Here is a 55,886-nt window from a genome sequence, read left to right as displayed (position 1 = left end):
CATCTTCTGCGCCATGCCGCCCATGAGGCCGCGCATCATGCCGCCGCCCTTGCCCTTGCCGCCCATGGCCTTCATCATGTCCGCCATCTGGCGGTGCATCTTGAGAAGCTTGTTGATCTCGGCGGCGTCTGTGCCCGAGCCGGCCGCGATGCGCTTCTTGCGTGAATGCTTGAGGATATCCGGGTTGGCGCGCTCGGCCTTGGTCATCGACGAGATGATGGCGAGCTGGCGCCCGAACATCTTGTCGTCGAGGCCGGCCGAGGCCATCTGGTCCTTCATCTTGCCCATGCCGGGCATCATGCCCATGATGCCGCCCATGCCGCCCATGGACTGCATCTGGCGCAGCTGGTCGGCGAGGTCGTTCAGGTCGAACTTGCCGGACTGCATCTTCCTGGCCATCGCCGCCGCCTTCTCGGCGTCGATGTTTTCGGCGGCCTTCTCGACGAGCGAGACGATGTCGCCCATGCCGAGAATGCGGTCGGCGATGCGCTTGGGGTGGAACTCCTCCAGCGCGTCCATCTTCTCGCCGACGCCGATCAGCTTGACCGGCTTGCCGGTGACGGCGCGCATCGACAGCGCCGCGCCGCCGCGGCCGTCGCCGTCCATGCGGGTGAGCACGAGGCCGGTGATGCCGACGCGTTCGTCGAAGTTGCGGGCGAGGTTGACGGCGTCCTGACCGGTCAGCGCATCGGCGACCAGCAGGATCTCGTGCGGCGACGACACCTTGCGGATGTCTGCCATCTCGACCATCAGCGGCTCGTCGATATGCGTGCGCCCGGCCGTGTCGAGGATGACGACGTCGTGGCCGCCGAGCTTGCCGGCCTGGACCGCGCGCCTGGCGATGTCGACCGGCGACTGGCCGGCGATGATCGGCAGGGTCGCGACCTTCACCTGTTCGCCCAGCTGGCGCAGCTGTTCCTGCGCGGCCGGGCGGCGCGTGTCGAGCGAGGCCATCAGGACCTTCTTGCCCTGGCGCTCGGTCAGACGTTTCGCGATCTTGCCCGTCGTGGTGGTCTTGCCCGAGCCCTGCAGGCCGACCATCATGATGACGACCGGTGCCGGCGCGTTGAGGTCGATCGCCTTGCCCTCGTCGCCGAGCATGGAGACGAGCTCGTCATGGACGATCTTGACGACCATCTGGCCGGGCTTGATCGACTTCACGACCGCGGCGCCGACAGCCTTCTCGCGCACCTTCTCGACGAAGGAACGCACGACCTCGAGCGCCACGTCGGCCTCGATCAGCGCGCGGCGAACCTCGCGGAGCGCCGCCGAGACATCGGCCTCCGACAGCGCGCCGCGGCCGGTCAGGCCGTTCAGGATGGAGCCAAGGCGCTCCTGGAGGGATTCGAACATCCGGTTTCCTTCGTCTCTTGCATCGGCGTGACGCCAGAGAGGTAATGCGTCCGTGCGGCGGATGAAACCTGCAGCAAAAGCCAAAAAGCACCCGGGGGCGCATGGCGCTGCCGGGTGTTGGCCTCCGGGATCGATTTACACCACTAGGGGGTCCCGGTCGGCTGCTCGGAGTCATCAACTCGTCGCGGATTTGCGTGGCTTAAGACAGGAAAACCGAGCGGGAGTCAAGATCACGGCGTTTTCGGCTTCGGCGGAGGGCTTCGGGTTTCGAAGGCCAGGCGCCGTTCACTTCGCCGGGGGCGCCGCCAGCCACTCGGCCACGATCCGCGCATCCTCGTCGCCGATCATGTGATCGGAGGAAATGGACCGCGAGTCCACCACGGCTCCGCAGCTTTCGAGCAATTGCTCCAGCGCCGGGGCGAAGGGTGCGTAGGTGCGGTCCGACGCGCCGGCGATCATGAGCAGGCTGGCGCCGGCGAGCGGCGGCGTCGGCGGCTGGTCGAGCACGGACATCGGGCGCAGCAGCGCCGCCTTGCGGACGAGGCCCGGATGCAGCAGCGCCGTGGCGGCGATCAGATTGGCGCCATTGGAGTAGCCGAGGAAGACGGTCCGGTCGAGGTCGATGCCGAGTTCGAGCGCGGTGCGGCCGAGGAAACGTGCGAAAGCCTCGGATTCGACGCAAACGTCGTGCTGGTCGAAGGTTACGGGCGTCAGGCGCCTGTACCAGCGCCTGCGGCCGTCCTGCGTCACGCGGCCACGAATGCCGAGCAACGTCGCATGCGGCGCGATGCGGGTGGCAAGCCGGACGAGACTGGTCTCGTCGCCGCCCGAGCCGTGCAGCAGCACCATGGTGCGGCCGTCGGGCCGTTCCGGCCGGACGATCTCGAAGGCGAAGTCGGCAGACTTTGCCAGCGATACGGTCGCGTCGCCGCGCGCGGCGTCCGGCGGAGCCAGCATCGCCGTCTCGACGACAGGCGCAAAAGCGTCATCTCGCGGATGCGCGACCAGCGGCGCCGTGGTGCCGGCCAGGATCGAAAGCGCCAGAAGCGCCCGCCGCAAATGTCCTGTCATGGGCCTCGCCCGACGATGGATCGTGAGCGGAGCCTTTCAGTCCTCGCTGCCCGGCACAAGGACCGGACTGCAACAGTGCCACCACATTCGTCCGGACGGCGTCAGCGCTGCCGCTCCAGCAGCAGGCGGACATAGTCCAGCTTGCGCGCGACGGCGGACGCGATCACGAAGGGATAGAGGTCGGAGACGCCCATGCAGCGGTTGATGCCGTTGACGACCTCCGTCAGCGCCAGCCAGCGCAGCAGGATCGCGTCGATTTCGTCGTCCGATGCGAGGCCGGCGGCATTTGCGGCCGCATCGATGCGATCGATGGGTATGGCAAAGGCGTCCGCCATCTCCAGCGTATCGGTGATGTGGAGATAGTGTGCCCAGGTCTCGGCCCAGTCTTCCCACGGATGGCTCGCCGCATAGGGGGTGACATGGCTGTCCTGCCATCCTGCGGAAGGACCTTCTTCGTAGTGGAGCCGCAGCGCCTCGGCGTAGTCCTCGCGGTCGTCGCCGAACAGGGCGCGAAATGCCTCCAGTTCGGCGGGGTCGTCGCGGATCAGCCGTTCCCAGTAATAGTGGCCCACCTCGTGGCGGAAATGGCCGAGTAGCGTGCGATAGCGCTCGCCCATGGCCAGCCGCATGCGCTCGCGCTCCGCGGGATCGGCCTCGATCACGTTGAGGGTGATCAGCCCGCCATCATGGCCGGTCAGCACGCGCTCGCCGGGCAGGTCGGCCAGAAACTCGAAGGCGAGGCCCTCGGCGTCACCGGGACCGGATTTCGGATGCACGTCCAGCCCGAAGCCGAGGAGGGCGTAGACCAGCCTTCGCTTGGCGCGCTCGATCCTGGCCCAGCGATCGCGGTTGCCGTCGACCGCGAGGTCCGGGATGGTGCGGTTGAGCGCGCAGGCGCGGCAGTAGCCGTCGTGTTCCGGCGCAGCGATCCAGTTGCAGCCGCATTCGGTCGCATTGCGGCACCCGTCCGCTTCGACACCGACAGCGACGAAACGGGACTCCTCGGGCGCGAGCGCGACGTCGGTGCCGCAGGCGAGGCAACGGTCGTTCTCGAAATAGAGGCGGCCGCCACAGGCCGGGCAGGAGAAGAGTTTCATCGCAGGCTCCAGGGGAGGGGGACGGCTTCGAACGCCTCACGCGCAAAGTGGTTCCGATCGAGATAGTTGACAAAGTCAAATAAATGGCGCCATTTCGATGCCGGAGTAGAGGGCTGGCCATGATCGACGCAGGGAACGAGACGGGTGTCGCCGGCATCCGCGCGTTCAACCGCTTCTACACCCGCCTGCTTGGCGCTCTGAACGAGGGGTTGCTCCGATCGCCGCACAGCCTGCCGGAGAGCCGGCTGATCTACGAACTGGGCAGCCGCGGGCGCACAACGGCAACGGAACTCGCGGCCGATCTCGGCATGGATCCGGGCTACCTCAGCCGCCTGCTGCGGACGCTGCGCGACGCCGGGCTCGTGGATAGCACCGCCAATCCCGTTGACGGCCGTGCGCAGATCCTTGCGCTCACGCCCCGCGGAGTCGCGGCATTCCGTTCCCTGGACCAGGCTTCGCGCGAGGAGGTGAGTGCGCTGATCGCGCCGCTCGGCGCTCGCGAACGCACAGACGTCCTCAATGCCATGCGGACCATCCGTCGCCTGCTCGATCCGGCCGCGCCGGAACGTCCCGTGGCGGTCCGGCCGTTCCGGATCGGCGAGATCGGTCACATCATTTCCCGGCACGGGACCCTTTATCATGAGGAGCACGGCTGGGACGGAACCTTCGAAGGGTTCGTCGCCGAGATCGCGGGTGCATTCGCCATCAGGCACGACCCGCTGCGCGAAGGGTGCTGGGTCGCGGACCGCGATGGTGAGGTTCTCGGATCGGTCTTCGTCGTGGATGCCGGCGAGGGCATTGCCAAGCTGCGCATGCTCTATGTCGAGCCGGCGGCGCGCGGCCTCGGCGTCGGGCGGAAGCTGGTCGGCCAGGCGATCGGCTTCGCCCGCGAAGCCGGCTATCGCCGGATGACGTTGTGGACGAACGACATCCTGCAGTCGGCGCGGCACATCTACGAAACCGCCGGCTTCCGGCTGGTCGCGGAGGAGCGACACCGCAGCTTCGGACAGGATCTGGTCGGTCAGAACTGGGATCTCGACCTCCGATCCATGGTGGGTACCGTCACCTGAGCGTCGCGATCACGTCGCGGGCGGCGGCCTCGCCCGACAGCCGCGCGCCACCGCAGGTCTGGATCAGCGATCCGGCGAGATGTTCACCGGCAAACCAGATCCTGTCGGCGACGGCGCGCGTCAGAACCTCGCGGGCCCTGGCCTTGCCAGGCCTGGCGGCCGCATAGGCGCCGCGGACCCAGCGCTCCGCACCCCAGTTGGTCATCATGGCGCGGCCGACATGGTTGCGAACGTCATTGCCGAAGATGCCGCAGAGCCGGTCGGTGACGAAGTCGATCCCCGCCGCCTCGCCGGCCACCGACATCTCCCAGGCGAAGTCGCCGCCGACGAAACCGACCATGAGGTCGAGGTCGAAGGGAAAGCACAGGAAGAAGATGTCGTGGCGGGCATGGCGCTCGATCAGGAGGTCGTCGAAGGGGGAGAGGCCGAGCCTCGTGCCCCTGATCTCGACCGGGATCTTGGTCAGCATTCCCATCGGCAGGTCGAAGAAGGCCTCCTCGTATTCCGGCGGCAGGACGGGATCGAAGCGGATCTCCTCATAGGCCAGCACGGCCGGCGAAGCCGTGACGATGGCGGCGCGCGCCCGGACCGTTCCCCGCTCCGTCTCCACGGCCACGCCCGGCACGTCCCAGCGGATCGACCTGACCGGCGTCGACAGCGTGACGGGAACATCCGCGCCGAACCTTGCGACAAGGGCGCCGAAGCCTTCCTTCGTGAAATAGTTCGGGTCGAGGTCGGCCGCAGCGCGGAAATCGGCAATGGAAATCTCGTCGTCGTCCTTGCCGAAGTCCATCGGCCCGGAGAAGGTCGCGGCGGCGCGAACGGCGTGGCCCTTCGCCAGCAGGGATGACAGCCGATCGTCCGCACTGTCGTGGCTCTCGAGAAGCCGTGCAAGCTCGCCGTCCGCCCGCTTCATCGCGGCTTCCTCCTCCTCGGTCGCCTTGCGGCGGCCGTAGTAGAGGTGGTCGACGTTCATGTCGTGGTGGTAGAGGGTCCAGTTCGCAGCCTGTGCTTCCGTCAGGAAGGGATTGCGGTCTGCCGCATGCAGCCAGGCGCAACCGATGTCGAACGGCACGCCGAAATGCTCGCTCGTCGTCCAGGCGCGCCCGCCGATCCTGTCCATCGCCTCCAGCAGGACGACGCTCCTGCCATCCGCCCGCAGAGTCTTCGCGGCAGCCAGGCCCGCCGCGCCGGCGCCGATCACAACTACGTCAACGTCGTTCATTTCCTAACCCCCCGTTAACGCGTCAAAGAATAGTCTCCTTTTTATTCTGGTACTAGTTTCGGCGGATTCGGTTTGGCGCGCACCGGGGCTTTGCCTGCGGATTGGGCGCCATCCCTATGTCGTGAAGATCGTTCTCGAGAAGGAGATGGAATTGATGCCGAAGGGCAAACTGATCGCGTCGGCGCTGCTGGCGATGGTGCTGGGGACCGGTGGCGCTCACGCAGCGCAGTGCGGGAACAATTCGTCGGGCTTCAATGCCTGGAAGCAGTCGATGGCGCAGGAGGCCTCCCGGGCGGGCGTCGGCCAGCGTGGCCTGGCCGCCTTGCAAGGCGCAAGCTACTCGAATGCGACGATTTCGGCCGATCGCAACCAGAAAAGCTTCAAATACTCGCTTGAGAAGTTCATGCAGGTGCGCGGCGCACCGACAATCGTGTCGCGGGGCAAGAAGCTGAAGGCGCAGAACGCGCAGCTCTTCTCGAGCATCGAAGCGCGCTATGGCGTTCCTGCGGGGCCGCTCCTCGCGATCTGGGGCATGGAGACTGCCTTCGGCGGCTTCATGGGCGACACCAACCTGATCTCGGCGACCGCGACGCTCGCCTATGACTGCCGACGCTCGGAATTCTTCACCGGCCATCTGATGGCCGCGCTGCAACTCGTGGACCGCGGCGTCGTGTCGTCCAGTTCGGTCGGCGCCAAGCATGGCGAGCTCGGCCAGACGCAGTTCCTGCCGGGCAGCGTGCTGCGGTATGGCGTGGATGGCGATGGCGACGGCAAGATCGACCTCGTGCGGTCTCGGGCCGACGCGCTGGCGTCCACGGCCAATTTCCTGCGTGCGCATGGCTGGAGGCCGGGTGCCGGCTACCAGCCGGGCCAGGCCAACTACGGCGCCATCCAGGGCTGGAACGCGGCGGGGGTCTACCAGCAGGCCATCGCCATCATGGGCAAGCAGATCGACGGGTGACGCCGCGCCCCGCGAAAGCGGGCCGCTTCATCTGCCGAGGGCCGCCATCGCGCGGCCCTTTCCCGTTCAGGCGGCGTAGACGACGAGCAGGTCCTTGGCGTCGATCTGGTCGCCGGCGTGGACCAGAACCTCGGCAATGGTGCCGTCGCGCTCGGCGTGCAGGGCCGTTTCCATCTTCATGGCCTCGATCGACAGCAGCACGTCGCCGGCCATGACCGACTGACCCGCCGCGACCGCGAGCGTCGAGACGACGCCCGGCATCGGCGCTCCGACATGCGCCTCATTGCCGGGCTCGGCCTTGCGGCGCACCTTGCCGCCGCCTGCGCCATGCGCCCGGTCCGGCACCTTGACGCGGCGCGGCTGGCCGTTCAGTTCGAAGAAGACGGTGACCATGCCCTGCTCGTCCGGCTCGCCGACGGCCAGGCAGCGCACCACCAGCGTCTTGCCGCGCTCGATGTCGATGAAGATCTCGTCCTCCGGCGCCATGCCGTAGAAGTAGACGGGCGTCGGCAGCACGCTGACCGGGCCGTAGGTTTCCTGTGCGGCGGCGAAGTCCGCGAACACCTTCGGGTACATCAGCGAGGACGCGAACTCGAACTCGTCGATCTCGCGGCCGAGTTTTGCCTCCACCTCCTTGCGGATCGCGGGAAGATCGGCGGGCGCCAGCAGCGATCCGGGCCGCACCGTGATCGGGGCGTCGCCCTTCAGCGCCTTCTTCTGGAGCGCTGCGGGCCAGCCCGAGGGCGGTTGGCCGAGATCGCCGCGCAGCATGGAGACGACGGAGTCCGGGAAGGCGATGTCGCGCGCCGGATTCTCCACGTCGGCAACCGTCAGGTCCTGGGAGACCATCATCAGCGCCATGTCGCCGACTACCTTGGAGGAGGGCGTGACCTTGACGATGTCGCCGAACATCAGGTTGACGTCGTGATAGGCCTGCGCCACCTCGTGCCAGCGCGTCTCCAGCCCCAGCGAGCGCGCCTGTTCCTTGAGGTTCGTGAACTGGCCGCCCGGCATCTCGTGCAGGTAGACCTCGGAGGCCGGACCCTTCAGGTCGCTCTCGAAGGCGGCATACTGGTTTCGCACCGCCTCCCAGTAGAAGGAGATCCGGCGGATCCAGGCGGGGTCGAGGCCGGGATCGCGGTCGGTGCCCTTCAGCGCCTCGACGATCGAGCCGAGGCAGGGCTGCGAGGTGTTGCCCGACAGCGCGTCCATGGCGGCATCGATGGCGTCGACGCCGCTCTCGACCGCCGCGAGCACCGTGGCGGCGGCGATGCCGGAGGTGTCGTGGGTGTGGAAGTGGATCGGCAGTCCGGTCGCCTCGCGCAGCGCCTTGAACAGGACGCGGGCGGCAGCCGGCTTGAGCAGCCCGGCCATGTCCTTCACCGCGATGATGTGGGCGCCGGCGGCTTCCAGTTCGCGTGCCAGAGCCACGTAGTACTTCAGGTCGTACTTGGCGCGCGCGGGGTCGAGGATGTCGCCGGTGTAGCAGATCGTCGCCTCGCAGAGCTTGCCCTCGTCGATGACGGCGTCCATGGCGACGCGCATGTTCTCGACCCAGTTCAGGCAGTCGAAGACGCGGAAGAGATCGATGCCGCCGGCGGCCGCCTGGCTGACGAAGTGGCGCACCACGTTGTCGGGATAGTTGGTGTAGCCGACGCCGTTTGCGCCGCGCAGCAGCATCTGCAGCAACAGGTTGGGCGCGCCCTTGCGCACCAGCGCCAGCCGCTCCCACGGGTCCTCGGTGAGGAAGCGCATGGCGACGTCGAAGGTGGCGCCGCCCCAGCATTCGAGCGAGAGAAGCTGCGGCAGGGCGCGGGCATAGGCGCCGGCGACACCGGCGATGTCATGCGTGCGCATGCGGGTGGCGAGCAGCGACTGATGGCCGTCGCGCATGGTGGTGTCGGTCACCAGAACCTGAGGCTGCTCGCGCATCCATCCGGCGAACTTTACCGGGCCGAGTGCGTCGAGGCGCTGCTTCGTGCCGTCCGGCACCTCGCCGCCGACGAAGGGCACGACGGGGGCTGCCGCGTCCGCCTTGGGCTTCGGCCGGCCGCGCGCTTCGGGATGGCCGTTGACGGTGACGTCGGCGAGGTAGTTCAGGAGCTTGGTGGCGCGGTCGCGCCGCTTCACCTGGGTGAAGAGTTCCGGCGTGGTGTCGATGAACCTCGTCGTGTAGCTGTTGTCGCGGAATTTCGGATGCGAAATGATCGCTTCGAGGAAGGTCAGGTTGGTCGCCACGCCGCGGATGCGGAACTCGCGCAGCGCGCGGTCCATGCGGGCGATCGCCTCCTGCGGGGACGGCGCCCAGGCCGTGACCTTCTCCAGCAGCGGATCGTAGAAACGGGTGATGACGGCGCCCGAATAGGCCGTGCCGCCATCGAGGCGGATGCCGAAGCCGGTCGCGCCGCGATAGGCGGTGATGCGGCCATAGTCGGGGATGAAGTTCTGCTCGGGATCCTCGGTCGTGATGCGGCACTGCAGGGCGTGGCCGTTCAGCCAGATCTTCTCCTGCGGGGGCACGCCCGATTCCGGCGTACCGATGGCGTGGCCGTCGAGAATGTGGATCTGCGCCTTGACGATATCGATGCCGGTGACCTGCTCGGTGACGGTGTGCTCGACCTGGATGCGCGGATTGACCTCGATGAAGTAGAACCGGCCGGTGTCGGCATCCATCAGGAACTCGACGGTGCCGGCACCGACATAATCGGTCGCGCGGGCGATCTTCAGCGCGTAGCCGCAAAGCTCGTCGCGCTGGGCGGCGTCGAGATAGGGCGCGGGCGCGCGCTCCACGACCTTCTGGTTGCGGCGCTGGATGGAGCAGTCACGCTCGAAGAGATGGACGACGTTGCCATGCGTGTCGCCCAGCACCTGCACCTCGACGTGGCGGGCGCGCTCGACGAGCTTTTCGAGGTAGACCTCGTCCTTGCCGAAGGCGGCCTTGGCCTCGCGCTTTGCCTCGACGACCTCGCGGGCGAGGTCCGCCTCCGCGCGAATGGCGCGCATGCCGCGCCCGCCGCCGCCCCAGGATGCCTTGAGCATGACCGGATAGCCGATCCCGGCGGCCATGCGGGCGACCTCGGCCATGTCGTCGGGCAGCGGCTCCGTCGCCGGCACCACCGGCACCCCCACCTCCACGGCGAGGTTGCGCGCCGCCACCTTGTTGCCGAGCCGGCGCATCGTGTCGGGCCGCGGGCCGATGAAGACGATGCCCGCCTCGGCGCAGGCCTCGGCGAATTCCGGGCTCTCCGACAGGAGCCCGTAGCCGGGATGAATGGCGTCGGCGCCGGACAGCTTCGCGACCCGGATCACTTCGTCGATCGACAGATAGCTCTCGATCGGACCCATGTCCTTCGCCAGATGCGGTCCACGGCCGATCGGGTAGGATTCGTCCGCCTTGAAGCGGTGCAGCGAGTACTTGTCCTCCTCGGCCCAGATGGCGACGGTCTTGATGCCGAGTTCGTTGGCGGCCCGGAAGATGCGGATCGCAATCTCGGAACGGTTGGCGACGAGGATCTTGGAAATGGGCAAGGTCCGGCTCCGGAACTGGGAGGGATTTGGGGGCAGGGCGTATGATTAGCCTGAAAATGCTGCAGTGCAAACAAAATCGGCACCACCGCGCGGGGCTTGCCGCGCAAGAAAAAAGCCCCGGCGCGTCGCCGCGCCGGGGCCTTCATTCGAGACTTCAATCGGTCCTTACTGGACGAGATAGTCGTACTTGCCGTCCTTCCACTCGTAGAAGACGTAGCCCGGCAGGGTCACGTCGCCCTTGTCGTCGAAGGTCAGCGAGCCGAGAACGGTGTTGAAAGTGCCCTCGTCGAGCGCCTTGACGACCGCGTCGAACTCGACCGAGCCGGCCGTCGAGGCGGCCTGCGCCCAAGCCTGAATGGCTGCGTAGGTGTAGAGCACGTAGCCTTCCGGCTCGACGCCCTTGGCACGGAACTTCTCGACCAGCGGTGCTGCGTCGGGGTTCTTGCGCGGATCCGGCGAGAAGGTCATCAGCGTGCCCTCGCCGGCATCGCCCGTGATCGCCCAATACTCGTCGGTGACGAGCGCGTCACCGGATACGAGCACGGTGTCCATGCCCTGCTCTTTCATCTGGCGGGCCATCAGCCCAGCCTCGGTGTGGTAGCCGCCGACATAGAGCACCCCCACGCCCTCGGACTTCAGCTTGGAGACAAGCGCGGTGTAGTCCTTTTCGCCGGCCGTATAGGCCTCGTACATCGCTGGCTTGCCGCCGGCCGCCTCGTAGGCAGCCATGGTGGCATCGGCGAGGCCCTTGCCATAGGCGGTCTTGTCGTGGACGAAGGCGACCTTCTTTTCGGCGAAATTGTCGACGAGGAACTTGCCCGCCACGTCGCCCTGCTGGTCGTCGCGACCGCAGACGCGCATGATGCCCGGACCCGGACGCTCATCGGTGAACTTCGGGTTGGTCGAGGCCGGCGAAATCTGAACGATACCCTCCTCGGCATAGACGGCCGAGGCCGGTATCGACGAACCCGAGCAGAAGTGGCCGGCCATGAAGACCACGCCGTTCCCCGCCATCTGGTTGGCCACGGCCACCGCCTGCTTCGGATCGCAGGCATCGTCGCCGATCTCGAGCTTCAGCATCTCGCCATTGACGCCGCCCGCTGCATTGATGTCCTCGACGGCCTGTTCGGCGCCGGCCTTCATCTGAGCGCCGAAGGACGCATACTGACCCGTCATCGGACCAGCGGTCGCGATCAGGATGTCCGCATAGGCGGCCGTCGACATAGCGAAGGTCATCGCGACCCCTGCCAAGAGTGCCTTCTTCATGGTAACTCCCTTAAACACCTTAGAATGCTGCTGACCGGCCGTGATGGTGTTCTGGCTCCCGGGTCCGGTCCGTGCGGGTGTTCCCGTTCCCGCTTGCCGACATCAAAGCCCAATTCCGCATCGAAATAAAGGCTTCACGTCGAACTTCGTAAATGGCCGCAAGGCCAGATGTCATTTCTTGGTTCAGCGCCTTTTCCATCCGAAGGCCCCGCTGCGGTCATAGGCGAACCGATACTGCGACGCCATCTGCGAAGACCGCGTCAGACGCATTCCGGCAAAGCCGATGATCAGGAGGACGATCAGGTCGATCATGTAATAGTAGGGCGACAGCAGCGATCCGGAGAAGAGCGCGAAGTGGATGAAGCGCGTCGCGGCGGCCAGAAGCACCATGTAGATCACCAACTGCCAGTTCGGCATCCAGCCCCTCGCCGCTGCGCGACCGGTCATATAGGCAGCGCCGCCAGCCAGGATGACGGTGACGAAGATGAATTCGGATGCGCTGACTTCCCAGAGAAGCGCCAGTTCGTTTTCCATCCTCAGTGCCTCCCGCCTTCGAGGTAAGCCGCGCGCACTTCCTCGCGCTTCAGGAGCTCCGCACCGGTGCCGCTCATGGTGATGTTGCCGTTGACCATGACGTAGCCGCGATGGGCGAGCTTCAGGGCGTGGAAGGCGTTCTGCTCGACCAGGAAGACCGTCAGCCCGTCGGTGCGGTTCAGTTCCTTGATGACCTCGAAGATCTGCTTGACGATCAGCGGGGCAAGGCCAAGCGAAGGCTCGTCGAGAAGCAGGAGCTTAGGACGGCTCATCAGGGCGCGGGCGATCGCCAGCATCTGTTGTTCGCCGCCCGAAAGCGTGCCGCCGCGCTGGTCGGCGCGCTCCTTCAATCGCGGGAAGAGCTCGAAGATGCGCTTCAGGTCGGCGTCGAAATGCTCGGGCGCGACCAGCGAGGCACCCATCTGCAGGTTCTCCATCACGGTCATGCGCGGGAAGATGCGCCGGCCTTCGGGAGACTGCGCGATGCCGAGCCGCATGATGTCGTGCGTGGGCATCGTGGTGATGTCCTTTCCGTCGTAGACGATCCGCCCGCTGCGCGCCTGCGGGCTGCCGCAGACGGTCATCATCAGCGTCGATTTACCGGCGCCGTTGGCGCCGATCAGCGTCACGATCTCGCCGGGATAGACGTCGACATCGACGCCGCGTAGCGCGACAATCTTGCCGTAATAGGTCTCGACGCCGCGGACGCTGAGGAGGGGTTGCCGCTCGGTCATGCCACGCCCCCGTCCTGCCCGGCCGGCTTCCCTGCCGTCGACAGGTCCTTCTTCACCTCGGGAATGTCGATCTCATCCTCGTCCTCGACGCCGAGATAGGCCGCGATGACCTTCGGGTCGTTCTTGACGTGGTCGGCGTCGCCGTCGGCGATCTTCACGCCATAGTCGAGCACCACCACGTGGTCGGAGATTTCCATGACGACGCCCATGTCGTGCTCGATGAGCAGGATCGACGTTCCGTGCTCGGCACGGATGAACTGTAGCAGCGCGTTCAGTTCCTGCGATTCGCGAGGGTTCAGTCCCGCCGCAGGCTCGTCGAGACAAAGCAGATGCGGCTCCGTGCACATGGCGCGGGCGATCTCGAGCCGACGCTGGTCGCCATAGGGGAGGTCGGCGGCCGGGTCGTCGGCGCGGTCGATCAGCCTGGTGCGTTCCAGCCAGTAGACCGCTTTCTCGCGGGCCGCCTTCTCGGCGATCCGATATCGAGGCAGCCCGAGCAGACCCCCGATGGTGAAGACGGACGCCTTCATCAGCACGTTGTGCTGCGCCACCATCAGGTTCTCGAGCACCGTCATGCCGCCAAACAGGCGTATGTTCTGGAAGGTGCGCGCGACCCGCGCATGGTGCGAGATCTCGAAGTCGGGCATGCGCTCCAGAAGGAAGACAGCCCTGTCGCCCATCTGCACCGAGCGCAGGCCGCCGGCGGTGACTTCCTCCACCAGATCCTGCAGCAGGCCGTCACCATGGCGCATCACGGTGCGGCCCTCGGTCGGCTTGTAGAAGCCGGTCACGCAGTTGAACACGGTCGTCTTGCCGGCGCCGTTCGGGCCGATGAGCGCGGTGATGTCGCCGCGCCCGACGTTGAAGGACAGGTCGTTCACCGCGACCAGGCCGCCGAAGCGCATGGTCAGGTGCTCGACCGTGAGGACCGGATTGACGTCCCAGTTGCGGGGTGCGCCCGGCATGGGCGCGGCTGCGGTGGCAGCGCTCTGGCTTGCGGAAACCATCAGTGACCTTCACCCTGTGCGACCATGTCGGCGCCGATGCGCTTCTTTTCCTTGAGCACGGCCGTGGGCTCGCGCGTCGAGACCAGCCCGCGAGGCTTCCAGACCATGATCAGCACCATGGCGACGCCGAAGATCAGCATGCGGTACTGCGTCGGTTCGAAGCCGGGCCCGAAGACTTGGGACAGGAAGCCGAGGTTGCGCAGCATCTCGATGCCGCCGATCATCACAACCGACGCGATCACCACGCCGATCTGCGAGCCGAGCCCGCCGAGGACCACGATCGCCAGGATGATCGCCGATTCCAGGAAGGTGAAGCTTTCCGGCGAAATGAAGCCCTGCCGGGTTGCGAAGAAGGAGCCGGCGAGACCGCCGAACATCGCTCCCAGCGCGAAGGCCGTGAGCTTGGTGTTGGTGGTGTTGATGCCGAGCGAGCGACAGGCGATCTCGTCCTCGCGCAGCGCCTCCCAGGCGCGGCCGACCGGCATCTTGCGCAGGCGCAGCGTCACCAGATTGGTGACGATCGCGAGGACGAAGATGATATAGTAGAGGAAGATGAAGCGGTGGATGTTGTCGAAGGGGATGCCGAAGAAATCGGCGAACCCGCCTTCGCCGCGCTTGAATTCCAGCCCGAACAGCGTCGGTTTCGGTATGCCCGAGATGCCGTCGGGGCCGCCGGTGAACTCGTACCAGTTCAGGAGCACGACGCGGATGATCTCGCCGAAGGCGAGCGTCACGATCGCGAGGTAGTCGCCGCGCAGGCGCAGCACGGGGAAGCCAAGGATGATGCCCCAGAAGGCGGCGAGCAGGCCGGCAAGCGGCAGCGCCATCCAGAAACCGATATCGAAATACTGCGCCAGCAGGGCGAAGGAGTAGGCGCCGACCGCATAGAAGGCTACGTAGCCGAGATCGAGCAGGCCCGCGAGCCCGACGACGATGTTCAGGCCCCATCCGAGCATGATGTATGTCATGATCAGAATGGCGAGGTCGATGTACTGTCGGCTCTGGCCCGGGAAGAAGCTGGTGAAGAAGAAGGGGAGCACCAGCGCGAAGGCGAAGAGCGCCCGGCCGAGCCATTTGCCAAGGCCCCCGCCTGCGCCAACGCCCTTGAAGGTCGACCCCATGCGCTGCGTCAGCGGCTTCGTCGTGCGAAACACGAAGATATTGAGCAGCAACCGGGCCACGAAGATGATCGCGACGGCGATGAAGAGCAGGCCCCAGCGGAATTCCAGCGCCAGACCGCCCGGCGCGAAGTCGGAGCGCACGCCGAGGAAGAAGAAGCCGAGCACGAAGGTGAGCGCCGCCGCCATGGCGGCATCGCGCACGGAGTTCGCCATCGAATTGGGATCGTTGGCGGGCGCCACGACGGGCGCGTTGCCTCGCTCCTCCAGGCTGCGCTGCGCGCCTTCCGGGCGTATCGAGGAGGTTGGTGCGGCGGGCGTTTCGGCGGCCATCAGACCTTCTCCACTTCCGGCTTGCCGAGCAGCCCTGAGGGCAGGAAGATCAGCACAATGGCGAGGATCGAGAAGGCGGCGACGTCCTTGTACTCGATGGTGAAGTAGCCCGACCAGAAGACCTCGATCAGGCCGATCAGCAGGCCGCCGAGCATGGCACCGGGCAACGAGCCGATGCCGCCGAGAACGGCCGCGGTGAAGGCCTTAACCCCCGCGAGGAAGCCGATGTAGAAGTCGATGACACCGTAAAGCAGCAGGAACATCAGGCCGGCGACGGAGGCGAGCGCGGCGCCCATCACGAAGGTGAGCGAGATCGTGCGATCGACGTTGACGCCGAGCAGCGCGGCCATCTTGCGGTCCTGCTCGCAGGCCCGCTGCGCGCGACCGAGAGGGGTGCGGTTGATCAGGAGCGTGAAGCCGATCATCAGGACGAGCGTCGTCACGATGATGATCATCTGCATGTAGGAGAGCTGGACGGCGATCGGTCCGTTTTCGGTGACGCCCTCCATGATGGTGACGCCACCCTGGATTTGCGGAGGGATCGGCTTGTTACGTGCACCCTGGGTAACCTGGACGAAGTTCTGCAGAACGATCGACATGCCGATGGCGGTGATGAGCGGCGCCAGCCGGAACGAGCCGCGCAGCGGCCTGTAGGCCAGCCGCTCCACGGTCCAGCCCCAGGCAGAGGTGAACAGCATCGCCACGATCAGCACGATCAGCAGGATCACCGGCAGGAAGACGAAGCCGAAAACGGTTGTCAGGATCAGGAAGGTCGCCAGCGCGATGAACGAGCCGACCATGAAGATGTCGCCATGGGCGAAGTTGATCATGCCGATGATGCCGTACACCATCGTGTATCCGATCGCGATCAGACCATAGATCGACCCCAGCGTCAGCCCGTTGATAAGCTGCTGGACGAAATATTCCATCGTCTCTCTGGCTCCCCTGGCGCTTGGCTTCGTGGCCTGCGCCTTGTTGATGTTCCCCTTAGTCCTAGCCCCATGAAACGCGATTGCAACGGGAATTTCACCCGCCTGCCTTTGCGTCCTTCACGGCTGGACCAGCGCGGAACCTATCACTGGCCTATCGCAATGTCCTTTCCTATAATCGCCGGTAACGATGGAAGGACAGGATATAATGCGACGAAAGGGGCGATCGTTCGAAGATTCTTGCGGACGTGATCGGGATTGTGGCGGTTGCATGACGAAGCGCCGGAGCATCACGCCACCACGAATCCGCGGGCGAAGGGATCGCGGTCGTCGATGAAGATGGTGTTGTAGCCGGTCATCCGCGCCCAGCCGCCGACGGAGGGGATGATCGCCCTGCCGCCCGCGAGATCGAGCTCGCCTTCCACGCGTCCCTTGAACAGCGAGCCGATGATCGACTCGTGGACGAAGTCGTCGCCGACCTTGAGCCTGCCCTTGGCGTGGAGCTGCGCCATGCGCGCCGACGTGCCGGTGCCGCAGGGGGAACGATCGATCGCCTTGTCACCGTAGAAGACGGCGTTGCGGGCATGTGCGCCCTCCACGGTCGGCTTCCCCGTCCACAGGATGTGCGACAGGCCGCGGATCGACGGATTGTCCGGGTGCTCGAAGACGTAGGCCTCGTTCAACCGCCGGCGCAGCACCGGGCTCCAGCCGATCAGCTGTCCGGCCGAATGGTCGGCCATGTCGCGGTAATTCGCCTGCGGCTCGACGATGGCATAGAAGTTTCCGCCATAGGCCACGTCCACCGTCAGCGTCCCGAGGTCCGGGCACTCGACCGTCAGTGCCGTGGAATGCAGGAAGGACGGGACGTTGGTGATGCGGACCTCCTCCACATACGCGCCGTCCTGACGGTACTCGGCGATGACGAGCCCGGCTGGCGTGTCGAGGCGGAGCACGCCCGGGGTCTTCGGCCGCACGAGGCCGTGCTCGATCGCCATCGTCACCGTGCCGATGGTGCCATGCCCGCACATCGGCAGGCAGCCGGAGGTCTCGATGAACAGGATGCCGATGTCGCAATCCTCGCGCGTCGGCGGATAGAGAATGGAGCCCGACATCATGTCGTGGCCGCGCGGCTCGAACATCAGGCCGGTGCGGATCCAGTCGAACTCCGCCAGGAAATGCGCGCGCCGCTCCATCATGGTGGAACCGCTGAGCAACGGCCCCCCGCCTGCGACGAGGCGAACCGGGTTGCCGCAGGTGTGGCCGTCGATGCAGTGGAAGGAATGGCGCGCCATGGCGGGACTCGCAGAGGTTCGGTTGCGGGATCGTCTCAGAAGCGGAGCGGGCTGAACGGCGACAGGTCGATGGCTGCGGGCTTGCCCGAAGCCAGGTCCGCGATCAAGCGGGCGGTGGCGGCGGCCTGCGTGAGACCGAGATGGCCGTGGCCGAAGGCGTAGAAGACGTGGCCGCTCCGCGAGGCGCGGCCGATGACCGGCAGCGAGTCCGGGAGCGAGGGGCGATAGCCCATCCACTCGCGCCCGCCCTCGGTGCGCAGACCGGGCAGGAAGCGCGTCGTCTTCTCCAGCATGGCCTTCGAGCGGGCATAGTTGGGCGGAGCGTCGAGGCCCGCCAGCTCCACGGCGCCGCCGATGCGCAGGCCCGTCTCGAGGGGCGTGACGACGAAGCCGTGACCCGAGAAGATGAGCTGGCGCCGCACGTTGAAGGCGCCGGGCGGCAGGGTGGTGTTGTAGCCGCGCTCCGTCTCGAGCGGGATGCGGTCGCCGAGCTGCCGGGCGAGGCGATGCGACCAGGCGCCGGCCGCAATCACCAGCTTCGAGGCGTCCATCGACGTGCTGTCGCGCAGCGTCAGCCGCGCGCCGCCCGGCCCGGCCTCCACGCCCGTCGCCTCGCCCTGGCGGAAGCGGACGCCGAGGCTCTCCGCATGCGCCCAGAGCGCCTTGCCGAGCAGCTTCGGATCGGAGACCGTCTTCCAGCCCGGCACGAAGGTGCCCTTGACGAATTGCGGGGAGAGGCCGGGCTGCAAGGCCGACAGGTCCGCGCCCTCGACATGGCGGAACTCGATGCCGAAGCGCTTGCGCGCCGCCCAGCCGGTCAGGCCGGCGGCGAACTCGGCTTCGTTCTCGTAGAGTTCGAGCGAGCCGTCCTCGCGCAGCATGTTCCGCGTGCCGCTGGCGTCCATCAGCGCCATCCACTCCGCCTCCGCAAGTTTCATCAGGCCCGCCTGTGCCGCCAGCGCCGGCTCGTAGACCGCGGTGCGGCCGGCGCGCCAGAAACGGAATAGCCAAGGGGCGAGCCGCGGCATGTAGGAGGGCGGGATGGAGAGCGGTCCAAGCGGATCGGCCAGCCATTTCGGCAGGTTGCGAATCATGCCCTTCTGGGCCAGAGGGAGGACGTCGGAGAAGGCGAAGGCTGCGGCGTTGCCGGAACTCGTCTCCTCGCAGATGCCGGTGCGGTCGACGACGGTGACGGATGCGCCCTGTCCGGCGAGGCGGATGGCGGTGCAGATGCCGACGATGCCGGCGCCGACAACCACAATGCCAGCGGACGTTCCGGCCGAACCTCTGGCTTCCATGTCTTTCGCACTCGATCGCGGTTTGATATATCACTGATATATCTGGCGGCAGCAGTGCCGTCAAATGGCGTCGACGGCGGACAGGGCAAACGAACCGGAGGGCGGAGGGCATGAAGCACAGCGGCCTTGCCACCCAGCAGCCGGCGGCAGTCCGCGCCTACCGGGCACTGGAGCGGATGATCGTCATCCTCGATCTCGCACCCGGGTCGACGACCACGGAGGGCGCGCTGATCGAGCGGCTGCAACTTGGCCGAACGCCTGTGCGCGAAGCCATCCAGCGGCTCGCATGGGAAGGGCTTCTGGAGATCCGGCCCCGGGCGGGCATCGCAGTGGCCCCGCTCGATCCGGGCGACTGGCTGCGCGTCGTCGAGGCGCGGGAAGGGGTGGAGGTCGCCATGGCGCGCGCCGCTGCGCGGCGCGCGACGCAGGATGCGGCGGTTCTGTTTTCGGAGGCGGCGGGAGCGATGCAGCGGGCCGTGATCAGCGGCAACGTGATCGCCTTCATGGAAGCCGACAAGGGGCTGGACGAAGCGATGGCGCTCGCCGCCGACAACCCGTTTGCGGCCCGTCTCGCCGCTCCGCTTCAGACCCACAGCCGCCGCTTCTGGTTTCGATACAAGGCGGACACGGGGCTGGCGGTCGCGGCGGAGCACCATGTGGCGGTGATCCGGGCGATCCTCGACGGCGACGACGAACGCGCAGGGCTTCAGTCAGTGCGGCTCATGGCGCTGCTGAGGGGGCACGCCGAAGCGGCGGCCCGGCGGTGAGTGTCGCCACGCTTCTTGACGGGCGCCCGATCAGGCACCCGCGCCGGCCACGCGGGGAGCGGCGGTGTCGAAGCCCTCGCCGACAGCCATCACGCAGGACAGGCCGTCGGTGCCGGTGGCGAGAATCGTCCAGGTGCCGCCCGGAGAGACGAAGATCTCCATCACCGCGTCCTTGTCGACCAGCCCCGAGGCCAGCGGCTGTTCCCGGAACTCGCGGTCGAGATCGCGGACCATCTGATCGCGCTCGCCGCACAGGTTGAGGCTGGATGCCGAAGGTCCGGGAACGGACGATGCCGCCGTCTCGGTATAGGCGAAACGTTCCGGGGAGGGTTCTGCATTCGGGCGGACGTGATCCTGCGCGGCGATGGCTGCGGCGCTGACGGCGACGATGGCGGTGAACGCGGCGGCTGCGGTGAGATGCTTCATGGTACAGGTCTCCTGTCGCCGCGCTCACCGCGGCGTCGCTGCGCCTTTCGGCGCGGTCGCGATTGGTCTGATCCATTCGCCGTTGTGGCGACTTGCCACGAACAATTCGCCGCGCCCAAAGCCGTTCCATCACGAAATCATGACGCGGAGAAAGGGAACGCCTGCCATGACTTCCGCGCGGCAACACTTTCGGCCGGCTCCGGCGGAATTCGGGAAGCTGATCGTCAGCCCGGCGAAGTGATGGTGCGCGAGCCGAAGAACATGAAGCCCGACCAGTATCTCGGGTGCTGATACAGAGACCTTACGCGCTGCTGCGCCGTGCGCAGCGCATCCAGCGGGTTCATCGTCTGCAGGTTGGCGACGAAGTCCATCATCAGCAGGGCCGTCACATCGTCATCGACGTTCCACAAGGTGGCGACGGTGCCGATGGCACCGGCGATGACGAAGCCGCGGGCGAGGCCGACGATACCGGCATCCAGCGGGCCGCCCAGCCCGGTCTGGCAGGCGCTCAGAACCACCAGGGGCGACTTGTAGAGGTCGAGAGCCTGGATGGAACGGGCCGTCAGCCTGCCGCCCGTCAGCGCCAGGAAACTGCCGTCGAGCGGGCTCTCCACACTGCTCAGGCCGTGTGCCGCGATGTGGATGTAGTCGGCTTGCCGGATGTCATCGATCATCCGCCGGGATGTCGCCGCTTCTCCCAGGACGGCCTCCGCGCCGAGCCGCTCTGCCACGGCGATCGCTTCGCGCTGTGCGCCGGGCAGGCGTGGAAAGGACCATTCGGGATCGGACCCGGCGTCCGGATCTCCGAAAACCACGGCTGAACCGATGATGCCGTTCCAGCCGAAAGCGCGGTTTTCGTAGACGTGGCGCAGTTCGGCCTCGACATTGACGACGGTGGTTTCCACCAGCGGAACCCTGTCGCCGTCGGGATCCATGGCCGCAAACGGGACGATCCCGATGTTGAGGCAGGGGATGACCGTCAGGCTTGCCAGTCCCTGGACGTGCGCGCCTATCCGGCCCGGGAAAAGGATCTGCGACAGCTCGGCGAGGATCTGTTCTGCAGGCCGGCCGCGACGGGCCCTCACGGGACTTGCTCCACGCGGAAGGCTTTCGCCGATCTTCGGCCGGGCCTGGCGGAGGACGCCCGCCGAACTGCTCTGCATCTCCACAACGAGGTCGTCGATCAGCGGCACGATATCGGCGGGGGCGACGGCGAGCTGTTCGATGATGAAGAGGTTGAAGCGCGGATCGTCTCCGACGCGCCAGTACATGGCGCACAAGGTCTCGGAGTTGCCGATGAAGAAGAGGAGCGCCCGGTCGCGTGGATCGCCGGGGGACTGTTTGTGCGTGAGATAGGTTTCGACGCTCAGCTGCAGGTCTTCCGCCAGCTTCGGTGCAAGATAGAGAAGACCCCGCTCCCTAAAGAGGTGCTCGATCTGGTTCTGCTCGAGTGTGATCGCCTCCCGCATGGAGATCGGGCAGAGCGGCTCGCTCTCGTCGTCGATCGCTAAAGCGGGTCCCATCGAGAAGAGAAAGCCGATCCAGAGCAAAATGGCGGCTGCGCCCGTTCCAACTTTCCCGGTCCGAGCCACCGCGCTGCCATTCTCCCTGATCGAGCGCCGATCGTATTGAGGGAATACCGCAAGGGCAACCCTCCGGGGCGCGGCAGGGACGGGCAATCATCGTCGCGCCAAGCGACCGCCCCCGAAGCCGGGTGGCCGCGGGGCCGTATCGCGGGCGGAGCGACCGGAAAGAGGTCATGACCATCTGAAACCGGCACCGGAGCCAGGCCGGACGCATGGCTTCCAGTCGTTTGAAAAAAAGCCGGCGGCGCGGCGTAGGAGGCGGAGGCCAGCCTCGTATCAGGAGCATCGAAACCGCGATGCGAGGTACCAAGATGCGGAAACTGACTGCTGCGACCGTCGTCCTGCTCGCTGCCGCCGGGGCCATTGAAGCCGCCGGCGCGGCCGAGCCGCAGGGTCGGCGTCTCATTGCCCTGGCCGACCGGGATGGCGACGGCGTCATCTCTCGGGCCGAATTGGATGCGTTGCGCGCCTTTGCTTTCGAACGCGCGGATCGCAACGGTGACGGCGCGATCGACAAGGCCGAGATCGAAGACCTTCGCGCCGCGATGGACGATCGCGCTTCGATGATGCGGGGCCGGGCTGGCATGCTGTTCCGCCGCATGGACGCCGATGGCGACGGCCGCCTCACGTCCGCCGAATTGCGGAGCCGGTCGGCCTTCTTCGACCGCGCCGACGCCGATGGCGACGGCAAACTGACCGCGACCGAACTTGCCGATCTGGGCGGTGGTGCCGGCCTGTTTCGCCACCGGTGACACTGACGGACCTCTGGCAATTCCCCTCCCAACCAGACCAACCGACGGAAAGGAAATCGACATGACCCTCATCTGCAAGCCACTGATCACCACCCTTGCCGGGGCCTGGCTCCTCGCCCTGCCTGGCGCGGCATTCGCGGGCGAATGGACCGGCCCCAATGGCGGAACCGTTTCGCGATCCGCCACGGTCGACGGGCGGCTGTATTCCGGCTCGGTGACCGCGACCGGACCGAACGGCGCCGCGGTCTCGACCTCGACGACCTGCTTCGACGGCATCGTCGACCGCTGCGCCCGCAGCACCGCCGGCGTGACGCCGGGCGGCGACGTCTACACCGGCAGCCGTGCCGTCGCCCGCGGGCCCCATGGCAACGTCCGGTCCGTGCGCGCGATCACCGGTCCCGAGGGCAACACCGTCTACGGGGTACGCCGCATCCGCCGTTGACAAGAGCGGTTCCGGCGGACTGGTGTGGGTGTCGTGCCGACCGACGAAACGCAACGCGATCCCGACGCCCTTCTGCTGGAGCGCATCGCTTCGGGCGACCAGCGCGCCTTTTCCGCGCTGGCCGACCGGCACGGACGCGGCATCCGCATTTTCGCCGCCCGCTTCCTGGGCAATGCCGAGGACGGCGCGGACGTGGCGCAGGAGGTCTTCCTCACGGTCTGGCGCAAGGCTTCAGGCTTCGACCCGGGGCGCGGGAAGGCTTCGACCTGGCTCTATCGGATCGCGGCCAACCGCTGCACCGACATCGGCCGTCGGCGCGCCGTACTGGCCTTCTTCGGTCTCGACGACGATACCCGCCAGATTGCCGCCGACGCGCCGGACGCCGAGGCCATCCTCTCCGGTCGGCAGGCGCTTGCGCTCGCCCGCCGGGGCATTTCGGAACTGCCGGCCCGGCAGAGGATGGCGCTGCTCCTGTCGGTGGCGGCGGGCCTGGACACGCCCGACATCGCAAAGGCGATGGACACGAGCCGCGGCTCCGTCGAACAATTGCTGGTCAGGGCGCGCCGGACCCTGCGCGAAACGGTCGACAGAGCATAGAGCGTGTCGCGATCTTTCAGATTCGCTCCGCACGCGTTTTCGCGCATGTCTGTCACCCGAAACCGGTGCCCACTTTCGGGAGACATGCTTTAGATGATGCAAGACGAGGAGGCCCGCATGAAGGACGAGGAATTCGATGCGCTGCTGCGGCAGGCGATCGACATGCCGACCGATGAAACCGCGCTGAAGCGCGCTCTGGCGGCACGGCTCGCCGCTTCGGGTGGCCGGACGCCCGGGTTCAGCCCGGCGCGTATTCTGACGCCGCGGTTCGCCACGGCCTTCGCGGCCCTCGCGATCACGTTCGCATCGGCATCCGGCTATGGTGTCGCCGCGCTGATGATCGACGACGAGCTCGACGTCGCCCTGATGCGGCTGGCGACGGGCAATCTCGGCCTTGCCGCGCTGATGGGGGACGAAACGCTGTGAGACGCCTGTCCTGGGGCCGCATCCTCCTGGTTTCGGCGCTCGGCCTTTCCCTGTTCGCGAACTTCTTCCTGGCGGGTTTCATCATGAAGGCCGTCCGCGACCGTTTCGGCGGCGAGGCCCTCGGCATGGTCGCCCGGTCCTACCCGGCGGAGTTCAGGACCGCGTTCCGGCAGGCCCTGCGGGAGGACCGGCCCGCGGCGCGACGGACGATCCGCGAACTGCGCCAGGCGCATCTCGCCCTTGGCGAGACGCTTGCCGCCACGCCGCGCGACGAAGCGGCGGTGGAAGCGGCGCTCGCGCGCGTGGCCCGCGCCTCCGAAGCGCTGCAGGCGCTGGTGCAGGGCGCCCTGCGCGACGCCGCGCGCGACACCGCCCCGGGGCCACGGTAGCCGCGTCTCAGGGCGCCTCGCGCGAAATCCGCGCCGTTTCAACCGTCGTCCTCGGCCAGCCGCCGCTTCAGTTCGTCGATCATCCCGCCGTCGGCCGGCGCCAGCCGGCCCGCGTCCTGCAGCGCCTCGGCGATGGCCAGTGCGGCACGCAGCCGATCGGCCGGGCGGTCGCCGGCCTCGGCGAGCTTGACGTTCGAGATGATCAGATCGCGCTGCCAGTCGGTGTTCGCCGGGTCGCGAAGAGCGAGCGCCTCGCCGATGGCGAGGCCCTTGCGGAAGGCGTCGAGTGCGGCGTCGCCGTTGCCGCGCCTACACTCGACGTCACCGATGTTGTTCAGGCTGATCGAGAGATCGCGCTGCCATTGCGTGTTCGCCGGGTCGCGGCGGGCGAGCGCCTCGCGGATGGCGAGGCCCTTGCGGTAGGCGTCGAGGGCGGCGTCGTCCTTGCCGAGCCGAAGCTCGACGTCGCCGATCCTGTTCAGGCTGACCGAGAGATCGCGCTGCCATTGCGTGTTCGCCGGGTCGCGGAGGGCGAGCGCCGCTCGGATGGCAAGGCCCTTGCGGTAGGCGTCAAGGGCGGCGTCGCCATTGCCGAGCCGAAGCTCGACGTCGCCGATCCTGTTCAGGCTGATCGATAGATTGCGCTGCCACTGCGTGTTCGCCGGGTCGCGGAGGGCGAGCGCCTCGCGGATGGCGAGGCCCTTGCGGTATGCGTCCAGCGCGGTGTCGCCGTTGCCGAGCCGACGCTCGACGTCGCCGATCTTGTTCAGGCTGACCGAGAGATCGCGCTGCCATTCGGTGTTCGCCGGGTCGCAGAGGGCGAGCGCCTCGGCGATGGCGAGGCCGTTGCGGTAGGCTTCAAGGGCGGCGTCGCCGTTGCCGAACTGGAGTTCGACGTCGCCGATCCTGTTCAGGCTTACGAAGAGATCGCGCTGCCACTGCGTGTTCGCAGGGTCGCGGTGGCTGAGCGCCGCGCGGATCGCAAGGCCCTTGCGGTAGGCGTCGAGGGCGGCGTCGCCGTTGCCGAGCCGAAGCTCGACGTCGCCGATCTTGGTAAGGCTGACCGAGAGATCGCGCTGCCACTCGGGGTTCGCCGGGTCGCGGAGGTTGAGCGCCTCGGCGATGGCGAGGCCCTTGCGATGGGCGTTGAGGGCGGCGTCGCCGTTGCCGAGCCGACGCTCGGCGTCGCCGATCCTGGTCAGGCTGACGAAGAGATCGCGTTGCCAGTCGGTATTCGCCGGGTCGATGTCGACCAGTCGTTCCGCATCTCGTACGGCCCGGTCGAAATCAACCGCGGCCTGCCGAAGATTGCCGCGGTTAGCATGAACATCGCCGAGCGTGCCATGGAGGATCAGCAGCTTGCGACGCCGGCCGGTGTCGAACGGCCCGGCGCTTGCATCGACGTGTGAAATGACTGCTTCGGCATGCGGGGCCAACAGCGTCAACAGCGGCAGTGCTTCACCAGTCATCGAGCCGGAGACGAAAACGGGAACCAGCCAGTCCAGCGTCTCCTCCAGGGCCGCCCCTCGCCGTCCGGACGGCATTGCGGACCGGCTTTGCTGCTGCACGAGCCGGTGCATGCCGACGCCGGGCAGGGTCCCGCCGCTGAGGTCCGTCCGCGTCACCAGCGAATAGCGCATGAGTTCGTCCCGTGACTCGCTTGCGTCCGCGGCATCGAAAAGGACGTCGGGAATGGGCTCCGGGGCCATGAAGGCCAGACGCTCCAGCAAGGCCCGCGCGGCATCCGACAGGCGCTCCACCGAGGTGGCCCATGTGGCCGCGAAACCGACGTCGTGGTTGTAGCTGACCAGCGAGCGGTCGAACCATGTGGCGACCTCGTCGCGACGGCTGCGCCACCGCTCGAGGTACTGGCCGAGCGAGATCCGGCTCACGCAGACGTAGGCGGCGGCCTGGGCGAGGGCCAGGGCCAACCCGTCCAGTTCGCGCGCGATGTCGGCGGCGCGGGCGCCATCGTCCGGGGTCCTCCGGCGGGCGCCTTCGGTCCGGTCGAGAACGAAGGCCGTGGCCGAATCCGGGTCGAGCACGTCCAGTTCGATCGAGGCCACGCCGGCTGGCCAGGCATTGAGCCTGCCGGTGATCAGCACGCTGCCGCCCCTGAGCCTCGGGCGCAGGGCTTCCATGGCGGCCAGCGCGGCCTCGTCGTCCACATTGTCGAGGATGAGGAGCCAGCCCGGATTGGCGTTCAGCCAGCGCAGGGCCGCATTCGCCCGTCTGGCGTCGTCGGTCTCGTGCTGCTCGGGCAGATCCAGCACGTCGGGTCCGGCCAGAGCGGCGAGGGCGGATGCGAGAAGTTCCTTGCTGCCGCAAGGCAGGAAGAGCAGCGCGCGATAGTCCTCGTTATGGGCATGGGCAAATTCGATCGCGAGCTGGGTCTTGCCTATGCCGCCGAGCCCATGCAGCGCGTGGCCGGCGATGGCGATGCCGTTGGAGCCTCCGCCGGAAAGGGCCGCTTGAAGGCGCGCGAGTTCGTTTGAGCGGCCCTTGAAGAGGCTGCCGAGGGAGGCGAAGGGGAGGTTGCGCGGCTTGTGCGGTGAGGATGGACGCCCGGAGGCCGTCGCCGGGGGTACCTTCCCGCGCTTGACGCGGGGAGTGGTCCGGAATTCGGCTCGCCATTCGGCAAAGGCGGGACCGTCGCCGAAGAGAACGCGTTCCATCCGAGCGACGTCGTCAGAACCCGGTTTCGTCGCGCCGTTTCGCCAGTTCCGGACGGTCCGCTCGTCAACGCCGGACGCCTCGGCAAATTCCTTCACCGTCCATTCGATGCCCGCCCGATCGGGCGAACCGCCGGGGCGGGTTCCGAACTTCAGGTGGAAGTCGAGGCATTCGAAGAAAGGGAGCGGTGCGGTTTCGTCACGGCCTGTGGACGGTTTTTTCGAGGCCACCTTTCCAAACCTTTCCGAACCGGGACGTCCCGTTTCCGCCTTTCCGAAGCATGTCTCCCAAGCGGTTCCAGCTTCGTATTTCTGGGTGGTCGGCAACTCGAACAGGAAAGGCCGCCGACATGCTCTCTCTTCTTCTCTCCCACGACTCCACGCTGTCCGTCTATCTCGCGCTCGCCAGCAACTACATCTTTGCCGCGCAGATCGCCCGCCACGACGGACATGGCGATTTCTGCCGCATCTATGTCGCAAGCGCTTTGCTCTACGTTCTGCTGGTGCTCTGCCACGTTGCGCCGCCGATGCCCGGAGCGCACTGAGCCGGCGTAGGTGCGATAACGAAAAACGGCCCGCGGAAGACCGCGGGCCGTCGTTCCGGTCAGGGCCGAAAGCCGGAACCCCGGGGACAGTTTACTCAATTCCGGTCCGAGCCGCGCCGCTCGAACGACGGGCGTGCAGCGGAATTGAGTAAACTGTCCCCGGGTTTCAGCCTCACTTCATCGTCGGGATGACGAATTCCGCGCCGTCCTTGACGCCGGAGGGCCAGCGGGAGGTGACGGTCTTGGTCTTGGTGTAGAAGCGGAAGGCGTCGGGGCCGTGCTGGTTGAGGTCGCCGAAGGCCGAGCCCTTCCAGCCGCCGAAGGTGTAGTAGGCGATCGGCACCGGGATCGGCACGTTGATGCCGACCATGCCGACCTGGACGCGGGAGGCGAAGTCGCGGGCGGCGTCGCCGTCGCGGGTGAAGATGGCGACGCCGTTGCCGTATTCGTGCTCGTTGGGCAGCTTCAGCGCATCCTCGTAGGTGGCGGCGCGGACGACCGACAGCACGGGGCCGAAGATCTCCTCCTTGTAGATGCGCATGTCCGGCGTCACGTCGTCGAAGAGGCAGCCGCCCATGTAGTAGCCGTTCTCGTAGCCCTGCATCTTGAAGCCGCGGCCGTCGACGACGAGCTTGGCGCCCTCCTCGATGCCGAGATCGACGTAGCCCTTCACGCGGTCGAGCGCCTGCTGCGTGACCAGCGGGCCGAAGTCGGCCGAACTGTCGGTCGAGGGGCCGACCTTCAGGCTCTCGACGCGCGGGATCAGCTTCTCGATCAGGCGGTCGGCGGTCTCCTTGCCGACGGGCACGGCGACCGAAATCGCCATGCAGCGCTCGCCGGCCGAGCCGTAGCCGGCGCCGATCAGTGCGTCGACGGTCTGGTCCATGTCGGCGTCGGGCATGATGATCATGTGGTTCTTGGCACCGCCGAAGCACTGCGCGCGCTTGCCGGTCGCGGTGGCGCGGGAATAGATGTACTGCGCGATCGGGGTCGAGCCGACGAAGCCGACCGCCTTGATGTCGGGATCGTCGAGGATGGCGTCGACCACCTCCTTGTCGCCGTTGACGACGTTGAGGATGCCGGCCGGCAGGCCCGCCTCGAGGAAGAGTTCGGCGATGCGCATCGGCACGCCGGGGTCGCGCTCGGACGGCTTCAGGATGAAGGCATTGCCGCAGGCAATCGCCGGTCCGATCTTCCACAGCGGGATCATGGCCGGGAAGTTGAAGGGCGTGATGCCGGCCACGACGCCGAGCGGCTGGCGCATGGAATAGACGTCGATGCCGGGGCCGGCGGCGTCGGTGAACTCGCCCTTCATCAGGTGCGGCGCGCCGATGCAGACCTCGATCACCTCCAGGCCGCGCTGGATGTCGCCCTTGGCGTCGGCAATGGTCTTGCCGTGCTCGCGGGCGAGGAGTTCCGCCAGGGAATCGTATTCCTGCTGGACGAGGTCGAGGAACTTCATCAGCACGCGCACGCGGCGCTGCGGGTTCATGGTGCGCCAGGCCGGCTGCGCCGCCTTGGCGTTCTCGACCGCCTGACGCAGCTCGGCCTTCGAGCCCAATGCGACGCGCCCGCGCACGGTGCCGTCCATGGGCTGCATGATGTCCTGCTCGCGCCCGCTGGTGCTGGCGACGTGCTTGCCGCCGATATAGTGACCTACGACCTGCATGGTTACGCTCCCTCAGAAATGCGGATTTTCCGGATTTTTCTCGGGCGCATTCTCCCGCGTCGCAGGCGGGATTGCAATGCGAAGGCCGAAGCATCCGTTGTGCACCAGATCGCGTGCGGCGATTTCTGGACTTTAACCCATGCAAATGCTCTTCTCGGTGGATGGGGAGGCAGGACGATGAACTGGGATGACGTGCGCATCTTTCTGGCGGTTGCGCGGGCCGGGCAGATCCTCGGCGCGGCCCGGCGCCTCGAACTGAACCACGCAACCGTCTCGCGACGGGTCGCGGCGCTAGAGGACAGCCTCAAGACCAAGCTTTTCCGCAGGCTGACGACCGGCAGCGAGCTGACGCAGGCGGGCGAGCGCTTCGTCGCGGTGGCGGAGCGCATGGAAGCGGACATGATCGCCGCGCGCGCGGAACTGGCGGGCGAGGGGGACGCGGTGTCCGGCGTCGTGCGGATCGGAGCGCCGGACGGCTTCGGCACGGCATTCCTGGCACAGCGGCTCGGCCAGCTCACCGCGCGCCATCGCGACCTGTCGATCCAGCTTGTGCCGGTGCCGCGCTCCTTCTCGCTGTCGCGCCGCGAGGCCGACATCGCCATCACCGTGGAGCGACCGACCGAGGGAAGGCTGGTGGCGTCGAAGCTCGTCGACTATTCGCTGGGGCTCTACGCCTCGAAAGCCTATGCCGAAGACCATGGTCTGCCCACGAACCCGGCCGAGCTGGCCGGTCACCGGCTCGTCGGCTATGTCGGCGACCTGACGATCAGTCCCAGCCTCGACTATGCCGCCGAGTTCGATCCCGCCTGGGCGGCCCGGTTCCAGATCTCGTCGGCGCTCGGCCAGACGGAGGCGGTGCGGGCCGGCGCGGGGATCGGCATCCTGCACACCTTCATCGCCCGGATGCATCCCGAACTCGTGCCGGTGATGGCGGCCCCGCCGATCCGGCGCGCCTACTGGCTGGTCTACCACGAGACGGTGCGTCCGCTACGGCGTATCCAGACCGTTGCCTCCTTCATCAGCGGCGAGGTGGAGAAAGCACGCGGGCTTTTCGTGTGAAACGGGCCGATAGGGGCCATTAAGGTAATATTCAGCGAAAGCGGGCAGGATCGAGCGCTACGGGGGACTATGCCATGTTCAGGTTCGATCCCGCGGCTCGGCGGCTGGCCGATCCGCTCCACTCCGCGAGTGACGAGACCCGGCTTCGCGAAAGCCTGACCCGCCTCGCCTCCGCCGGCGAGCGCGCAGCCGCGCAGCTCGGCCGCATCGACCACATCACCGGCCTGCCGACGCGGGCGCAGTTCATGGCCGACTGCACCGGCGCCATCGACGACGGAAGCCGGTCGCTCGTGCTGGTGACGCTCGCCGACGGGCGGCACTTCAACGAGCTGCAGCGTGCCCTCGGCCATTCCTATTCCGAAGACTTCATCCGTGCCGGCGCGGAGCGCCTGCAGTCGCTGCTGCCGCCGGACACGACGCTCTACCACGTCAGCCTCCTGACCTTCGCGGTGTTCGGTCGCGAGGCGGCGAAGCCGACCGCGACGACCGCGCTGGTGGACGACATCGTGCGGGCTTTCCGACCCTCGATCATCTGCAACAACATCCCGATCGACACGCGCGCCGGCATCGGCGTCGCGGCGCTGACGCCGGACGCGGCTCCCGGAGAATTGCTGCGCGCGGCGCTGGCGGCCGCACAGGAAAGCCGCAAGGGCTTCGCCGGATGGGCGATCTACGACCGGGGTTCCGACGCCGCACAGCTGCGCGCCTTCCGGCTGCTTTCCGACCTGCCGGGCGCGCTGCGCGGCGAAGGACAGATCGCGCTGCATTTCCAGCCGCGCATCGCGATGCAGGAAGGCGTCTGCGTCGGCGCCGAGGCGCTGATCCGCTGGATTCATCCGGAGTTCGGTCCCGTGCCTCCAAGCGAATTCGTGCCGCTGGCGGAATCGACGGCGCTGATCGGGTCGCTGACGCGGTGGGTGGTGACCCACAGCCTCAAGGCCGCGGCGCGCTGGCAGGAAAATGGCCTGGACCTGCGGATGTCGATCAACGTGTCGCCACGCAATCTCGAGGAGCCGCACTTCGTGGACTTCCTCCACGCGGAGCTCAATCGCTTCGACGTCGATCCGGCCATGCTGGAACTGGAGTTCACGGAAGGCGCCCTGGCTTCGAATGCCGAACTGATGCTGGAGCAGCTGGCCCGGCTGAGGCGGCTGGGCTTCCAGATCGCCATCGACGACTTCGGCAGCGGATACTCGAACATGGGCACGCTCGGCGCGCTGCCGGCGCAGATCCTCAAGATCGACAAGTCGCTGCTGCGGGGGCTCGAGACCGACCGGCGCAAGCAGGTGCTGGTGCGCTCGATCATCCAGCTCGCCCATGCGCTCGACTTCGAGGTCGTGGCCGAGGGCATCGAGACGCGCGAGGCCTTCCGGCTGCTCTGCGGCTGGGACTGCGACGCGGGGCAGGGCTACTTCATGAGCAAGCCGCTGCCGCTCGCCGACTTCGATCGCTGGTACGAGCTGCGCGGCAGCAAGCAGGTCTTCTACGACTGAGACGCCCCGGCGCGGACGTGCCGCGCCTGAGGCGGGTGTCGGGGCGCCTTACGCAGCGCCGGCCGAACGCTGCTTCTCGAAGCGCTTGCGCTCGTTCGGGTCCAGATAGAGCTTGCGCAGCCGGATCGACTTCGGTGTCACCTCGACCAGCTCGTCGTCCTGGATCCAGGCCAGCGCGCGCTCCAGCGTCATGCGGATCGGCGGCGTGAGGCGTACGGCCTCGTCCTTGCCGGCGGCGCGGATGTTGGTGAGCTTCTTGCCCTTGAGGACGTTCACTTCGAGGTCGTTGTCACGGCTGTGAATGCCGATGATCATGCCCTGGTAGACCTTCACGCCGGCCTCGATGACCATCGGACCGCGGTCCTCAAGGTTCCACATGGCGAATGCCACGGACTCGCCCTGCTCGTTGGAGATCAGGACGCCGTTGGTGCGGCCGGGCAGCTCGCCCTTGTAGGGCTGGTAGGAGTGGAACAGCCGGTTCATCACCGCCGTGCCGCGCGTATCGGTCAGGAGTTCCGACTGGTAGCCGATCAGGCCGCGCGTCGGGGCGTGGAAGACCAGGCGCTGGCGATTGCCGCCGGATGGGCGCAGTTCGACCATGTCGGCCTTCCGCTCGCTCATCTTCTGGACGACGATGCCGGCATGCTCCTCGTCGACGTCGATGACGACTTCCTCGATCGGCTCGAGCAGAGCGCCGTCGTCGTCCTTCTGCATCACGACGCGGGGGCGCGACACGGCAAGTTCGAAGCCCTCGCGACGCATGGTCTCGATCAGCACGGCGAGCTGCAGTTCGCCGCGGCCGGACACGTAGAACGAGTCCTTCTCGGTCGATTCCTCGATCTTCAGCGCGACGTTGCCTTCGGCCTCGCGCAGCAGGCGGTCGCGGATGACGCGGCTGGTGACCTTGTCGCCTTCGGTGCCGGCGAGCGGGCTGTCGTTGACGATGAAGGACATGGTAACGGTCGGCGGGTCGATCGGCTGCGCGTGCAGCGGCTCGGTGACCGAGGGGTCGCAGAAGGTGTCGGCGACGGTGCCCTTCGAAAGACCCGCGATGGCGACGATGTCGCCTGGCTGTGCCTCGTCGACCGGCTGGCGCTCAAGGCCGCGGAAGGCCAGGATCTTGGAGATGCGGCCGGTCTCGACCAGCGAGCCGTCGTTGGCCAGCACCTTGACCTGCTGGTTCGACTTCAGCGTGCCGGATTCGATGCGGCCGGTGATGATGCGGCCGAGGAAGGGATTGGCTTCGAGCAGCGTGCCGATCATGCGGAACGGGCCGGGATGGACGGTCGGCGCCGGGACATGCTTGACGATCAGGTCGAACAGCGGCGCGAGGCCCTGGTCCTTCGGACCCTCGGGGTTCTCGGCAACCCAGCCATCACGGCCCGAACCGTAGAGAATGGGGAAGTCGAGCTGCTCGTCCGTCGCGTCGAGCGCGGCGAAGAGATCGAACACCTCGTTGACCACCTCGACGTGGCGGGCGTCCGGGCGGTCGATCTTGTTGATCACGACGATCGGACGAAGACCCACCTTGAGCGCCTTGCCGACCACGAACTTGGTCTGCGGCATCGGGCCTTCGGCGGCATCGACGAGGACGATCGCCGAATCCACCATCGACAGGATGCGCTCCACCTCGCCGCCGAAATCGGCGTGGCCGGGGGTGTCGACGATGTTGATGCGCCAGTCCTTCCACTCGACCGAGGTGGCCTTGGCAAGGATGGTGATGCCGCGTTCCTTTTCGAGGTCGTTGGAGTCCATCGCCCGCTCGGCCACGCGCTGGTTCTCGCGGAACGAGCCGGACTGCTTCAGGAGATTGTCGACCAGCGTAGTTTTACCATGATCGACGTGCGCGATGATCGCGATATTGCGGAGGTTCATTGTATCACTCGGGGGTGCGTGGCGGGCGCGGCAGCGGCGCTCCGCAGTTCGTGTTGGGCGGGCTCTTACAGGCTTTTTCGCATTTGCGAAAGAGGCACGCACAAATGCGCCACTTCGCGCTTCCCCTTTTTGTTCAGCATAGACGGAACATTTACCGTAGCGGGCGGTTAATGCCGGTCATGATCAGCAATTCGCTCACCTATCGCCTCGCGGTTCTCTCGGTCCTGGCTGCCGGCATTCTCGCCGTCTCGCACGTCGGCGGGAGCGCACGCCAGGCGGACGAGCCTCTGCCCGATGCGCCCGTCTCCGAACCGGGGACCGTGGCCGAACTGGCGTGGGTGGATCCGATCGTCACCGGCCCGGTGTCACCGGCCTACAGGCGGTTGCGGGAAGAGGTGGGCTGCGATACGGCCATCTGGCCGGACATTCCGGCCGTCTGCTTTCCGAAGTAGCGGCCTCAGCGCACCGCGGCTGCACGCAGCATCATCAGTTCACTGATATTCTCGAACGTCACGTAACCGATCAGCCGCTGCTCGGCATCGACGATGGCGACTGCGGGCGGACGATTCGTATGGAGCGCCTCAAGCGCCTCCGTCAGGCTGCCGCCCTCGCGCAGTGTCGGGATCTCGTGCGCCATGATGTCGAGCACGGGGGTGCCCGGACCGCCACTCGCGAGACCCTGAACCAGCGCGGAGCGGGTGAGCACGCCCCGCAGCCGGCCGGTCCCGTCGATCACGGGAAACTCGTGCTGGGTGGTGCGCAGCAGCGCATCGCCGGCATCCTGCAGCGTGGCATCGGGACCAAGCGTCTCGAAGCTGGTGATCATCGCTTCGCGGATCGTGACCGAGCGGGCCGCGTCCTGAAGACCGATCGCCTGCGTCTCGGCGGTGGCGGCGAGATAGACGAAGATCGCCACGAAGATCAGCAGCGGGTTGCCGCCGACCAGTCCGACGAAGCCGAAGACGAAGGCTGCGACCTGCCCGACGCCGCCTGCGATCTCGGTCGCCCTGACGCGTGTATAGCGCGTGGCGAGCAGCGCGCGCAGGACGCGGCCTCCGTCCATCGGGAAGGCCGGGATCAGGTTGAAGAGCACGAGCACGACGTTGACCGAGGCCAGCCGCGCCATGAACCCGGCTGACGGGTTTTCCATGGCGGCCAGCGTGTCGCCCGAGACCTGCGCGCCAAGGATGAGGATGAGGATGGCTGCGATGACGACGTTCACCGCCGGCCCGGCCAGCGCCACGATGATCTCTTCCGACGGCTTCTCGGGCATGCGCTCGAGTTCGGCCACGCCGCCGATCGGCAGGAGCGTGATGCGGGGCGTACGGATGCCGTAGCGGCGCGCCGCCAGCGCGTGGCCGAACTCGTGCAGCACGACGCAGGCGAAGACCGCGACGATGAAGGCGATGCCGTCCACCGCCGCCGCGCTGCCACCGCTCTGGTAGGCCGCGATCCCGATCCAGAGAAGCAGCAGAAAGAACGTCAGGTGGATCCTGAGTTCGCTGCCGGCGATGCGCCCGATCGGGAATGACCATTTCATGGGGATGTGCTCCTGAAGCGTAGCGTTCCGCTCGATGCGGGCGATGCCCTGTCTCCACCGGCGCCCTGCCTCGAAAAAGGTCTCAGGCGCGCAGGTGCTCGTCGATGTGCAGGACGGTATCAGCCAAGGCGGGATTTTGTTCAACCTTGCGGATGAAATGGGTGTCCAGCGTGATCATCCGCACTCCGCGTTGAACGGCGAGCGCCAGATAGAAGCAGTCGGAAACCGGATGTCGGAGTTCGCTCGCCAGTCTCAAGGCCTGGAAGCGCAGCGGCGACGTCGGGGCGATCTCGCTGAACCAGCGCGGAAGGAACTCGATGCCGTCCATGATCCGCTGCGCGTATTCGGGGGTGCAATTTGCCGTCGTGAACAGGGCGTTCGACACCTCTGGAATGATGAGGTCGGGGGCGATCAGTCCAACCTTCTTTGAAAGCAGGCTGACAGCCGCCGCAGTATGGTCGGTGGGTATGGTCCGGTGGTACGCGATGCTGGCATCGACGACGACCGGCACTTCCTATCCTTCCGGATCAAGAGGTGCTTCCGCTTGCATCGCATCGTCACGGCCGAGGCGGATGTAGCGCAGGACGTCATGGTCCATCTTCGGCATCCCTTCCCGCAGACGCTCCGAAAGGGCCACGCGCTCTTAGGAGGTGAGGGGCGCGGCGGCGGCCAGCGCTTCCCGGATGGTCTCTTCCAGAGAGCGCCCGGACATCCGCGCGCGCCACTCGAAGCTTGCCATGACCTCGTCGTCGAGGTTCCTGATCAGAATTTCGCCCATGGATCGGCTCCCTGGTCCCTGCCGATACAATAGCGCCGACCGGGGGCCGCGGCGAGTCCTCAGCAGTAGCTCTCCGGTCCGATGGCCTGCACGTCGGAATAGCGTGCGCCATGGGCGAAGCCGGGTGGTAGGATACGCTCGATCGCGGCCATGTCCTCGGCGGCAAGCGCGATGTCGGCTGCTGCCGCGTCCTGCTCCAGGTGCGGGATGGTGCGCGTTCCCGGAATGGGGATCAAGTGGTCGCCGCGGTGCAGCGTCCACGCGATGGCGAGAGCCGGGACCGACCAGCCGCGCTCCTGCGCGAAGGCGCGGAACTGGTCGATGAAGCGCGCATTGGCGGCGAAGTTCGGCTCCATGAAGCGGGGGTTGGCCTTGCGGAAATCCGTGTCGCGGAAGGTCGATGGATCGACCGGCACGTCGGAGAATATCCCGCGCCCGACGGGCGAGAACGGCACGAAGGCGACGCCCAGCCGCTCGCAGGCCTGGATCAGGCCGAGTTCGGGGAGGCGCGTCCACAGCGAGTACTCGTTCTGCACCGCCATGACGGGATGCACCGCGCAGGCGCGCTCCAGCGTGAAAGGCGCGATCTCCGAAAGCCCGATGCCGCCGATCTTGCCCTCCTCCTTGAAACGCACCAGCGTTTCCATGGCGTCCTCGATCGGCACCTCCTGATCGCGGCGATGCAGGTAGAACAGTTCGACGTGGTCGACGCCGAGACGTTTGAGCGAGCCTTCCAGCGCCTCGCGCAGATAGCCGGGCTTGTTGTCGAAGTGCCGCGTCGGCTGCATGCGGATGCCGGCCTTGGTGGCGATGGTGAACCGGCCGGGATGATCCTTGACGAACTCGCCGATGATCTCCTCGGACAGGCCGTTGCCGTAGATGATGGCCGTGTCGAGATGGGTGACGCCGAGATCGAGCGCATGTTTCAGGACCGCCAGGCTCTCCCGCCGGTCAGCCGGTCCATAGGCTCCGGCAAAGCTCATGCATCCGAGGCCGACGGCTCCGACGAGGGGCCCGTTCCTGCCGAGTTCACGCTGCTTCATCCTGTCATTCCTTTCGCCGGATCCGTCCCCTGCGACATAACAGGCGAAGGCCGCGGTGCAAACGCCCCGACGAGGTCCGCCACCGTGCGCTCAGGGGCTCCTCAGGCAAGCCCGCGCTTGCGCATCATGGCGTCGGGCGACGGCATCTTGCCGCGGAAGGCCGTGTAGAGTTCCTCGGGATCGCGCGATCCGCCAGCCGAGTAGATGTGCTTGCGCAGCCGTTCGGCCATCGACGGGTCGAACGGATCGCCGGTTTCCTCGAAGGCCGAGAACGCGTCGGCGTCGAGCACTTCCGACCACATGTAGGAGTAGTATCCGGCCGAGTAGCCGTCGCCGGAGAACACATGCGCGAAGTGCGGCGTGCGGTGACGCATGGCGATGGCGTCCGGCATCTTCAGGCGCGCCAGCATCTCCAGTTCGAAGGCGAGCGGATCCTCCGGTGCCTCCTCTGCGGCATGATAGGCCATGTCGATCAGGGCAGATGCCGCGAATTCGACGGTCGCGAAGCCGGCGCCGAAGGTCTTGGAAGCCTCCATGCGCTCCATGAGATCGCGCGGCATCGGTTGGCCGGTCTCGGCGTGGCGGGCGTGCTTCTCGAGCACGTCCGGAACGGTCAGCCAGTGTTCGTAGAGCTGCGAGGGCAGTTCGACGAAGTCGCGCGAGACGCCCGTGCCGGAGACCGAGGGCCAGGTGACCTCGCTCAGCATCCCGTGCAGCGCATGGCCGAATTCGTGGAACAGCGTGTGCGCCTCGTCGACCGACAGAAGCGCGGCTTCGCCCTTCGGCGCCCTGGCGAAGTTCATGACATTGTAGATGATCGGGGTGGATCCCTCGCCGAGCGACCAGCCGCCGCGCAGCGAGCTCATCCAGGCGCCCGAGCGCTTCGACGGGCGGTTGAAATAGTCTGCGAGGAAGACGGCACGATGCGTGCCGTCGGCGTTCTTCACCTCGAAGACCCGCACGTCCGGATGCCAGGCGGCGACGCCCTGCTTCTCTTCGAAGGTGAGGCCGAAGAGGCGGTTCGCCACGTCGAAACAGGCGGCAATGACGTTCTCGAGCTGGAAATAGGGTTTCAGCTGCTGCGCGTCGAAGGCGTAGCGTTCCGAGCGCAGCTTCTCCTGGTAATAGCGCCAGTCCCAGGGCGCGAGCGCCGCGTTGAGGCCGCCGTGGGAAGCGATGCGCGTGAGTTCGGCCTGGTCCTCGGCGACCTTCTCCAGGGCCTTCTCCCAAACGGGATCGAGAAGCTCTGCCACCGCGTCCGGCGTCTTGGCCATGGTGTTGTCGAGCTTGAGCGCGGCATAGGACGGGTAGCCGAGCAGCCGGGCCTTCTCTCGCCGCAGCCGGAGCATGCCGGCCACCACGCCGCGATTGTCGTTGTCGCCCTCGTTCTCGCCACGCGCCACGAAGGCGCGGAAGGCGGTCTCGCGCAGGTCGCGGCGATCGGAGAAGGTCAGGAACGGCTCCATGATGGAGCGCGACAGCGTGACGGCATACCTGCCGTCCTGGCCACGCGAGGCCGCTGCTTCCGCCATCGAGCGGCGCAGCGAGTCGGGAAGGCCCGCCAGGTCGGAAGCGTCGAGGAACAGCGCCCAGGACCGCTCGTCCGCCAGCACGTTCTGGCCAAAGCGTGCGCCGAGCGAAGCCAGTTCCTCGTTGATGGCCGCAAGGCGCTGCTTGTCGGCATCGCCCAGCCTGGCGCCGGACCGGACGAAGCCCTTCCAGGTGAGTTCCAGCACCCGCTCCGTCTCGGGGTCGAGACCGAGTCCGGCACGTCGCTCGTACAGCTCGTCGATGCGGGCGAAGAGCTTCTGGTTCATGCCGATCGCCGAATAGTGCCGTGCCATGCGCGGCGAGACCGAGCGCTCCAGGGCCTGAATGGTGTCGTTGGTGTCGGCGCCGGCCTTGCACCAGAAGATCGCAGAGACCCGGCCGAGCGGCTTGCCTGCGAGTTCCAGCGCGGCGAGCGTGTTCTCGATCGTCGGCGCTGCCGGATCGGCTGCGATCGCCTCGATTTCGGCTGCGTGCGCGGCGAAACCGGCATCGAAGGCCGCCGCGAAGGCCTCGTCGCCGATATGCGCGAAATCGGGGAGGCCTATGGGGCCGCTCCAGTCGACGAGCGGAGCGGTGGCGGACGCGGCAGTCAGATCGGTCATGCGGGATTCCTCGGGACGGGATTCGGATGTAAGGCGGCGGCGGGCGGTGCGCAACGGGCTTGACGGGCGGACCCTGGCTTTGATACGCCTGCCTTATTATAAGCTCCCCTTATCAATTCCGGCACTCCATCCCCATGTCGCAGCCTTCCGATCCCGATTCGCTGGGGTTCCTGATTTCCGACGTGGCGCGGCTGGTCCGCGCCGAAATCGAACGCCGGATCGCTGCGGCGGGCGTGGCCGTCACGCCTGGCGAGGGGCGGGCGCTGGCCAATATCGCCCGCTGCGGGGTGGTGCGCCAGAACGTGCTCGCCGAACGCATGGGCGTCGAGGCGATGACGCTGTCGGGCTATCTCGACCGGCTCGAAGGGCGCGGGCTCGTCACCCGAACCGCCGATCCGGCCGATCGCCGGGCAAAGCTCGTGGAACTGACGCCGGAGGCCGAGGAGGTGCTTGCCGAAGTGCGTTCGATCGGCGCGGCCATCCGGGAAGACCTGACCCGCAACATGGGCTCCGAGCGCTGGAACGAACTCATCGGCATGCTGAAGCTGCTGCGCGAGGATCTGTCTGCGATGAAGGGCGAAGCGCCGCGACCGGGGGATCACACGTGAACGCCCCCGTTTCTCCCCCGCCCACCTTGATGAGCGAACGCCGCGTCGGGCTCATCGGCGCGCTGATGGTCTCGGTCGGCCCGGTGTCTATGGCGCTCTACACGCCCGCCATGCCGGAGATCGTGCATGCGTTCGGCAGTACCGAAGCGGCGGTGAAGCTCAGCCTGTCGCTCTACTTCGCGGGATTCGCCCTGTCGCAACTCGTCTGCGGCCCGCTCTCCGACGGTTTCGGCCGCAAGCCCGTCGTGCTGGGCTTCATGACGATCTATCTGATCGCCAGCCTCGTGGCGCTGGTGGCGCCGTCGGTCGAGATCCTGATCGCGGCCCGCTTCTTCCAGGGCGTGGGATCGGCCGTCGGCGTGGCGATCTCGCGGGCCCTGATCCGCGACCTGTTCCATGACGACAGAGCCGCCCGCATTATGAACCTGCAGGCAATCGTGCTGGCGGTCGGGCCGGCTTTCTCGCCGACCATCGGCGGTCTCATCATGATCGCGGCCGGCTGGCATGCGATCTTCCTGGCAATGGTGGCGCTCGGTGTGGTCGTCGTGCTGGTGGTGCAGTTCGGACTGCGCGAGACGGTGCTGCGCGACACGTCCCGCATAAGGCCCGCTGCGCTGGCCAAGTCCTATGCCACGCTGTTCGGCAGTCCGTACTTCGTCCTGTGCGGCCTCGTCATTACCGGCACGGTCGGCTCACTCTACACGCTGGCCACGGTGCTTCCCTTCCTTCTCATGGATCGGGTCGGCCTCACCGCGACAGAGTTCGGGCTCGGCATGCTGCTGCAATCCGGCAGTTTCTTTGCCGGATCGCTGGTCGTGCGACGGTTCCTGCAGATCATGCCGGCGCCGCGGCTGGTTCCGTTCGGGCTCTCCTGCGTCGCCGTCGCCTGCGTGCTGCTGGCGGTGCTGCTGCGCGTCGCGCCGCCGAGCGTCCTGTCGATCATGGGGCCGGTCGGTCTCTTCGCCTTCGGCATCGCCTTCATCATGCCGGCCATGATGGTCGCCTCGATCGCGCCGTTCCCGCACATAGCGGGTGCTGCTTCCTCGATCTCCGGCTTCATGCAGATGGGCGGCGGGCTCGTCGGCGGCACGGCCGCAGCCCTGATCGGAGAACCGGTGACGGCCGCCGCGACCGTGATTCCCGTCATGGGGTTCACGGCCATCCTGTCCTGGCTGATCTGGCGCCTGCTGCCGGAGCCGCGGTCGATCCCGCACATCCCGGACTGAAGACGCCCCGAAGGCGCAGGCGCTTTGCGGAAGGCCTCTTTGCGGTGATACAGCGATGCTGCTGCTCCAATACCGCGCGGGATCGATTCGATGATCGGAAAGCTCAAGGGAACGCTCGACGAGATTGCCGAGGACCACTGCGTGGTGGACGTGCACGGGGTCGGCTACGTCGCCTACTGCCCCGCGCGGACGCTGTCGAAGCTGCCCGGCATCGGCGAGGCGGTGGTGCTGCACATCGAAACCTATGTCCGCGAGGACATGATCCGGCTCTACGGTTTCGGCTCGGCCCTCGAACGCGAGTGGTTCCGCCTGCTGCAGAACAACGTTCCCGGCGTCGGCGCCAAGGTGGCGCTGGCGGTGCTGTCGACGCTCACCGCCTCCGAACTCGCCAATGCGGTGGCGTTGCGCGACATTGCCATGGTCGCCCGCGCGCCCGGTGTCGGCAAGAAGGTCGCGGAGCGCATCGTCACCGAACTGCGCGACAAGGCCCCGGCCTACACCGGCGAAGCCGCGGCCGCGATGGGCCTGAAGCAGGAACTCGGCGAAGGCGTCGCTCCGGCGCCGGTGGCCGACGCGGTGTCGGCGCTGGTCAATCTCGGCTACTCGCGCGACGTCGCCGCCAATGCCATCGCCGCGGCGCTGAAGACGGCCGGCGACGGCGCGGATTCGTCGAAGCTGATCCGGGCCGGGCTGAAGGAGTTGGCGCGGTGAAGCCTTGCCGTCCGGCGCTTTCCTTACTACCTTCGTTTCGTAAGAAATCATTCGGAGAGTAAGTCATGGGCGCTTACACGACAATGACATCGAAGGGGCAGATCACGATCCCGAAGGAGGTGCGCGACGAACTGGGGCTGGCGGCGGGAGACTCGGTCCTCGTGGAAGTGCGGGACGGAGTTCTCATCCTTGTTCCCAAATGCATAAACTTCAATGACCTGGCAGGATATCTCGGTGAGCCCCCGAACGGAGCGGCTCGCCTCGAGGAGATCGACGAGACGATTGCCGAGGCAATGGCGAATGCGGCTCTCCCTCCATCTGCAACCGCAAGAGGCAAAGCGGCGTGACGAAGATCGGGATCGATACCAACGTCCTCCTCCGTCTGCTCATCGACGACAATCCCGAGCAGCGTAAGGCCGTGCTGGCTTTCGGAGAGGGGCTCGGCCGAAATTATACGGGCTACGTGACCGTGATCAGCCTCGTGGAACTGGATTGGGCGCTGCGGAAGCACTACCGCTACACCAAGCAGCAAAGCGTGGACGCCATACGCCGAATCTGCAGGATCCGGGGGGTCGAGATTCACTCGCTAGACGCGATCGAGCGCACGCTGACCGCCGTGGAAAACGGGGGCGGGGATTTTGCCGACGCGCTGATCGCTCAGCTCTGTCTTGACGCTGGCTGCGTCCATGTCGTTTCGCTCGACCGGAAGGCGGCGTCGAGAATTCCCGTGGTCGAGCTGATTTCATGACCACGTCCCCCCGCCTCATCTCGTCCGAAAAGCGCGGCGAGGACGTCGACACCAACCTGCGGCCGCAGACACTCGACGACTTCGTCGGGCAGGCAGCGGCGCGCGCCAACCTGAAGGTGTTCGTGGAGGCCGCGCGGGGCCGCGGCGAGGCGCTCGACCATGTGCTCTTCGTCGGCCCGCCCGGGCTCGGCAAGACGACGCTGGCGCAGATCATGGCCAAGGAGATGGGCGTCAACTTCCGCTCCACCTCCGGCCCGGTCATCGTCAAGGCGGGCGATCTCGCGGCGCTCCTCACCAATCTCGAAGACCGCGACGTGCTGTTCATCGACGAGATCCACCGGCTTTCGCCCGCGGTCGAGGAGATCCTCTATCCGGCGATGGAGGATTTCCAGCTCGACCTGATCATCGGCGAGGGGCCGGCGGCGCGGTCGGTCAAGATCGACCTCGCGCGCTTCACGCTGGTGGCCGCCACGACGCGGCTGGGGCTCATCACCAACCCGCTGCGCGACCGCTTCGGCATTCCGGTGCGGCTGAACTTCTACACCGTCGAGGAGCTGGAGCTGATCGTGCGGCGCGGCGCGCGCATCCTCGGCCTGCCGCTCAGCGACGACGGCGCGACCGAGATCGCGAGGCGCGCGCGCGGCACGCCGCGCATCGCCGGCCGGCTGCTGCGCCGGGTGCGCGACTTCGCCACGGTGGCGGGCGCCGAGACGGTGACGCGCAAGGTCGCCGACGAGGCGCTGCTCCGGCTCGAGGTCGACGCGCTCGGTCTCGACAATCTCGACCGGCGGTATCTCACCATGATCCTTCAGAATTTCGGCGGCGGGCCGGTGGGGATCGAGACCATCGCGGCGGGCCTGTCGGAACCGCGCGACGCGATCGAGGACATCATCGAGCCCTACCTGATCCAGCAGGGCTTCATCCAGCGCACCCCGCGCGGCCGCGTGCTCACCGCCAACGCCTGGAAGCACATGGGCCTGGAGCCGCCGCGCAACATGGCGGTGGTGCAGGGGCGGTTGTTCGTGGAGGAATGAATTGCGGGGACAGTTTACTTAATTCGGTTTTTATCGCCATTCTGGAAGTATAGCGAGAGCCGAATTAAGTAAACTGTCCCCGCAATTCTTCGTCGTTCGCGCGCTTGACCCCGCCGCCGTCCGTCGCGATATTCGGTGGCGGGCGAGCGGGGGATGCAACCGGCGATGACGATGGCAGCGGCTGGTCCGCCGGGCGGTTCTGAGCCGATCAGCATCACGCTGACGCTGCCCTTTTCGCTGTACGGCTGGGGCTTCTTCGCCGCCATCGTGCTGGCCGTGGCGCTGGTCGGCGCCGCAACGTGGTGCGCACATCTGTGGGCGACGCGGAAGACCTGGACCAAGTCGCTCGGCGAGCGGTTGCCGCGCCTGCACGAGCGCCGGGCCCTGAACTGGCTCGCTTGGCTCGCCGTCGTGCTCACCCCGTTCTGGCTGTTGCTGATCGCGTTGACGATCGACGGAACCTTCACGCTCTGGTTTCGCCCGCCGCTGGCGGGAAACGCCTCCGACAGCCAAGCGGCACTGGCCTATCGCATCCATTATCTGGCGCTGGTGGGGCTGATGACGGCGCTCGCTGGCCTCGTCGCCGCGCCGCTGGCTTTGATTCGGGTCTTCACCACGGAGCGGCAGACGGTGGCGGCCGAACAGGGTCTCATCACCGACCGCATCAACAAGGCGGTCGAAGGGCTGGGGGCGGAAAAGACGGTCAAGCGGGTGATCGAGACGCCGCGCTACCGCAAGGGCGCTGACGGTGGCTGGCTGCGCGATGCGGTGGGGCGGCTGGTCGTCGAGAAGGGGCCGGACGGCGCCGACCTCGTCGACCGCGAGACGGTGGAGCGCACCGTCCCCAATCTGGAGGTTCGCATCGGCTCCATCTACGCGCTGGAGCGGATCGCGCAGGACAGCCTGCGCGACCACATCCAGATCATGGAAATCCTCTGCGCCTACATCCGCGAGAACGCGCCAGCGTCGCGGGCTATCAACTTACCTGACGTGCCCCGTTCTTCTACCCTAGAAAGACTATACAATGATAATTTACATCAATGGAGAGAGCGATGCCGTTCAATTCTGGCAACAGCTGGAGAAGACGGAGGCCCCATTCGACCGAGGCAAGATATCCAAGTTGCTCTCACAGTAATTGGCCGAAGAGGTGAAAGGCAGCGGGGTATCGAGCATTCCTCCGAAAACCATATTGTTAAGCAATATTTAGATCAATTAGATAATGTTAATTACAACATTGTAGGTGGAGAAATATATTCAAACTCTTATGATATACATAGAAGGTGGCGAGACGAGCAATTTGGATACAGACTTGATCTCTCTCGCGTAAACTTGCAAGGCGCTAATCTGCGGAGAGGGAACTTCGACAAAATCAACTTATCCGAAAGTAGAATGGAAGGAGTAATGGCTCACGGCGCGAGCTTTTGCTTCTCTCTTTTGCAAAAATCAAGATTTGATTTCTCGAATCTAAGCAATGCAACGATTCGAAACGCCATTGCCGCCGATGCAAATTTCAACAGTACGTATGGAGAAAACACTGATTTTAGCAATTCGTCTTTTAATAGGGCGAGCTTGTTTGATTTCCAAGCGTACTTCTGCAATTTTAAAAGCGCAGATTTCCGAAAATCTAATCTATCTTCTTCAAATTTTGATGGTTCGGATTTAACAATGTCAGATCTATGTTCGGCATCGCTCAGCAAATCAACAAGTTTTATAAATGCAAATGTTAGACTTATATGTGTAAAAGAGACGGAATTATATTGCAATCAAATAACGCTGGAGAATTTAGATTTGATATTCGGCGATGCGTCTGTATTAATAAATTTTAAATCAGGCGCGGAAAGACTACCGACTCACTGGTCGACCGAAATTGTTCCTACAGGAGAATTTTATGAATTGTGGAAAAAATGGATCGGAGAGATGATATACGGGAATTGATTTTTCACCGCAGCCCCCGCACCATCTCCAGCACATCCGCCTCGGCCTCCCTCCCCTCGAACTCCTCCACCACGCCGAACGCGCCGCCATAGCCCCACATCGACCAGGAAAAGCCGTGGGCTTCGGCGAGGTCGATCATCGCGCGGTAGTAGGCGGCGCGGGATTGCGGCGGCATGACGTAGGCGCTGTTCCACTCCTGGCGGATCATGCCGAACTCGCCGAGCAGCAGGTGGCGCGGGTCGATGCCGTGCCGCTCAGCCCAGGCGGCGGCGATGCGGAAGGGTTCGCCCATGACGGCGTCCAGCTTCTGCGCGGTGTCGATGGTGGCGACCTGTTCGTCGAGATAGGCGAGCAGGCCGGCGCGGCGCAGGAGCGGGGCCTCGGCGCGGATCGTGGCTCGGATCTTTTCCAGCGCGGCGTTCAGTTCGGGCTTGCTTGCCTCGTGCAGCGGAAAGGGCAGGCCGGTCACGTGGGGGATGAAGTCTCCCGCCCAGGTCGCGCCCTGGTGGGTGAGCAGGAAGGGTGTGTAGGAGTGGAAGCTCCACAGCAGATTGTCGTCGGGGATCGCGGCCGGGTCGAGCCTCGCCAGACCCTCGGCGGAGCCCCAGCAACCGCCCGACAGCACCAGCGTCAGCCGCGTGGCGGAGGCGCGGGCGGCGGCGTGCAGGCGGCGCAGGCGGTCCGGCCAGGCGGTGTCGCCCGGTTCGCAGTCGATGACCGGTTCGTTCATGAGCTCCAGCGCCAGCATCGCCGGGTCCTCGCGCCTTAGCGTCGTCGCCATGCGGCGCAGGACATCGAGATAGCGGTCGAACAGCGCCGGATCGTCCATAACCTGGCCCATGCCGATCGAACGGTTCGAGCCGGCGGGGAAGAGGTGCAAGTCGACGATCACCTTCAGGCCGGCGCGGTTGATCATGCGGGCAGATTCCAGAACCTCGTCGTAGAGCCGGTCGTGGAAGCGCGCGGATGTCCCGGCCAGAAAGGGCGATGGGTCGACCGGCATGCGCAGGAAGTCGAATCCGTCGGCCTTCAGGCGGGCGAGGCCCGCCTCGTCGAGCGTGCGGCGCCATTCTGGGAAGGGCAGGAGCGCGGCTTCCTCGTCCCAGCGGCTTTCGTCGGGCCAGGTCGTCCAGATGTCGAGATTGAGGCCACGCCGCGCTTCGAAGGTCGCCGCACCGGCGGGCAGGGCGGCGGCCACCGCCATCGCCGCGAGCAGGAGGATGCGCAAGAGCCGCGCCTTGATCGAGGCCGGCCGAAATGCCATCGAGGTCGAGGGGTGCCGCATGGCGAGACGAATGGCAGAGCCGACCGGCGAAGGAAAGCACGATGGCCGATCATGGTGAACGCGAGACCGGGCTGTCGGGCGAGCTGACGGAGGGCGGGCACCGTCTCTCCGCGCGGGTCTATTATGCCGACACCGACTTTTCCGGCGTCGTCTATCACGCCCGCTACCTGGAATTCCTGGAGCGCGGGCGTTCGGATTATCTGCGGTTGTGCGGCGTCCACCATACCGAACTCGCCGACGGCGCCCATGGCGAGAAGATCGTCTGGGTGGTGCGGCGCATGGAGATCGACTTTCGTTCCTCCGCCCGGATGGACGACGTCCTCACCATCGAGACACGCACGGCCGAGATTTCCGGCGCCCGCATCGTCATGGCGCAGCGGATCCGGCGCGGCGGGGACCTGCTGATCGAAGCGCGGGTGGAGGCGGCCATCATCGGCGCGAACGGCAGGCCGCGGCGCTTTCCGAAGGACTGGATCGGGCGATTCCTGCCTGCGCGGGATTGACCGCGGCGCCGGCCTTTCCTAACGGATGATTAACCATAATCATTCATGAATTCCTTCAGGAAAATGCAAGCGGGCTGCCACGCCTTCGTTTGACCAAGATTCACCGGATAAACCCCGAGGCGGCGAAGCCGGGGTGATCGCCGGATCGTCGCCGGGAACGGTCTTCCGCAAGGGGGGCAATCTGGCCCGGCCGCCGTACACACCCTAGGACAGGACGTCGATGGAACCCACCGCTCTTCTCGAGCCGCATGCCAGCGTTTCGCTCTGGGCCCTCTTCTGGCAGGCCGGCCTCATCGTGAAACTCGTCATGATCGGGCTGCTCGGCGCATCCGTCTGGACCTGGGCGATCATCATCGACAAGGTCATCGCCTTCGGACGGATGAAGGTCGCACTCAACCGGTTCGAAAAAACCTTCTGGTCGGGGCAGTCGCTCGAGGAACTCTACCGGACGCTTTCGGACCGGACGACCAGCGGCATGAGTTCGATCTTCGTCGCCGCCATGCGGGAGTGGAAGAAGAGTTTCGAGAAGGGCGCCCGCGCACCGATGGGGCTGCAGACGCGCATCGACAAGGCGATGGACCTCGCGCTCACCCGCGAGATGGAGAAGCTGGAAGGCCGGTTGGGCTTCCTCGCCACGATCGGCTCGGCCGCGCCCTTCATCGGCCTGTTCGGCACCGTGGTCGGCATCATGACGTCGTTCCAGGCCATCGCCGGGTCGAAGTCCACCAGCCTGGCGGTCGTGGCGCCCGGCATCGCCGAGGCGCTGCTGGCCACCGCCATCGGCCTGCTCGCCGCCATTCCGGCCGTCATCGCCTACAACAAGCTGTCATCCGACGCGAGCAAGCTGGGTTCGCGGATGGAGGGCTTTGCCGACGAGTTCTCCGCCATATTGTCGCGGCAGATCGATGAAAAGGTCGCGCAACGCGCCTGACGGAGTAACGCCATGGGCATGTCGGTAGGAACGGGAGGCGGCGGACGCGGGCACAGACGCCGCGGCCGCAAGCACGTCCTGATATCGGAGATCAACGTCACGCCCTTCGTCGACGTGATGCTGGTGCTGCTCATCATCTTCATGGTGGCCGCGCCGCTTCTGACCGTCGGCGTCCCGATCGACCTGCCGGAGACGCAGGCCCGCGCACTGAACGCCGAGACCCAGCCGATCACCGTCTCGATCAACGAGGAGGGCCGGATCTTCCTGCAGGAAACGGAAATCCCGATCGAGGAGGTCGTGGCAAAGCTCGAGGCCATTTCGCAGACCGGCTACGAGGAGCGCATCTATGTGCGCGGCGACCGGAACGCCGACTACGGCACGGTCATGCGGGTCATGGCGCGCATCTCCGCCGCCGGTTTCCGCAATCTCGGCCTCGTGACGCTGCAGGAGCAGGACAGCTGACGCAGATGCGTTTCGGGGTCGTCACTTCCGCGGTTCTGCATGTTCTCGTCCTCGGCGCGGGAATGGTCTCGCTGTCGTCGCCGAAGCCGCACGACGTACTTGATGTCGAATCCCTGCCGATCGACATCGTGCCGATCGAGGAGATCACGCGGGTTCTCGAGGGCGACAAGAAGGCGGCTCTGGCGGAAACGCCCGCGCCGACGCCCACGACGCGCCCGACGGTCGTCCCGGACGCGCAGCGGTTCGGCGACAATTCGCAGGACACGCAGGCCGCGCCAACCCCGGACCCGAAGCCGCGCGAGGTCGAGACGGCCGCCCTTCCGCAGGCGTCTCCGGAGCCCGCTCCGCGCCCCGAGCCTGTGGTTGAGCCGGCACCGGCACCGGCCCCCGAGCCCGAGCCTGCGCCGCCCGTCGAAGCCGCCCCGGTGCCCGAGCCCGCGCCGAAGGCGGAACCGACGCCCGAGCCCGAGCCAAAGCCGGTCGAGACGGCGGTCGTGGCCGAGCCTGCGCTGCCCGACACGGCACCCCGGCCCGAGGCGCGGCCCCGCCCGCCGCAGCCCGCGAAGGAAGCCGAGCGGAAGGAACCCGAGAAGCCGCAGAAGCCCGTGACGCAGCCGGCGCAGAAGACGGCCGAGAAGACCGACGACAACGTACTCGACGACGTCGCCGCGCTCCTCAACAAGGAGAAGGCATCCGGCGGAGGCGCCAAGCGCTCCACCGAGCAGGCGGCGCTCGGCGGCGAGCGCAAGACGACCGGCGAGAAGCTGTCGCAGAGCGAGATGGATGCGCTGCGCCAGCGGCTCGGCTCGTGCTGGAGCATCCCGGCCGGCGCCGAGGAAGGCGACGCGCTCCGGGTCTCGGTGCGTTTCCGGCTCGATCGTTCGGGCAATCTCGAGGGGCGCCCCGAGGTGGTCCAGGGCGGCTCGAGTTCCGGTGCGGGCCGCATCGCGGCCGAGTCGGCGGTGCGTGCCGTGCAGAAATGCGAGCCGTTCAACCTGCCGGCGGACAAGTACGAGACCTGGGCCGAGGTGATCGTCAACTTCGATCCGAGCGACATGTTCTGAGCACGATTCGCGGCTAGTCCGCGCCGCAAGTCACGAATTAAGGTCATGCCATGAAGTTCACGTTCAAAGCTTTCCTGCTCGCAGCCGCGGTCGCGGTGTCCTTCTCTGCGGGAATGACTGCTCCGGCGCGCGCGGTTCTCGAGGTCGACGTCAACAAGGGCGTGGTCGAGCCGCTGCCGATCGCCATCACCGACTTCCTGTCCGCGGATGGCCTTGGCGCGGAGATCTCGGGAATCGTCTCGGCCAACCTGCAGCGGTCCGGCCTGTTTGCGCCGATCGAGAAGGCGGCCTTCATCGAGAAGATCTCCAACCCGGATGCCGCGCCGCGTTTCGAAGACTGGAAGGTCATCAACGCGCAGGCACTGGTCACCGGCCGGGTAACGCGTGAGGCGGACGGCCGCGTCCGCGCCGAGTACCGCCTCTGGGACACGTTCGCGGGACAGCAGCTCGCAGGCGAGCAGTTCTTCGCCTCACAGGCGAACGTCCGCCGCGTCGCGCACATCATCTCCGACGCGATCTACGAGCGCCTGACCGGCGAGCGTGGCTACTTCGACACCCGTATCGTCTTCATCGACGAATCGGGGCCGAGAAACCAGCGGATGAAGCGGCTGGCCATCATGGACCAGGATGGTGCCAATGCGCGCTTCCTGTCCGACGGCCGGTCCATCGCGCTGACGCCGCGCTTCTCGCCGAGCCGCCAGGAAATCACCTACATGTCCTATGAAGGCGGGCAGCCGCAGGTCTATCTGCTGCAGCTCGAAACCGGGCAGCGGGAACTCGTCGGCAACTTCCCCGGCATGACCTTCGCGCCGCGGTTCTCGCCCGACGGGCAGAAGGTGATCATGAGCCTGCTGCGCGACGACGGCAATTCCAACATCTACGTGCTCGACCTGCGCAGCCGCGCCACGACGCGGCTTACGAGTTCGAACGCGATCGACACCTCGCCATCCTATTCGCCGGATGGATCGCAGATCGTCTTCACCTCCGACCGGGGCGGGCGGACGCAGATCTACGTCATGAATTCGGACGGTTCCAACCAGCGCCGCATCTCGTTTGGAGATGGCACCTATTCGACGCCGGTCTGGTCGCCGCGCGGCGATCTCATCGCCTTCACCAAGCAGACCGGCGGCGAGTTCCAGATCGGTGTCATGCGCACGGACGGCTCGGGCGAGCGCATCCTGTCCTCCGGCTTCAGCCAGGAGGGCCCGACCTGGGCTCCGAACGGCCGCGTGCTGATGTTCTTCCGTCAGGCAGCCGGCGCGCCGGGGCCGCAGCTCTACTCGGTGGACCTGACGGGACGCAACGAGCAGCCCATCTCGAGCCCCAATTTCGCATCCGATCCGGCCTGGTCGCCGCTGCTCGACTGACGGCACGCGCAGGACATGTGGCGGCGGCGGTGCATCCGCCGCCGCTTTCCGTTTCGGCTGCGGTTTCCCTGGCCGACGAGGCGCCTTCCGGGCCAAACCACGATCCTGACGGGGTGGCGTCCCGTTTCCGCCGCATTTTCACCTAGTGTGCGCTGGAGCGTTGCCGCGCCGAGAATCGCGGTGCTGGGAGAACAATAACCTTTCATTAACCGTGTTTCTTTTGCGCCGGTTAACCCCGACGTGGTTACTGGAAGGTCAAACAACCAATGAAAATGCGAAGGAGTGGCGCATGCGCCGTATCGCAGCACTGACCCGCAATCCCGCTGTTCTCGCACTCGTCATGGCGCTTGCCGTGACCGGCTGCGCGTCGAAGAAGATTCCCAACAGCGCTGCCGATATCGGGCTGGGTGCCGGGGCCGGCGGATCCGCGAGGCCCGGGACGCAGCAGGATTTCACCGTGAATGTCGGCGACCGCATCTTCTTCGATACGGATTCGTCCGTCGTCCGCGCGGATGCCCAGCAGATCCTCGCCCGCCAGGCGCAGTGGCTGAACCAGTATCCCTCCTATTCGATCACCATCGAAGGGCATGCGGACGAGCGCGGCACCCGCGAGTACAACATCGCTCTCGGCGCACGCCGCGCTGCGGCCGCACGCGACTATCTCGTCTCCCGCGGCGTTGCCGGAAACCGGCTCAAGACCATCTCCTACGGCAAGGAACGTCCGGTTGCGGTGTGCGACGACATTTCCTGCTGGTCACAGAACCGTCGCGCCGTCACGCTGCTCGGCGGCGCCGGAAGCTGATCCGGTCGACGTCTCCGGCGCCTTGCGCGGCCGGGGATGGACGCGCAGCGACATTCGCTGCGCGCGAAACAAAATTTGGCCGAAGTCGCAAGTCTTGATAGGGTTGAAATCCGGAGCGCCGTCGCGCTTCGACCTTTCGCATTTCCCGAAGCGAGACCCTTGATGAGACTGAGAACACTCTTCTGTGCGGCCGTCGTCGCGCCACTGCTTCTCGCGGGCGGCGCGCAGGCCTTCCCCTTCGGCCAGGCTGCTCCCGCCGCGGAGAGCGGCGGATTTGGCGGCCTGCTTCCGCCCAACTGGCTGGGCCGATCGAACGACACCCCGACCGTACAGCTCGCACAGGCGGGGGACCCACGCATCCCTGCGCTCGAGGAGCAGTTGCGCGACCTGACCGGCCGCGTCGAGGAACTCAACTTCCTGCTCCTGCAGATGCAGGACCAGATGCGCAAGATGCAGGAGGACAACGAGTTCCGCCTGCAGCAGCTGGAAGAGAAGCGGGGCGATGCCGCCGGAAGCACGGGCAGCCGGGTGACTGCTGTCGATCCGGCGACGCCGACGGCGCCATCCGCGCCGCCGGACGCACCGGCGCGTGGCGAGCCGCCGCGGACGCTGGGGACCGTGACCTTCGACGGCAACGGCAATCCGACCGGCGGCACGCTCGACACCAACGGCCAGGCGGCCGGCACTGCTGCGCCCATGATGGACGAGGGCGGGGTGGATACGGACGACACGAAGGTTGCGGCGCTTCCGCCGACCGACGATCCGGAGGAACTCTACCGGAACGCCTATAACTTCATTCTCTCCGGCGACTACCCGACGGCGGAAGCTGGCTTCCGCGAGCATATAGAGCGTTTTCCGAACGACCCGAAGACGTCTGACGCCCGCTACTGGCTGGGCGAGGCGCTTCTGGGGATGGAGCAGTACCGCAGCGCAGCCGAGATGTTCCTGGCCGCCAATCGCGAATTTCCCGATTCGTCCAAGGCACCTGACATGCTGCTGAAGCTCGGCGTGTCGCTGGCCGCCCTGCAGCAGCGCGACGTCGCCTGCGCGACCTATTCCGAGATCGGCAAGCGCTACAAGAACGTGTCTTCCGCGCTCAAGGAGCGCGTCAGGGCCGAACAGGCTCTGGCCGGCTGCTGACGAACACGCCTCGGCGCCGGCCCGTCGCCACAGGGACGCCGGATGGGGTGATCCCGCAGACCGACGAGATCCGCCCGTCCGCCAGATCGAGGGGCTTCCGATCGACGACATCCAGCCCGACCGCATCTTTGCCGACCTGTCCTTCCCGCCCGCCCGGCCGGTCATTGCCGCCGTTTCCGGGGGGAGCGACTCGATGGCGCTGCTGGTTCTCCTCCACGCATTCTTCAAAAGCCGTTCGCGCGGTGACATCGTTGCAATGACCGTCGATCACGGCCTGCGGCCGGAATCGGCCAGCGAGGCCGATCGCGTCGGCGCCTTCTGCGCATCGCGCGACATTCCGCACCGCACGCTTCGCTGGCAAGGGGCAAAGCCGTCATCCGGTGTGCCGGCCGCCGCGCGCGAGGCGCGGCACCGGCTGCTGGCCGAGGCGGCGCGGTCGATCGACGCCGCCATGGTGATGACCGGCCACACCGCAAACGACCAGGCCGAGACCGTTGCCATGCGCCGCGAGCGCGGCAGCGGACGAGGGCTGGCCGGCATGGCGCCCGCGACGCTCTATGACGGAAGCGTGTGGTTCGTCCGCCCGCTCCTGGCCCATCCGCGGGCCGCGCTGCGCGCGATGCTGGTCGACGCCGGAATCTCCTGGATCGACGACCCGAGCAACGAGCAGGCGGCTTACGAGCGGGTTCGGGCACGGCGCGCGCTGATGGGGCCGGACGAGGGCCGGGTCGTCGCAACCCTGCTCGAGCAAGGGCGGCTGGCCGCCCTGGAACGGGTGAACCTCGCGACGCGCGCCGCCCTCTTGATCAGGCACCACGCGGTCTTCGCCACGCCGGGACTCCTGCGCGTCGAATCGGGCCTGCTGACGGTGGAAGACGAGCCGGCGGCCAGGCTGGCCTTCCGGCTGCTGCTTTCGGCCGTCGGCGGTCGCGAGCATCTCCCGGACGCTTCCCGCGCGCGCAGCCTGTTCGAACTCCTTGCATCCGGTCCCGGGCGCGGATCGCTCGGCGGCGCGGTCGTGGAGCGGCGCAAGGGGGCGTTCTACCTGCATCGGGAACTCAGGGCCGGGTGGACCGGCTCGATCCCGGCAGTCGCGGGCGGCATCTGGGACGGGCGATTCCGGATCGCGGCGCGGTCGCTTCCCGGCAACGCCGTCGTGGAGTGTTCCGGCAAGACGCTGGCGTCGGCCCGGGCGCGGTCCTCTGCCGGTGCTGCCGTGCCGATGGCGCTGGCACGTGCGGCCCTGGCAGCGGAGCCCGTCCTGCATGTGCGCGGGGCAGGAACGAACCTCGACCCGCCCGGTCAAAACGGCGACGGCGGCATGCTCCGTCGCGTGGTGGCGCCCTATGCGCGCTTTCTGCCGAGCTTCGATCTGGCGCCGGCGGAGGCGCTGCGGACACTGCTCGGCGGCGACTGTTTTCCGGCTTCGCCTTGGGACAGTCACAATGCCGCATAAAGCTGCTTAACCGAACAGCGGGCTTCTGCTTGGCAAGGTCCCGCGCCAACCCTATGTTAAGCCGAGTTCTCCACGATGGACGCGCGCCTCCAGAAGGTGCGTACGGGACCCAAAGATGAATCCGAACTATCGCAATCTTGCGCTGTGGGCGATCATAGCCGTTCTCCTGATCGCGCTCTTCAATCTGTTCCAGACCCCGCAGCAGCGTGGCAACGCCAGCGAGATCGCCTATTCCGAGTTCATCCAGAACGTCTCGGCGGGCAGGGTGCGGTCGGTCACGATCGCCGGAGAGCGCATCACGGGCACCTATGTGGACAACGGAACCGCGTTCCAGACCTACTCGCCCGGCGACCCGACGCTGGTTTCCAGGCTGGAAGAGCGCGGCGTGACGATCAATGCACGACCGGAGACCGACGGGTCCAACTCGATCCTCGGCTACCTGATCTCGTGGTTGCCGATGATCCTGATCCTCGGCGTCTGGATCTTCTTCATGCGCCAGATGCAGTCCGGGTCCGGCCGCGCCATGGGCTTCGGCAAGTCGAAGGCGAAGCTCCTCACCGAGGCACACGGCCGCGTGACGTTCCAGGACGTGGCGGGCGTCGACGAGGCGAAGGAAGACCTGGAAGAGATCGTCGAGTTCCTGCGCGATCCGCAGAAGTTCCAGCGCCTTGGTGGCAAGATTCCGCGCGGCGTGCTGCTCGTCGGCCCTCCCGGAACCGGCAAGACGCTGCTGGCGCGATCCGTCGCCGGTGAGGCGAACGTTCCGTTCTTCACCATTTCAGGCTCGGACTTCGTCGAGATGTTCGTCGGCGTCGGCGCGAGCCGCGTGCGCGACATGTTCGAGCAGGCCAAGAAGAACGCGCCCTGCATCATCTTCATCGACGAAATCGACGCGGTCGGTCGTCATCGTGGCGCCGGCCTCGGCGGCGGCAATGACGAGCGCGAGCAGACGCTGAACCAGCTGCTGGTCGAGATGGACGGCTTCGAGGCCAATGAGGGCATCATCCTCATCGCCGCGACCAACCGACCGGACGTGCTCGACCCGGCGCTGCTGCGGCCAGGCCGTTTCGACCGCCAGGTGGTGGTGCCGAATCCCGACATCACGGGACGCGAGAAGATCCTCAAGGTGCATTCGCGCAACGTACCGCTTGCACCCAACGTCGATCTGAAGGTGCTCGCCCGCGGCACGCCAGGCTTCTCCGGTGCCGATCTCGCCAATCTCGTCAACGAGGCGGCGCTGATGGCAGCACGGCGCAACAAGCGTCTGGTCACCATGGCGGAGTTCGAGGACGCCAAGGACAAGATCATGATGGGGGCCGAGCGCCGCTCGACCGCCATGACGCTGGCCGAGAAGGAACTGACCGCCTACCACGAGGCCGGCCACGCCATCACCGCGCTGAAGGTGCAGGCGGCCGATCCGCTGCACAAGGCAACGATCATTCCCCGCGGCCGCGCGCTCGGCATGGTCATGCAGTTGCCCGAGGGCGACCGCTACTCGATGAGCTACAAGTGGATGACGTCCCGGCTGATCATCATGATGGGCGGGCGCGTCGCGGAGGAGATGAAGTTCGGCAAGGAGAACATCA

General features: G+C 66.5%; 52 protein-coding genes (2 of these 52 cut by a window edge). 28 read left to right on the top strand and 24 right to left on the bottom strand.

Annotated features, from left to right (window positions below):
- From ffh to N1F91_RS08165, 3 genes are all read right to left on the bottom strand, one after another.
- Window positions 1-1,353 carry the 5' portion of a signal recognition particle protein gene (ffh, locus tag N1F91_RS08175; RefSeq protein ID WP_289991343.1) on the bottom strand. The gene continues 234 nt to the left of window position 1, outside the view, so 1,353 of the gene's 1,587 nt are visible here — the first part of the coding sequence; it begins with the start codon at window positions 1,351-1,353; its stop codon lies beyond the left edge, outside the window.
- Between the two features lie 285 nt (window positions 1,354-1,638).
- On the bottom strand, window positions 1,639-2,424 hold the full coding sequence (locus N1F91_RS08170; RefSeq protein ID WP_289991341.1) for an alpha/beta hydrolase: 786 nt from the start codon (window positions 2,422-2,424) through the stop codon (window positions 1,639-1,641).
- A gap of 101 nt (window positions 2,425-2,525) precedes the next feature.
- Window positions 2,526-3,521 (bottom strand): putative zinc-binding metallopeptidase, encoded by a 996-nt coding sequence (locus N1F91_RS08165; protein ID WP_289991340.1) that lies wholly within the window; start codon window positions 3,519-3,521, stop codon window positions 2,526-2,528.
- 119 nt (window positions 3,522-3,640) lie between these two features.
- Between N1F91_RS08165 and N1F91_RS08160 the strand changes: the two genes are divergently transcribed.
- The gene (locus tag N1F91_RS08160; RefSeq protein WP_289991338.1) at window positions 3,641-4,591 is read left to right on the top strand and encodes a helix-turn-helix domain-containing GNAT family N-acetyltransferase; all 951 of its coding nucleotides are present in this window, start codon (window positions 3,641-3,643) and stop codon (window positions 4,589-4,591) included.
- Here N1F91_RS08160 and N1F91_RS08155 read toward each other — a convergent pair.
- Window positions 4,584-5,816, bottom strand: a complete 1,233-nt coding sequence (locus tag N1F91_RS08155; protein ID WP_289991335.1) for an NAD(P)/FAD-dependent oxidoreductase — start codon at window positions 5,814-5,816, stop codon at window positions 4,584-4,586. The two genes, N1F91_RS08160 and N1F91_RS08155, sit on opposite strands and share 8 nt — an antisense overlap.
- 145 nt (window positions 5,817-5,961) lie before the next feature.
- Between N1F91_RS08155 and N1F91_RS08150 the strand changes: the two genes are divergently transcribed.
- Window positions 5,962-6,777 carry a lytic murein transglycosylase gene (locus N1F91_RS08150; protein ID WP_289991475.1) on the top strand — a complete coding sequence of 272 codons (816 nt, stop codon included), beginning with the start codon at window positions 5,962-5,964 and terminating at the stop codon, window positions 6,775-6,777.
- A 66-nt stretch (window positions 6,778-6,843) separates the two neighbouring features.
- Here the strand turns inward: N1F91_RS08150 and pyc are convergent, their stop codons facing one another.
- The 9 genes from pyc to N1F91_RS08105 all read right to left on the bottom strand — a co-directional run bounded on the left by pyc (window position 6,844) and on the right by N1F91_RS08105 (window position 18,816).
- Window positions 6,844-10,305 carry a pyruvate carboxylase gene (pyc, locus tag N1F91_RS08145; RefSeq protein ID WP_289991334.1) on the bottom strand — a complete coding sequence of 1,154 codons (3,462 nt, stop codon included), beginning with the start codon at window positions 10,303-10,305 and terminating at the stop codon, window positions 6,844-6,846.
- Between the two features lie 165 nt (window positions 10,306-10,470).
- Window positions 10,471-11,571, bottom strand: a complete 1,101-nt coding sequence (locus N1F91_RS08140) for a branched-chain amino acid ABC transporter substrate-binding protein (protein WP_289991333.1) — start codon at window positions 11,569-11,571, stop codon at window positions 10,471-10,473.
- Between the two features lie 183 nt (window positions 11,572-11,754).
- Window positions 11,755-12,105, bottom strand: coding sequence for a DUF6867 family protein (locus N1F91_RS08135; protein WP_289991332.1), 351 nt, complete (start codon window positions 12,103-12,105; stop codon window positions 11,755-11,757).
- Between the two features lie 2 nt (window positions 12,106-12,107).
- A complete protein-coding gene (locus tag N1F91_RS08130) occupies window positions 12,108-12,839 on the bottom strand; it encodes an ABC transporter ATP-binding protein (protein ID WP_289991331.1) in 732 nt (243 codons plus the stop codon).
- On the bottom strand, window positions 12,836-13,846 hold the full coding sequence (locus N1F91_RS08125; RefSeq protein WP_289991330.1) for an ABC transporter ATP-binding protein: 1,011 nt from the start codon (window positions 13,844-13,846) through the stop codon (window positions 12,836-12,838). Before N1F91_RS08125 ends, N1F91_RS08130 begins: the two co-directional genes overlap by 4 nt.
- Window positions 13,846-15,297, bottom strand: a complete 1,452-nt coding sequence (livM, locus tag N1F91_RS08120) for a high-affinity branched-chain amino acid ABC transporter permease LivM (protein ID WP_289991329.1) — start codon at window positions 15,295-15,297, stop codon at window positions 13,846-13,848. Before livM ends, N1F91_RS08125 begins: the two co-directional genes overlap by 1 nt.
- Complete coding sequence (locus tag N1F91_RS08115) at window positions 15,297-16,226, bottom strand: branched-chain amino acid ABC transporter permease LivH (RefSeq protein ID WP_289991328.1); 930 nt, start codon at window positions 16,224-16,226, stop codon at window positions 15,297-15,299. The genes livM and N1F91_RS08115 overlap by 1 nt, the downstream gene beginning before the upstream one ends.
- Window positions 16,227-16,516: 290 nt before the next feature.
- Window positions 16,517-17,518, bottom strand: coding sequence for a 4-hydroxyproline epimerase (locus N1F91_RS08110; protein ID WP_289991327.1), 1,002 nt, complete (start codon window positions 17,516-17,518; stop codon window positions 16,517-16,519).
- A gap of 35 nt (window positions 17,519-17,553) precedes the next feature.
- Entirely contained in the window at window positions 17,554-18,816 is a 1,263-nt protein-coding gene (locus tag N1F91_RS08105; protein WP_289991325.1) for an FAD-binding oxidoreductase, read from the bottom strand.
- A gap of 110 nt (window positions 18,817-18,926) precedes the next feature.
- Here N1F91_RS08105 and N1F91_RS08100 point away from each other — a divergent pair, with 110 nt between their 5' ends.
- Window positions 18,927-19,583: a GntR family transcriptional regulator gene (locus tag N1F91_RS08100; RefSeq protein WP_289991324.1), complete on the top strand. Its 657-nt coding sequence runs from the start codon at window positions 18,927-18,929 to the stop codon at window positions 19,581-19,583.
- A 30-nt stretch (window positions 19,584-19,613) separates the two neighbouring features.
- Here the strand turns inward: N1F91_RS08100 and N1F91_RS08095 are convergent, their stop codons facing one another.
- Both N1F91_RS08095 and N1F91_RS08090 read right to left on the bottom strand, forming a co-directional pair.
- Window positions 19,614-20,009 carry a hypothetical protein gene (locus tag N1F91_RS08095; RefSeq protein ID WP_289991322.1) on the bottom strand — a complete coding sequence of 132 codons (396 nt, stop codon included), beginning with the start codon at window positions 20,007-20,009 and terminating at the stop codon, window positions 19,614-19,616.
- A gap of 224 nt (window positions 20,010-20,233) precedes the next feature.
- Entirely contained in the window at window positions 20,234-21,532 is a 1,299-nt protein-coding gene (locus N1F91_RS08090) for a CHAT domain-containing protein (RefSeq protein ID WP_289991321.1), read from the bottom strand.
- A gap of 275 nt (window positions 21,533-21,807) precedes the next feature.
- On the opposite strand from N1F91_RS08090, the gene N1F91_RS08085 reads away from it, so the two are divergent.
- The 5 genes from N1F91_RS08085 (at window position 21,808) to N1F91_RS08065 (ending at window position 24,201) form a co-directional block, all read left to right on the top strand.
- A complete protein-coding gene (locus N1F91_RS08085) occupies window positions 21,808-22,347 on the top strand; it encodes a signal transduction protein (RefSeq protein WP_289991320.1) in 540 nt (179 codons plus the stop codon).
- A gap of 61 nt (window positions 22,348-22,408) precedes the next feature.
- Window positions 22,409-22,789, top strand: coding sequence for a hypothetical protein (locus tag N1F91_RS08080; RefSeq protein WP_289991316.1), 381 nt, complete (start codon window positions 22,409-22,411; stop codon window positions 22,787-22,789).
- A 33-nt stretch (window positions 22,790-22,822) separates the two neighbouring features.
- Window positions 22,823-23,386, top strand: a complete 564-nt coding sequence (locus tag N1F91_RS08075; RefSeq protein WP_289991315.1) for a sigma-70 family RNA polymerase sigma factor — start codon at window positions 22,823-22,825, stop codon at window positions 23,384-23,386.
- Between the two features lie 93 nt (window positions 23,387-23,479).
- The gene (locus tag N1F91_RS08070) at window positions 23,480-23,812 is read left to right on the top strand and encodes a hypothetical protein (protein ID WP_289991313.1); all 333 of its coding nucleotides are present in this window, start codon (window positions 23,480-23,482) and stop codon (window positions 23,810-23,812) included.
- A complete protein-coding gene (locus N1F91_RS08065; protein ID WP_289991312.1) occupies window positions 23,809-24,201 on the top strand; it encodes a periplasmic heavy metal sensor in 393 nt (130 codons plus the stop codon). Before N1F91_RS08070 ends, N1F91_RS08065 begins: the two co-directional genes overlap by 4 nt.
- Window positions 24,202-24,239: 38 nt before the next feature.
- Here N1F91_RS08065 and N1F91_RS08060 read toward each other — a convergent pair whose 3' ends face one another.
- The gene (locus N1F91_RS08060; RefSeq protein WP_289991311.1) at window positions 24,240-26,876 is read right to left on the bottom strand and encodes a tetratricopeptide repeat protein; all 2,637 of its coding nucleotides are present in this window, start codon (window positions 26,874-26,876) and stop codon (window positions 24,240-24,242) included.
- 347 nt (window positions 26,877-27,223) lie between these two features.
- Between N1F91_RS08060 and N1F91_RS08055 the strand changes: the two genes are divergently transcribed.
- A complete protein-coding gene (locus N1F91_RS08055) occupies window positions 27,224-27,418 on the top strand; it encodes a hypothetical protein (RefSeq protein WP_289991310.1) in 195 nt (64 codons plus the stop codon).
- 172 nt (window positions 27,419-27,590) lie between these two features.
- Here the strand turns inward: N1F91_RS08055 and N1F91_RS08050 are convergent, their stop codons facing one another.
- Window positions 27,591-29,087, bottom strand: a complete 1,497-nt coding sequence (locus N1F91_RS08050; protein ID WP_289991308.1) for a CoA-acylating methylmalonate-semialdehyde dehydrogenase — start codon at window positions 29,085-29,087, stop codon at window positions 27,591-27,593.
- Window positions 29,088-29,264: 177 nt separating this feature from the next.
- On the opposite strand from N1F91_RS08050, the gene N1F91_RS08045 reads away from it, so the two are divergent.
- The gene (locus tag N1F91_RS08045; RefSeq protein ID WP_289991307.1) at window positions 29,265-30,146 is read left to right on the top strand and encodes a LysR family transcriptional regulator; all 882 of its coding nucleotides are present in this window, start codon (window positions 29,265-29,267) and stop codon (window positions 30,144-30,146) included.
- Window positions 30,147-30,220: 74 nt separating this feature from the next.
- Complete coding sequence (locus N1F91_RS08040) at window positions 30,221-31,639, top strand: bifunctional diguanylate cyclase/phosphodiesterase (protein ID WP_289991305.1); 1,419 nt, start codon at window positions 30,221-30,223, stop codon at window positions 31,637-31,639.
- 48 nt (window positions 31,640-31,687) lie between these two features.
- On the opposite strand, the gene typA is transcribed toward N1F91_RS08040, so the two are convergent.
- Window positions 31,688-33,514, bottom strand: coding sequence for a translational GTPase TypA (typA, locus tag N1F91_RS08035; protein ID WP_289991304.1), 1,827 nt, complete (start codon window positions 33,512-33,514; stop codon window positions 31,688-31,690).
- A 179-nt stretch (window positions 33,515-33,693) separates the two neighbouring features.
- On the opposite strand from typA, the gene N1F91_RS08030 reads away from it, so the two are divergent.
- A complete protein-coding gene (locus N1F91_RS08030) occupies window positions 33,694-33,966 on the top strand; it encodes a hypothetical protein (RefSeq protein WP_289991303.1) in 273 nt (90 codons plus the stop codon).
- A 5-nt stretch (window positions 33,967-33,971) separates the two neighbouring features.
- On the opposite strand, the gene N1F91_RS08025 is transcribed toward N1F91_RS08030, so the two are convergent.
- The 5 genes from N1F91_RS08025 to N1F91_RS08005 form a co-directional block, all read right to left on the bottom strand.
- On the bottom strand, window positions 33,972-35,054 hold the full coding sequence (locus N1F91_RS08025; protein ID WP_289991302.1) for a site-2 protease family protein: 1,083 nt from the start codon (window positions 35,052-35,054) through the stop codon (window positions 33,972-33,974).
- Between the two features lie 82 nt (window positions 35,055-35,136).
- Window positions 35,137-35,565: a type II toxin-antitoxin system VapC family toxin gene (locus tag N1F91_RS08020; protein WP_289991301.1), complete on the bottom strand. Its 429-nt coding sequence runs from the start codon at window positions 35,563-35,565 to the stop codon at window positions 35,137-35,139.
- Window positions 35,566-35,697: 132 nt separating this feature from the next.
- Window positions 35,698-35,832: a ribbon-helix-helix protein, CopG family gene (locus tag N1F91_RS08015; RefSeq protein WP_289991300.1), complete on the bottom strand. Its 135-nt coding sequence runs from the start codon at window positions 35,830-35,832 to the stop codon at window positions 35,698-35,700.
- Window positions 35,833-35,891: 59 nt separating this feature from the next.
- Complete coding sequence (locus N1F91_RS08010; protein WP_289991299.1) at window positions 35,892-36,875, bottom strand: aldo/keto reductase; 984 nt, start codon at window positions 36,873-36,875, stop codon at window positions 35,892-35,894.
- A gap of 101 nt (window positions 36,876-36,976) precedes the next feature.
- Window positions 36,977-39,028, bottom strand: a complete 2,052-nt coding sequence (locus N1F91_RS08005) for a M3 family metallopeptidase (protein ID WP_289991298.1) — start codon at window positions 39,026-39,028, stop codon at window positions 36,977-36,979.
- A gap of 134 nt (window positions 39,029-39,162) precedes the next feature.
- Here N1F91_RS08005 and N1F91_RS08000 point away from each other — a divergent pair, with 134 nt between their 5' ends.
- The 7 genes from N1F91_RS08000 (at window position 39,163) to N1F91_RS07970 (ending at window position 45,290) form a co-directional block, all read left to right on the top strand.
- Window positions 39,163-39,636 (top strand): MarR family winged helix-turn-helix transcriptional regulator, encoded by a 474-nt coding sequence (locus N1F91_RS08000; protein WP_289991297.1) that lies wholly within the window; start codon window positions 39,163-39,165, stop codon window positions 39,634-39,636.
- Entirely contained in the window at window positions 39,633-40,862 is a 1,230-nt protein-coding gene (locus tag N1F91_RS07995) for a multidrug effflux MFS transporter (RefSeq protein WP_354670529.1), read from the top strand. Before N1F91_RS08000 ends, N1F91_RS07995 begins: the two co-directional genes overlap by 4 nt.
- Window positions 40,863-40,952: 90 nt before the next feature.
- Window positions 40,953-41,573: a Holliday junction branch migration protein RuvA gene (gene ruvA / locus N1F91_RS07990; RefSeq protein WP_289991296.1), complete on the top strand. Its 621-nt coding sequence runs from the start codon at window positions 40,953-40,955 to the stop codon at window positions 41,571-41,573.
- A 65-nt stretch (window positions 41,574-41,638) separates the two neighbouring features.
- Window positions 41,639-41,920, top strand: a complete 282-nt coding sequence (locus N1F91_RS07985; protein ID WP_289991294.1) for an AbrB/MazE/SpoVT family DNA-binding domain-containing protein — start codon at window positions 41,639-41,641, stop codon at window positions 41,918-41,920.
- Window positions 41,917-42,321 (top strand): type II toxin-antitoxin system VapC family toxin, encoded by a 405-nt coding sequence (locus N1F91_RS07980; protein WP_289991293.1) that lies wholly within the window; start codon window positions 41,917-41,919, stop codon window positions 42,319-42,321. The genes N1F91_RS07985 and N1F91_RS07980 overlap by 4 nt, the downstream gene beginning before the upstream one ends.
- Window positions 42,318-43,355 carry a Holliday junction branch migration DNA helicase RuvB gene (gene ruvB / locus N1F91_RS07975; protein ID WP_289991292.1) on the top strand — a complete coding sequence of 346 codons (1,038 nt, stop codon included), beginning with the start codon at window positions 42,318-42,320 and terminating at the stop codon, window positions 43,353-43,355. The genes N1F91_RS07980 and ruvB overlap by 4 nt, the downstream gene beginning before the upstream one ends.
- A gap of 165 nt (window positions 43,356-43,520) precedes the next feature.
- Entirely contained in the window at window positions 43,521-45,290 is a 1,770-nt protein-coding gene (locus tag N1F91_RS07970) for a pentapeptide repeat-containing protein (RefSeq protein WP_289991290.1), read from the top strand.
- A 4-nt stretch (window positions 45,291-45,294) separates the two neighbouring features.
- Here the strand turns inward: N1F91_RS07970 and N1F91_RS07965 are convergent, their stop codons facing one another.
- Window positions 45,295-46,554 (bottom strand): cellulase family glycosylhydrolase, encoded by a 1,260-nt coding sequence (locus tag N1F91_RS07965; RefSeq protein WP_289991289.1) that lies wholly within the window; start codon window positions 46,552-46,554, stop codon window positions 45,295-45,297.
- Between the two features lie 62 nt (window positions 46,555-46,616).
- Here N1F91_RS07965 and ybgC point away from each other — a divergent pair, with 62 nt between their 5' ends.
- From ybgC to ftsH, 9 genes are all read left to right on the top strand, one after another.
- Window positions 46,617-47,078, top strand: coding sequence for a tol-pal system-associated acyl-CoA thioesterase (ybgC, locus tag N1F91_RS07960; protein ID WP_289991288.1), 462 nt, complete (start codon window positions 46,617-46,619; stop codon window positions 47,076-47,078).
- 220 nt (window positions 47,079-47,298) lie between these two features.
- Entirely contained in the window at window positions 47,299-48,009 is a 711-nt protein-coding gene (gene tolQ / locus N1F91_RS07955) for a protein TolQ (protein ID WP_289991285.1), read from the top strand.
- A gap of 12 nt (window positions 48,010-48,021) precedes the next feature.
- Window positions 48,022-48,471, top strand: coding sequence for a protein TolR (gene tolR / locus N1F91_RS07950; RefSeq protein ID WP_289991284.1), 450 nt, complete (start codon window positions 48,022-48,024; stop codon window positions 48,469-48,471).
- Between the two features lie 5 nt (window positions 48,472-48,476).
- Entirely contained in the window at window positions 48,477-49,535 is a 1,059-nt protein-coding gene (locus tag N1F91_RS07945) for a hypothetical protein (RefSeq protein WP_289991282.1), read from the top strand.
- A 113-nt stretch (window positions 49,536-49,648) separates the two neighbouring features.
- Window positions 49,649-50,902: a Tol-Pal system beta propeller repeat protein TolB gene (gene tolB / locus N1F91_RS07940; RefSeq protein WP_289991473.1), complete on the top strand. Its 1,254-nt coding sequence runs from the start codon at window positions 49,649-49,651 to the stop codon at window positions 50,900-50,902.
- A gap of 289 nt (window positions 50,903-51,191) precedes the next feature.
- Window positions 51,192-51,704, top strand: coding sequence for a peptidoglycan-associated lipoprotein Pal (gene pal / locus N1F91_RS07935; RefSeq protein ID WP_289991280.1), 513 nt, complete (start codon window positions 51,192-51,194; stop codon window positions 51,702-51,704).
- 162 nt (window positions 51,705-51,866) lie between these two features.
- Entirely contained in the window at window positions 51,867-52,844 is a 978-nt protein-coding gene (ybgF, locus tag N1F91_RS07930) for a tol-pal system protein YbgF (protein WP_289991279.1), read from the top strand.
- Window positions 52,845-52,944: 100 nt separating this feature from the next.
- Complete coding sequence (gene tilS, locus N1F91_RS07925; RefSeq protein WP_354670533.1) at window positions 52,945-54,300, top strand: tRNA lysidine(34) synthetase TilS; 1,356 nt, start codon at window positions 52,945-52,947, stop codon at window positions 54,298-54,300.
- 115 nt (window positions 54,301-54,415) lie between these two features.
- On the top strand, window positions 54,416-55,886 hold the 5' portion of the coding sequence (ftsH, locus tag N1F91_RS07920) for an ATP-dependent zinc metalloprotease FtsH (RefSeq protein ID WP_289991278.1). The gene runs 467 nt beyond the window's last position; 1,471 of the gene's 1,938 nt are visible here — the first part of the coding sequence; its start codon is at window positions 54,416-54,418; its stop codon lies off the right edge, out of view.

It is taken from the genome of Aquibium sp. ELW1220 (assembly GCF_030398385.1).
Lineage (GTDB): Bacteria > Pseudomonadota > Alphaproteobacteria > Rhizobiales > Rhizobiaceae > Aquibium.
Note: the sequence above shows the minus strand (reverse complement) of the source record. Positions and strands in the feature narration are given on the sequence as shown.

Bases quoted from the DNA above. Each gene is read 5' to 3' on its own strand.
- N1F91_RS08080 (WP_289991316.1), top strand. From the start codon at position 22,409: ATGACCCTCATCTGCAAGCCACTGATCACCACCCTTGCCGGGGCCTGG.
- N1F91_RS08105 (WP_289991325.1), bottom strand. From the start codon at position 18,816: ATGGAAGCCAGAGGTTCGGCCGGAACGTCCGCTGGCATTGTGGTTGTC.
- N1F91_RS08170 (WP_289991341.1), bottom strand. From the start codon at position 2,424: ATGACAGGACATTTGCGGCGGGCGCTTCTGGCGCTTTCGATCCTGGCC.
- N1F91_RS08005 (WP_289991298.1), bottom strand. From the start codon at position 39,028: ATGACCGATCTGACTGCCGCGTCCGCCACCGCTCCGCTCGTCGACTGG.
- N1F91_RS08095 (WP_289991322.1), bottom strand. From the start codon at position 20,009: ATGAAGCATCTCACCGCAGCCGCCGCGTTCACCGCCATCGTCGCCGTC.
- N1F91_RS08070 (WP_289991313.1), top strand. From the start codon at position 23,480: ATGATGCAAGACGAGGAGGCCCGCATGAAGGACGAGGAATTCGATGCG.
- N1F91_RS08045 (WP_289991307.1), top strand. From the start codon at position 29,265: ATGAACTGGGATGACGTGCGCATCTTTCTGGCGGTTGCGCGGGCCGGG.
- ruvA (WP_289991296.1), top strand. From the start codon at position 40,953: ATGATCGGAAAGCTCAAGGGAACGCTCGACGAGATTGCCGAGGACCAC.
- ybgF (WP_289991279.1), top strand. From the start codon at position 51,867: ATGAGACTGAGAACACTCTTCTGTGCGGCCGTCGTCGCGCCACTGCTT.
- N1F91_RS07945 (WP_289991282.1), top strand. From the start codon at position 48,477: ATGCGTTTCGGGGTCGTCACTTCCGCGGTTCTGCATGTTCTCGTCCTC.
- N1F91_RS08025 (WP_289991302.1), bottom strand. From the start codon at position 35,054: ATGAAATGGTCATTCCCGATCGGGCGCATCGCCGGCAGCGAACTCAGG.
- N1F91_RS08040 (WP_289991305.1), top strand. From the start codon at position 30,221: ATGTTCAGGTTCGATCCCGCGGCTCGGCGGCTGGCCGATCCGCTCCAC.
- N1F91_RS07970 (WP_289991290.1), top strand. From the start codon at position 43,521: ATGACGATGGCAGCGGCTGGTCCGCCGGGCGGTTCTGAGCCGATCAGC.
- pal (WP_289991280.1), top strand. From the start codon at position 51,192: ATGCGCCGTATCGCAGCACTGACCCGCAATCCCGCTGTTCTCGCACTC.
- N1F91_RS08160 (WP_289991338.1), top strand. From the start codon at position 3,641: ATGATCGACGCAGGGAACGAGACGGGTGTCGCCGGCATCCGCGCGTTC.
- N1F91_RS08010 (WP_289991299.1), bottom strand. From the start codon at position 36,875: ATGAAGCAGCGTGAACTCGGCAGGAACGGGCCCCTCGTCGGAGCCGTC.
- tolQ (WP_289991285.1), top strand. From the start codon at position 47,299: ATGGAACCCACCGCTCTTCTCGAGCCGCATGCCAGCGTTTCGCTCTGG.
- tolB (WP_289991473.1), top strand. From the start codon at position 49,649: ATGACTGCTCCGGCGCGCGCGGTTCTCGAGGTCGACGTCAACAAGGGC.
- N1F91_RS08140 (WP_289991333.1), bottom strand. From the start codon at position 11,571: ATGAAGAAGGCACTCTTGGCAGGGGTCGCGATGACCTTCGCTATGTCG.
- N1F91_RS08050 (WP_289991308.1), bottom strand. From the start codon at position 29,087: ATGCAGGTCGTAGGTCACTATATCGGCGGCAAGCACGTCGCCAGCACC.
- N1F91_RS08100 (WP_289991324.1), top strand. From the start codon at position 18,927: ATGAAGCACAGCGGCCTTGCCACCCAGCAGCCGGCGGCAGTCCGCGCC.
- N1F91_RS08030 (WP_289991303.1), top strand. From the start codon at position 33,694: ATGATCAGCAATTCGCTCACCTATCGCCTCGCGGTTCTCTCGGTCCTG.
- N1F91_RS08000 (WP_289991297.1), top strand. From the start codon at position 39,163: ATGTCGCAGCCTTCCGATCCCGATTCGCTGGGGTTCCTGATTTCCGAC.
- N1F91_RS08130 (WP_289991331.1), bottom strand. From the start codon at position 12,839: ATGACCGAGCGGCAACCCCTCCTCAGCGTCCGCGGCGTCGAGACCTAT.
- N1F91_RS08125 (WP_289991330.1), bottom strand. From the start codon at position 13,846: ATGGTTTCCGCAAGCCAGAGCGCTGCCACCGCAGCCGCGCCCATGCCG.
- N1F91_RS08155 (WP_289991335.1), bottom strand. From the start codon at position 5,816: ATGAACGACGTTGACGTAGTTGTGATCGGCGCCGGCGCGGCGGGCCTG.
- N1F91_RS07985 (WP_289991294.1), top strand. From the start codon at position 41,639: ATGGGCGCTTACACGACAATGACATCGAAGGGGCAGATCACGATCCCG.
- N1F91_RS08135 (WP_289991332.1), bottom strand. From the start codon at position 12,105: ATGGAAAACGAACTGGCGCTTCTCTGGGAAGTCAGCGCATCCGAATTC.
- N1F91_RS08110 (WP_289991327.1), bottom strand. From the start codon at position 17,518: ATGGCGCGCCATTCCTTCCACTGCATCGACGGCCACACCTGCGGCAAC.
- livM (WP_289991329.1), bottom strand. From the start codon at position 15,297: ATGGCCGCCGAAACGCCCGCCGCACCAACCTCCTCGATACGCCCGGAA.
- N1F91_RS08150 (WP_289991475.1), top strand. From the start codon at position 5,962: ATGGAATTGATGCCGAAGGGCAAACTGATCGCGTCGGCGCTGCTGGCG.
- N1F91_RS08090 (WP_289991321.1), bottom strand. From the start codon at position 21,532: ATGGGACCCGCTTTAGCGATCGACGACGAGAGCGAGCCGCTCTGCCCG.
- typA (WP_289991304.1), bottom strand. From the start codon at position 33,514: ATGAACCTCCGCAATATCGCGATCATCGCGCACGTCGATCATGGTAAA.
- N1F91_RS08055 (WP_289991310.1), top strand. From the start codon at position 27,224: ATGCTCTCTCTTCTTCTCTCCCACGACTCCACGCTGTCCGTCTATCTC.
- ruvB (WP_289991292.1), top strand. From the start codon at position 42,318: ATGACCACGTCCCCCCGCCTCATCTCGTCCGAAAAGCGCGGCGAGGAC.
- N1F91_RS08085 (WP_289991320.1), top strand. From the start codon at position 21,808: ATGGCTTCCAGTCGTTTGAAAAAAAGCCGGCGGCGCGGCGTAGGAGGC.
- ybgC (WP_289991288.1), top strand. From the start codon at position 46,617: ATGGCCGATCATGGTGAACGCGAGACCGGGCTGTCGGGCGAGCTGACG.
- N1F91_RS07965 (WP_289991289.1), bottom strand. From the start codon at position 46,554: ATGGCATTTCGGCCGGCCTCGATCAAGGCGCGGCTCTTGCGCATCCTC.
- N1F91_RS08115 (WP_289991328.1), bottom strand. From the start codon at position 16,226: ATGGAATATTTCGTCCAGCAGCTTATCAACGGGCTGACGCTGGGGTCG.
- N1F91_RS08060 (WP_289991311.1), bottom strand. From the start codon at position 26,876: ATGGAACGCGTTCTCTTCGGCGACGGTCCCGCCTTTGCCGAATGGCGA.
- N1F91_RS08015 (WP_289991300.1), bottom strand. From the start codon at position 35,832: ATGGGCGAAATTCTGATCAGGAACCTCGACGACGAGGTCATGGCAAGC.
- N1F91_RS08165 (WP_289991340.1), bottom strand. From the start codon at position 3,521: ATGAAACTCTTCTCCTGCCCGGCCTGTGGCGGCCGCCTCTATTTCGAG.
- tolR (WP_289991284.1), top strand. From the start codon at position 48,022: ATGGGCATGTCGGTAGGAACGGGAGGCGGCGGACGCGGGCACAGACGC.